The sequence below is a fragment of the Cupriavidus sp. FW306-01-F10A genome, from assembly GCF_058782785.1.
The window spans coordinates 279,743-335,028 of the sequence record NZ_JBYSYA010000005.1 but is presented as its reverse complement, the minus strand read 5'-3'; the positions used below and the strand labels follow the sequence as shown (position 1 = coordinate 335,028).

The 55,286-nt window shown below is 67.5% G+C and carries 52 protein-coding genes, 1 tRNA gene and 1 pseudogene (2 of these 54 running past the window's edge); 37 read left to right on the top strand and 17 right to left on the bottom strand.

What is annotated here, in order from left to right; translation table 11 throughout:
* On the bottom strand, window positions 1-3,304 hold the 5' portion of the coding sequence (locus tag AC3WLF_RS10585) for an acetyl-CoA carboxylase family protein (protein ID WP_492358179.1). Its footprint begins 5 nt before the window's first position; 3,304 of the gene's 3,309 nt are visible here — the first part of the coding sequence; the start codon lies at window positions 3,302-3,304; its stop codon lies off the left edge, out of view.
* A 213-nt stretch (window positions 3,305-3,517) separates the two neighbouring features.
* Between AC3WLF_RS10585 and AC3WLF_RS10580 the strand changes: the two genes are divergently transcribed.
* Entirely contained in the window at window positions 3,518-4,180 is a 663-nt protein-coding gene (locus AC3WLF_RS10580) for a TetR/AcrR family transcriptional regulator (RefSeq protein ID WP_492321588.1), read from the top strand.
* Between the two features lie 188 nt (window positions 4,181-4,368).
* Window positions 4,369-6,051: a long-chain fatty acid--CoA ligase gene (locus AC3WLF_RS10575; RefSeq protein WP_492321587.1), complete on the top strand. Its 1,683-nt coding sequence runs from the start codon at window positions 4,369-4,371 to the stop codon at window positions 6,049-6,051.
* A 72-nt stretch (window positions 6,052-6,123) separates the two neighbouring features.
* On the opposite strand, the gene AC3WLF_RS10570 is transcribed toward AC3WLF_RS10575, so the two are convergent.
* The 4 genes from AC3WLF_RS10570 to AC3WLF_RS10555 all read right to left on the bottom strand — a co-directional run bounded on the left by AC3WLF_RS10570 (window position 6,124) and on the right by AC3WLF_RS10555 (window position 9,516).
* Window positions 6,124-6,570, bottom strand: a complete 447-nt coding sequence (locus tag AC3WLF_RS10570) for a hypothetical protein (protein ID WP_492321586.1) — start codon at window positions 6,568-6,570, stop codon at window positions 6,124-6,126.
* Window positions 6,567-7,070 carry a MarR family winged helix-turn-helix transcriptional regulator gene (locus tag AC3WLF_RS10565; protein ID WP_492358178.1) on the bottom strand — a complete coding sequence of 168 codons (504 nt, stop codon included), beginning with the start codon at window positions 7,068-7,070 and terminating at the stop codon, window positions 6,567-6,569. The genes AC3WLF_RS10570 and AC3WLF_RS10565 overlap by 4 nt, the downstream gene beginning before the upstream one ends.
* Window positions 7,071-7,200: 130 nt before the next feature.
* Window positions 7,201-8,202, bottom strand: a complete 1,002-nt coding sequence (locus tag AC3WLF_RS10560; protein ID WP_492358177.1) for a tripartite tricarboxylate transporter substrate binding protein — start codon at window positions 8,200-8,202, stop codon at window positions 7,201-7,203.
* A 174-nt stretch (window positions 8,203-8,376) separates the two neighbouring features.
* Window positions 8,377-9,516 (bottom strand): porin, encoded by a 1,140-nt coding sequence (locus AC3WLF_RS10555; RefSeq protein ID WP_492321583.1) that lies wholly within the window; start codon window positions 9,514-9,516, stop codon window positions 8,377-8,379.
* A 338-nt stretch (window positions 9,517-9,854) separates the two neighbouring features.
* On the opposite strand from AC3WLF_RS10555, the gene coq7 reads away from it, so the two are divergent.
* From coq7 to lpxC, 18 genes are all read left to right on the top strand, one after another.
* Complete coding sequence (gene coq7 / locus AC3WLF_RS10550) at window positions 9,855-10,478, top strand: 2-polyprenyl-3-methyl-6-methoxy-1,4-benzoquinone monooxygenase (protein WP_492321582.1); 624 nt, start codon at window positions 9,855-9,857, stop codon at window positions 10,476-10,478.
* A 417-nt stretch (window positions 10,479-10,895) separates the two neighbouring features.
* Entirely contained in the window at window positions 10,896-11,324 is a 429-nt protein-coding gene (gene mraZ, locus AC3WLF_RS10545; protein WP_010814778.1) for a division/cell wall cluster transcriptional repressor MraZ, read from the top strand.
* A 7-nt stretch (window positions 11,325-11,331) separates the two neighbouring features.
* Window positions 11,332-12,333, top strand: coding sequence for a 16S rRNA (cytosine(1402)-N(4))-methyltransferase RsmH (gene rsmH / locus AC3WLF_RS10540; protein ID WP_013958081.1), 1,002 nt, complete (start codon window positions 11,332-11,334; stop codon window positions 12,331-12,333).
* On the top strand, window positions 12,330-12,647 hold the full coding sequence (gene ftsL / locus AC3WLF_RS10535) for a cell division protein FtsL (protein WP_011616092.1): 318 nt from the start codon (window positions 12,330-12,332) through the stop codon (window positions 12,645-12,647). Before rsmH ends, ftsL begins: the two co-directional genes overlap by 4 nt.
* Window positions 12,644-14,449, top strand: coding sequence for a peptidoglycan D,D-transpeptidase FtsI family protein (locus tag AC3WLF_RS10530; RefSeq protein WP_010814775.1), 1,806 nt, complete (start codon window positions 12,644-12,646; stop codon window positions 14,447-14,449). Before ftsL ends, AC3WLF_RS10530 begins: the two co-directional genes overlap by 4 nt.
* Window positions 14,446-16,008 (top strand): UDP-N-acetylmuramoyl-L-alanyl-D-glutamate--2,6-diaminopimelate ligase, encoded by a 1,563-nt coding sequence (locus AC3WLF_RS10525; protein WP_492353053.1) that lies wholly within the window; start codon window positions 14,446-14,448, stop codon window positions 16,006-16,008. The genes AC3WLF_RS10530 and AC3WLF_RS10525 overlap by 4 nt, the downstream gene beginning before the upstream one ends.
* Window positions 16,005-17,405, top strand: a complete 1,401-nt coding sequence (locus AC3WLF_RS10520) for a UDP-N-acetylmuramoyl-tripeptide--D-alanyl-D-alanine ligase (protein ID WP_492356128.1) — start codon at window positions 16,005-16,007, stop codon at window positions 17,403-17,405. The genes AC3WLF_RS10525 and AC3WLF_RS10520 overlap by 4 nt, the downstream gene beginning before the upstream one ends.
* 13 nt (window positions 17,406-17,418) lie before the next feature.
* Complete coding sequence (mraY, locus tag AC3WLF_RS10515) at window positions 17,419-18,588, top strand: phospho-N-acetylmuramoyl-pentapeptide-transferase (RefSeq protein ID WP_010814772.1); 1,170 nt, start codon at window positions 17,419-17,421, stop codon at window positions 18,586-18,588.
* A gap of 69 nt (window positions 18,589-18,657) precedes the next feature.
* Complete coding sequence (gene murD, locus AC3WLF_RS10510) at window positions 18,658-20,169, top strand: UDP-N-acetylmuramoyl-L-alanine--D-glutamate ligase (RefSeq protein WP_492321579.1); 1,512 nt, start codon at window positions 18,658-18,660, stop codon at window positions 20,167-20,169.
* Window positions 20,166-21,407: a putative lipid II flippase FtsW gene (ftsW, locus tag AC3WLF_RS10505; RefSeq protein ID WP_010814770.1), complete on the top strand. Its 1,242-nt coding sequence runs from the start codon at window positions 20,166-20,168 to the stop codon at window positions 21,405-21,407. Before murD ends, ftsW begins: the two co-directional genes overlap by 4 nt.
* Window positions 21,404-22,474, top strand: a complete 1,071-nt coding sequence (gene murG, locus AC3WLF_RS10500) for an undecaprenyldiphospho-muramoylpentapeptide beta-N-acetylglucosaminyltransferase (protein ID WP_492321578.1) — start codon at window positions 21,404-21,406, stop codon at window positions 22,472-22,474. Before ftsW ends, murG begins: the two co-directional genes overlap by 4 nt.
* 22 nt (window positions 22,475-22,496) lie before the next feature.
* On the top strand, window positions 22,497-23,930 hold the full coding sequence (murC, locus tag AC3WLF_RS10495; RefSeq protein ID WP_492358176.1) for a UDP-N-acetylmuramate--L-alanine ligase: 1,434 nt from the start codon (window positions 22,497-22,499) through the stop codon (window positions 23,928-23,930).
* Entirely contained in the window at window positions 23,927-24,910 is a 984-nt protein-coding gene (locus AC3WLF_RS10490) for a D-alanine--D-alanine ligase (RefSeq protein WP_492321576.1), read from the top strand. The genes murC and AC3WLF_RS10490 overlap by 4 nt, the downstream gene beginning before the upstream one ends.
* A 27-nt stretch (window positions 24,911-24,937) precedes the next feature.
* Window positions 24,938-25,861, top strand: coding sequence for a cell division protein FtsQ/DivIB (locus tag AC3WLF_RS10485; RefSeq protein ID WP_492321575.1), 924 nt, complete (start codon window positions 24,938-24,940; stop codon window positions 25,859-25,861).
* Window positions 25,858-27,090, top strand: a complete 1,233-nt coding sequence (gene ftsA, locus AC3WLF_RS10480) for a cell division protein FtsA (RefSeq protein ID WP_010814765.1) — start codon at window positions 25,858-25,860, stop codon at window positions 27,088-27,090. The genes AC3WLF_RS10485 and ftsA overlap by 4 nt, the downstream gene beginning before the upstream one ends.
* Before the next feature lie 178 nt (window positions 27,091-27,268).
* Complete coding sequence (gene ftsZ, locus AC3WLF_RS10475; protein ID WP_316151592.1) at window positions 27,269-28,462, top strand: cell division protein FtsZ; 1,194 nt, start codon at window positions 27,269-27,271, stop codon at window positions 28,460-28,462.
* 450 nt (window positions 28,463-28,912) lie between these two features.
* Window positions 28,913-29,419: a peroxiredoxin gene (locus tag AC3WLF_RS10470; RefSeq protein ID WP_492321574.1), complete on the top strand. Its 507-nt coding sequence runs from the start codon at window positions 28,913-28,915 to the stop codon at window positions 29,417-29,419.
* A 153-nt stretch (window positions 29,420-29,572) separates the two neighbouring features.
* A complete protein-coding gene (gene lpxC, locus AC3WLF_RS10465; RefSeq protein ID WP_340529039.1) occupies window positions 29,573-30,490 on the top strand; it encodes a UDP-3-O-acyl-N-acetylglucosamine deacetylase in 918 nt (305 codons plus the stop codon).
* Between the two features lie 63 nt (window positions 30,491-30,553).
* On the opposite strand, the gene AC3WLF_RS10460 is transcribed toward lpxC, so the two are convergent.
* Window positions 30,554-31,057 carry a hypothetical protein gene (locus tag AC3WLF_RS10460; RefSeq protein WP_010814761.1) on the bottom strand — a complete coding sequence of 168 codons (504 nt, stop codon included), beginning with the start codon at window positions 31,055-31,057 and terminating at the stop codon, window positions 30,554-30,556.
* A 295-nt stretch (window positions 31,058-31,352) separates the two neighbouring features.
* Here AC3WLF_RS10460 and secA point away from each other — a divergent pair, with 295 nt between their 5' ends.
* From secA to AC3WLF_RS10435, 5 genes and pseudogenes are all read left to right on the top strand, one after another.
* A complete protein-coding gene (gene secA, locus AC3WLF_RS10455) occupies window positions 31,353-34,130 on the top strand; it encodes a preprotein translocase subunit SecA (RefSeq protein WP_492358175.1) in 2,778 nt (925 codons plus the stop codon).
* A gap of 163 nt (window positions 34,131-34,293) precedes the next feature.
* Entirely contained in the window at window positions 34,294-35,520 is a 1,227-nt protein-coding gene (argJ, locus tag AC3WLF_RS10450; RefSeq protein ID WP_492320375.1) for a bifunctional glutamate N-acetyltransferase/amino-acid acetyltransferase ArgJ, read from the top strand.
* Between the two features lie 42 nt (window positions 35,521-35,562).
* Window positions 35,563-36,468: an ATP-binding protein gene (locus AC3WLF_RS10445; RefSeq protein ID WP_492320374.1), complete on the top strand. Its 906-nt coding sequence runs from the start codon at window positions 35,563-35,565 to the stop codon at window positions 36,466-36,468.
* The gene (locus AC3WLF_RS10440; protein ID WP_492320373.1) at window positions 36,465-36,911 is read left to right on the top strand and encodes an NUDIX domain-containing protein; all 447 of its coding nucleotides are present in this window, start codon (window positions 36,465-36,467) and stop codon (window positions 36,909-36,911) included. The genes AC3WLF_RS10445 and AC3WLF_RS10440 overlap by 4 nt, the downstream gene beginning before the upstream one ends.
* A 122-nt stretch (window positions 36,912-37,033) precedes the next feature.
* Window positions 37,034-37,243, top strand: a pseudogene (locus tag AC3WLF_RS10435) (OPT family oligopeptide transporter); the annotation flags it as partial.
* Window positions 37,244-37,273: 30 nt separating this feature from the next.
* Here the strand turns inward: AC3WLF_RS10435 and AC3WLF_RS10430 are convergent.
* The 6 genes from AC3WLF_RS10430 to pilB all read right to left on the bottom strand — a co-directional run bounded on the left by AC3WLF_RS10430 (window position 37,274) and on the right by pilB (window position 43,116).
* A complete protein-coding gene (locus tag AC3WLF_RS10430) occupies window positions 37,274-37,462 on the bottom strand; it encodes a DNA gyrase inhibitor YacG (RefSeq protein ID WP_013958063.1) in 189 nt (62 codons plus the stop codon).
* Between the two features lie 17 nt (window positions 37,463-37,479).
* Window positions 37,480-38,238 (bottom strand): cell division protein ZapD, encoded by a 759-nt coding sequence (gene zapD, locus AC3WLF_RS10425; RefSeq protein ID WP_010814754.1) that lies wholly within the window; start codon window positions 38,236-38,238, stop codon window positions 37,480-37,482.
* Between the two features lie 208 nt (window positions 38,239-38,446).
* The gene (gene coaE, locus AC3WLF_RS10420) at window positions 38,447-39,073 is read right to left on the bottom strand and encodes a dephospho-CoA kinase (protein WP_010814753.1); all 627 of its coding nucleotides are present in this window, start codon (window positions 39,071-39,073) and stop codon (window positions 38,447-38,449) included.
* A 63-nt stretch (window positions 39,074-39,136) separates the two neighbouring features.
* Window positions 39,137-40,051 (bottom strand): prepilin peptidase, encoded by a 915-nt coding sequence (locus AC3WLF_RS10415; RefSeq protein ID WP_492358174.1) that lies wholly within the window; start codon window positions 40,049-40,051, stop codon window positions 39,137-39,139.
* Window positions 40,052-40,054: 3 nt separating this feature from the next.
* Window positions 40,055-41,326 carry a type II secretion system F family protein gene (locus tag AC3WLF_RS10410; protein WP_492320370.1) on the bottom strand — a complete coding sequence of 424 codons (1,272 nt, stop codon included), beginning with the start codon at window positions 41,324-41,326 and terminating at the stop codon, window positions 40,055-40,057.
* A 65-nt stretch (window positions 41,327-41,391) separates the two neighbouring features.
* Window positions 41,392-43,116, bottom strand: coding sequence for a type IV-A pilus assembly ATPase PilB (gene pilB, locus AC3WLF_RS10405; protein ID WP_492353051.1), 1,725 nt, complete (start codon window positions 43,114-43,116; stop codon window positions 41,392-41,394).
* A gap of 220 nt (window positions 43,117-43,336) precedes the next feature.
* Here pilB and AC3WLF_RS10400 point away from each other — a divergent pair, with 220 nt between their 5' ends.
* Entirely contained in the window at window positions 43,337-43,495 is a 159-nt protein-coding gene (locus AC3WLF_RS10400; protein WP_492320368.1) for a hypothetical protein, read from the top strand.
* A 75-nt stretch (window positions 43,496-43,570) separates the two neighbouring features.
* Here AC3WLF_RS10400 and AC3WLF_RS10395 read toward each other — a convergent pair.
* Together AC3WLF_RS10395 and ispB are read right to left on the bottom strand one after the other, a co-directional pair.
* A tRNA-Pro gene (locus AC3WLF_RS10395) sits at window positions 43,571-43,647 on the bottom strand.
* Between the two features lie 130 nt (window positions 43,648-43,777).
* Window positions 43,778-44,707 (bottom strand): octaprenyl diphosphate synthase, encoded by a 930-nt coding sequence (ispB, locus tag AC3WLF_RS10390; protein WP_492358184.1) that lies wholly within the window; start codon window positions 44,705-44,707, stop codon window positions 43,778-43,780.
* Window positions 44,708-45,237: 530 nt separating this feature from the next.
* Here ispB and rplU point away from each other — a divergent pair.
* The 4 genes from rplU (at window position 45,238) to proB (ending at window position 48,296) form a co-directional block, all read left to right on the top strand.
* Window positions 45,238-45,549 carry a 50S ribosomal protein L21 gene (rplU, locus tag AC3WLF_RS10385; RefSeq protein WP_006576525.1) on the top strand — a complete coding sequence of 104 codons (312 nt, stop codon included), beginning with the start codon at window positions 45,238-45,240 and terminating at the stop codon, window positions 45,547-45,549.
* 39 nt (window positions 45,550-45,588) lie between these two features.
* Window positions 45,589-45,849, top strand: coding sequence for a 50S ribosomal protein L27 (gene rpmA, locus AC3WLF_RS10380; protein ID WP_010814747.1), 261 nt, complete (start codon window positions 45,589-45,591; stop codon window positions 45,847-45,849).
* Between the two features lie 133 nt (window positions 45,850-45,982).
* Window positions 45,983-47,080, top strand: coding sequence for a GTPase ObgE (obgE, locus tag AC3WLF_RS10375; protein ID WP_492320367.1), 1,098 nt, complete (start codon window positions 45,983-45,985; stop codon window positions 47,078-47,080).
* A gap of 97 nt (window positions 47,081-47,177) precedes the next feature.
* Entirely contained in the window at window positions 47,178-48,296 is a 1,119-nt protein-coding gene (proB, locus tag AC3WLF_RS10370; RefSeq protein ID WP_492320366.1) for a glutamate 5-kinase, read from the top strand.
* A gap of 81 nt (window positions 48,297-48,377) precedes the next feature.
* Here proB and AC3WLF_RS10365 read toward each other — a convergent pair whose 3' ends face one another.
* A complete protein-coding gene (locus AC3WLF_RS10365; RefSeq protein WP_492356125.1) occupies window positions 48,378-48,959 on the bottom strand; it encodes a CNP1-like family protein in 582 nt (193 codons plus the stop codon).
* On the bottom strand, window positions 48,952-49,635 hold the full coding sequence (locus AC3WLF_RS10360) for an RNA pyrophosphohydrolase (RefSeq protein WP_010814743.1): 684 nt from the start codon (window positions 49,633-49,635) through the stop codon (window positions 48,952-48,954). Before AC3WLF_RS10360 ends, AC3WLF_RS10365 begins: the two co-directional genes overlap by 8 nt.
* A gap of 192 nt (window positions 49,636-49,827) precedes the next feature.
* Between AC3WLF_RS10360 and AC3WLF_RS10355 the strand changes: the two genes are divergently transcribed.
* From AC3WLF_RS10355 to AC3WLF_RS10335, 5 genes are all read left to right on the top strand, one after another.
* On the top strand, window positions 49,828-51,549 hold the full coding sequence (locus AC3WLF_RS10355; protein WP_035817091.1) for a proline--tRNA ligase: 1,722 nt from the start codon (window positions 49,828-49,830) through the stop codon (window positions 51,547-51,549).
* A gap of 5 nt (window positions 51,550-51,554) precedes the next feature.
* Window positions 51,555-52,298 (top strand): transglycosylase SLT domain-containing protein, encoded by a 744-nt coding sequence (locus AC3WLF_RS10350; protein ID WP_492358173.1) that lies wholly within the window; start codon window positions 51,555-51,557, stop codon window positions 52,296-52,298.
* The gene (locus tag AC3WLF_RS10345) at window positions 52,295-53,188 is read left to right on the top strand and encodes a 2OG-Fe(II) oxygenase (RefSeq protein ID WP_492320363.1); all 894 of its coding nucleotides are present in this window, start codon (window positions 52,295-52,297) and stop codon (window positions 53,186-53,188) included. Before AC3WLF_RS10350 ends, AC3WLF_RS10345 begins: the two co-directional genes overlap by 4 nt.
* Window positions 53,185-54,015, top strand: a complete 831-nt coding sequence (locus tag AC3WLF_RS10340) for an AraC family transcriptional regulator (protein WP_492320362.1) — start codon at window positions 53,185-53,187, stop codon at window positions 54,013-54,015. Before AC3WLF_RS10345 ends, AC3WLF_RS10340 begins: the two co-directional genes overlap by 4 nt.
* Before the next feature lie 82 nt (window positions 54,016-54,097).
* The gene (locus tag AC3WLF_RS10335; protein WP_492320361.1) at window positions 54,098-54,760 is read left to right on the top strand and encodes a LysE family translocator; all 663 of its coding nucleotides are present in this window, start codon (window positions 54,098-54,100) and stop codon (window positions 54,758-54,760) included.
* 3 nt (window positions 54,761-54,763) lie between these two features.
* Here AC3WLF_RS10335 and AC3WLF_RS10330 read toward each other — a convergent pair whose 3' ends face one another.
* A complete protein-coding gene (locus AC3WLF_RS10330; RefSeq protein WP_492320360.1) occupies window positions 54,764-54,955 on the bottom strand; it encodes a hypothetical protein in 192 nt (63 codons plus the stop codon).
* Here AC3WLF_RS10330 and AC3WLF_RS10325 point away from each other — a divergent pair.
* Entirely contained in the window at window positions 54,954-55,115 is a 162-nt protein-coding gene (locus tag AC3WLF_RS10325; RefSeq protein WP_492358172.1) for a hypothetical protein, read from the top strand. The genes AC3WLF_RS10330 and AC3WLF_RS10325 overlap by 2 nt on opposite strands.
* A gap of 106 nt (window positions 55,116-55,221) precedes the next feature.
* On the top strand, window positions 55,222-55,286 hold the beginning of the coding sequence (locus AC3WLF_RS10320) for a LysE family translocator (RefSeq protein ID WP_492320358.1). 559 nt of this gene lie beyond the right edge of the window; the window shows 65 of its 624 coding nt (coding positions 1-65); it begins with the start codon at window positions 55,222-55,224; its stop codon lies beyond the right edge, outside the window.

The window sequence follows — 55,286 nt, the reverse complement described above, 5'->3', positions numbered from 1 at the left end:
AGGTATCGATGAAACGTCTCGGTGCGTTGGCCAGGCGGCCGAGGCTCCCCGGCGGCACCGAGGCCAGCCCGCGCAGCAGCCAGCGCCGCGTGTCGGCAGGGTCGATCACCGCATCGATCTCCAGGTGGCTGGCCATGTTGAGCGCGCGGCCGCGCTGGTAGGCGCCGTCGACCATGCGCGCGAACAACGCCGCGCGCTCGTCGGGGTCGGCCACGGCCTCCAGCTCCTTGCGAAAGCCCAGCCGGATCGAGCCCTCGATGCCCATTGCGCCGAACTCGCCGCTGGGCCAGGCCGCGGTGAAGAAGGGCGCGGCAAAGCTGCCGCCGGCCATGGCCTGCGCGCCCAGCCCGTAGCCCTTGCGCAGCACCACCGTGAAGAACGGCACGCGCAGCGCGCCAGCGGTGACAAAGAGGCGCGACACGTGCCGCACCGTGGCGGTTTTCTCGGCCTGCGGCCCGACCATGAAGCCGGGGGTGTCGCACAGCGACACCATCGGCAGCCCGTGCGCGTCGCACAGCTGCATGAAGCGCGCGGCCTTGTCGGCGGCGGCGCTGTCGATGGCGCCGCCGAGGTGGCGCGGGTTGTTGGCGATGCAGCCGAAGGCGCGGCCTTCGATGCGGATCAGTGCGGTGATGATGCCGGTGCCGAACGCCGCGCGCAGCTCCAGCACCGAGCCGCTGTCCGCCATGGCGGCGATCACCGCGCGCATGTCGTAGCTGCGCAGGCGGTTCTCGGGGATGGCGTGGCGCAGGTGGCGCGGGTCATCCGCCTGCCAGTCATGGACGTCGCCCTGGAAGTAGGACAGGTAGCGTTGCGCGGCATCGACCGCGGCCGCTTCGTCATCGACCAGCACGTCGATCACGCCGTTGGGCCCCTGCACGCTGACCGGGCCCACTTCCTCGGGCGCGAACACGCCCAGCCCGCCGCCTTCAATCATGGCCGGCCCGCCCATGCCGATGGTGGCGCTGCGCGTGGCGATGATGACGTCGGCGCAGCCCAGCAGCGCGGCGTTGCCGGCAAAGCAGCGGCCGGACACGATGCCCACCAGCGGCACCTGGCCCGACAGCCGCGCGAACTGGATGAACGAGGTGCAGTCCAGCCCGGCCACCACCGGCATGTCGGTATCGCCCGGCCGGCCGCCGCCGCCCTCGGCAAACAGCACCACCGGCACCTGCCACTGGCGCGCCAGCGCCAGCATCCGGTCCAGCTTCTTGTGGCCATAGAAGCCCTGCGTGCCGGCCAGCACGGTGTAGTCGTAGGCCAGCACCATGCAGCGCGCATCGGCACCGGGAAAGCGCGCCGCGTTGACGGTGCCGATACCGGTGACGATGCCGTCGGCGGGCGTGGCGCTGACCAGGTCTTCGACGCTGCGGCGCTGCCGTTGCGCGGCGATGGCGAGCGCGCCGTACTCGATGAAGGAGCCGTCGTCGCACAGCTGGGCGATGTTCTCGCGCGCCGTGCGGCCGCCCTGGGCGTGGCGCCTGGTGACGGCCTGGGCGCGTGCGGCGTCGTGGCCAAGGGCGTGGCGCTCCAGCGTTTCGCGAAGGTCCGCGCGCACATGGCCGAGGTCGGCCGCTGCGGCGGTCTCGGCGGCATGGCCGGCATCGTCGCCGGGCGCCAGCACGATCACCGCGGCCCCGGCGCGCAGCGCGGCACCTGCAACGGCCAGCACGCGCAGCACCGTGCCGGCGGCGGGCGCCTCCAGCGGATGCTCCATCTTCATCGCTTCGATGATGGCCAGCGGCTGGCCGCGCCTGACCGTGTCGCCTTCGCACACGTGGATGGCGGCGAGCGCGCCGTCCATGGGCGCCGGCACGGCGATGGCGTCGTCGGGGAGGTCGGCCAGCGCCTGGTCCGCATCGGCCAGCGCGCCGTCGGCGAGGGCGGGCGGCGCGTGCAGCACCGGGTGGTCGGCCTCGGCAGTCGCCAGTGCAGCCAGCGCCTGGTCCAGGTACTGCGTGTGCACGGCATTGCGGCGCACGTCGTCCAGCTGCAGCAGGTCCTGCAGCAAGCGGCGGTTGGTATCGATGCCTTCGATGCGGAACTCGCACAGCGCGCGGTAGGCGACCGCCAGCGCACGCGCGTAGTCGCCTCCGGGTTCGTGCACGATCAGCTTGGCCAGCAGCGAATCAAAGCGCGGATTCGCCGTCATGCCGGCAAAGCCCGCGCTGTCCACGCGCACGCCTGGCCCATTGGGCGGCTCGAACGCCGTCAGCGTGCCGCTGGCCGGGCGCAGCTGGCCCTGCGCGTCGAGGTGCTCGGCATTGATGCGCAGTTGCACCGCGATGCCGCGCGGCGCGGGTGCCTGCTCCAGGCCCAGGTCGGCCAGGCGTGCGCCGGCGGCGATGGCCAGCTGGGTTTGCACGAGGTCCACGCCGGTCACCATCTCTGTCACCGTGTGCTCGACCTGCAGGCGCGGGTTGGCCTCCATGAACCAGAACGATGGGCCGCCAGCGCCGCCGTCTGCCACCAGGAATTCGAACGTGCCGATGCCGCGATAGGCGGCGGCGCGCACCAGTGTGGCGGCGGCATCGGCCAGCCTTGCGCGCAGTGCGTCATCCAATGACGGGCTGGGGGCGATCTCCACCAGCTTCTGGTGGCGGCGCTGCAGGCTGCATTCGCGCTCGCCCAGCGTCAGCACGCGGCCCTCGGCGTCTGCAACCACCTGGATCTCGATATGGCGCGGTGCGGCGACGATGCGCTCCACATAGACCGCGCCATTGCCGAATGCGCCGCTCGCTTCCGAGACGCAGCGTGCATAGGCCTCGTCGATCGCGGCAGCGCGATGCACGGCGCGCATGCCGCGCCCGCCGCCGCCGGCGAGCGCCTTGATCATCATGCCCGCTTGCCCGTCGGGGCTGGCGAAGAAGGCCCGCGCCTGCTCCAGCGAGGTCGGGCCAGCGGTGCCGGGCACGACCGGCACGCCATGCTCGCGCGCCAGCGCGCGGGCGCGGGCCTTGTCGCCGAACAGGCGCAGCACGTCGGGCGCAGGACCGGCGAAGACCAGCCCGGCGTCCAGGCAGGCCTGCGCAAAGTCGGCGTTCTCGGACAGGAAGCCGTAGCCGGGGTGCACCATGCCGCAGCCCGCCCGCCGCGCGGCGTCCACCACGGCGGCAATGTCGAGGTAGGCGCGCGGACCAGTGCCGGGCAGCGCCACCGCAGTGTCGGTCTTGCGCACGTGCAGCGCGTCGCGGTCGTCTTCGCTGTACAGCGCCACGCTGGGGATGCCCATGGCCGCGGCGGCCCGCGCGATCCGGATGGCGATTTCGCCGCGATTGGCGATCAGGAGCTTGTGGGTCGTCATGATGCGGGAGCGTTGATGGCGTTTGTTGTGCAGGGCGCAGTGCGGGTATGTACTCGTTGGTACATTTATTTACCGTTGGGTAAGATTCTGGGGTGATCGGGTATTCGCGTCAATCGGGCCGTTTTCCCTTTTCCCTTTGGCGCCGCAGACCGCGGCGCCAGGCAAGGGCTCGACAGGACTGGCGTAGCGAGCCCGCCATGCGAGAATTGCATCATGTCGATTGCACCCAGATCCGCACCGCTGAACCCGCCGTTGAGCACCCTGCCAGAGCCGCAGCCGGCCCGCCCGCATATTGCCGAGCGCCAGGAGGCCCGCCGCCGCCAGATCCTCGATACCGCCGCGCAGCTCTTCTACAGCAAGGGCTATCCCGGCATGACCATGAACGACCTGTGCCGCGCGCTGGGCGTGACCAAGCCGGCGGTCTACTACTACTTTACTGACAAGTACGAGATCTTCGACATCCTGTGCCGCGAGTCGGCCCAGACCTGCCTGCCCGTGATCCGCGAGACCGCGGACCCGGCGCTGCCGGTGCGCGAGCGCCTGCAGGCGTGCCTGCTCGAGATGGCGCGGCGCTGCGTCGCCTGCCATGTGCCGGCCACGCTGAGCTTTCGCGACAACCAGTACCTGCGCCCTGACACCGTGGCGTGGCTCGACAGCATGGCGCGGGACTTCTATCGCGATCTCTATGCGCTGCTGGAAGAGGGCAAGCGCGATGGCGTGTTCGCCTTCGGCGACGCACGCGTGACGGCCCATGCGATCGGCAGCGTGGTGGGGTTCCTCTACACCTGGCATGAACCCGGCCGCATGGACCCGGAGACGCTGGCGCAGGAGCTTGCCGCCAGCATGATGAAACTGGCGCTGCCCAGCGGCGGCTGAGTGCGGATTTGCCTCACTAGGGGTTATCCCCCTACTTGCGCCCGATCGGTGGCGCATAATGCCCGTCAGGGGCACCAAGGCCTGTCCGGTGGCCCTGAGGACTTCGTCTAAGTTGTTGTTTTAACCGGGGCGCACGTTTAGCATCTCGGCAAAATCGAACGACCATTCAGAAATCAGGAGACGGTGCTATGGAAAGAATTTGGCTGAAACACTACCCGGCCGGCGTCCCCGCCGAGATCGATGCCAGCCAGTTCCGCTCGCTTGCCGCGCTGCTCGAGGCGTCTTTCCGCACCTATGCCGACCGCAAGGCCTTCATCTGCATGGACAAGGCCATCACCTACGGCGAACTGGACCAGCTCTCGACGCACTTTGCCGCCTGGCTGCAGTCGCGCGGGCTGCGTCCCGGCGCACGGGTGGCGATCATGATGCCGAACGTGCTGCAGTACCCGGTGGTGCTGGCGGCGGTGCTGCGCGCGGGCTTCGTGGTGGTCAACGTCAACCCGCTCTACACCCCGCGCGAGCTCGAGCACCAGCTCAAGGACAGCGGCGCCGAGGCCATCGTGATCCTGGAGAACTTTGCCTCCACGCTGCAGCAGGTGCTGGCCAAGACCCCGGTCAAGCACGTGGTGGTGGCCAGCATGGGCGACATGCTGGGCGGGCTGAAGGGAGCGATCGTCAATTTCGTGGTGCGCAACGTCAAGAAGATGGTGCCGGCGTGGGAGCTGCCCACCTGCGTGCGCTTCAACAGCGTGCTGGCCGAAGGCCGCAAGCTGACGCTGCAGCCGGCCACCACCGGCCCGGATGACATCGCCTTCCTGCAGTACACGGGCGGCACTACCGGCATCTCCAAGGGGGCGGTGCTGCTGCACCGTAACGTGGTGGCCAACGTGCTGCAGTCCGAGGCGTGGATGCAGCCGGCGCTGAACAAGGGCGCACATATCGACCAGCCCATCACCATCACCGCGCTGCCGCTGTACCACATCTTTGCGCTGACGGTCTGCTGCCTGCTGGGCATGCGCAGCGGCGGCACCAGCGTGCTGATCCCGAATCCGCGCGACATTCCGGGCTTCATCAAGGAACTGCAGAAGTACAAGTTCAACATGTTCCCGGCCGTCAACACGCTGTACAACGCACTGATCAACAATCCGGAAATCAGCAAGGTCGATTTCTCCGGCCTGCGCGTGGCCAACGGCGGCGGCATGGCGGTCCAGGAGGCGGTGGCCAAGCAGTGGCTGGCCAAGACCGGCTGCCCGATCATCGAAGGCTACGGCCTGTCCGAGACCTCGCCCTCGGCCACCTGCAACCCGACCGACACCAATGTGTTCTCCGGCACCATCGGCATGCCGCTGCCGTCGACCGAAGTGGTGATCCGCGACGATGACGGCAAGGACGTGCCGCTCGGCCAGCCGGGCGAGATCTGCATCCGCGGCCCGCAGGTGATGGCCGGCTACTGGAACCGCCCGGACGAGACCGCCAAGGTCATGACCCCGGACGGCTTCTTCAAGACCGGCGACATCGGCGTGATGGACGAGCGCGGCTACACCAAGATCGTCGACCGCAAGAAGGACATGATCCTGGTGTCGGGCTTCAACGTGTATCCGAACGAAGTCGAAGGCGTGGTGGCCGAGTGCCCGGGCGTGCTGGAGGTGGCGGCCGTGGGCGTGCCTGACACGCACTCGGGCGAGGTGGTCAAGCTGTTCGTGGTGAAGAAGGATCCGGGGCTGACCGAGGCCGATGTGATCGAGTTCTGCAAGGAGCGCCTGACCGGCTACAAGCGGCCCAAGTACGTCGAGTTCCGCACCGAGCTGCCCAAGACCAACGTCGGCAAGATCCTGCGCCGCGAACTGCGCGACAGCCGCAAGGCCGCCTGAGCGGCCGCCGCTGCCAACGACAACGGCCTCCCGAGTGGAGGCCGTTGTGCTTTCAGGCTGCGCCGCGGCGGTTCAGCACTCGTTCGATGGCGCCAGGCGGGGTTCCTGGCTGCCGTCGGGGTAGATCACCCGCACGCACGCGCCAGGCTCCAGCCCTGGCACCGCCGGCGCGTTGGCCGACACGATCGCGCCATCCATGGTTCGCACCTTGTACTGGAACAGGTCCACCTGCTGCACCGGCGCGGGCTTGTTGAACAGCCGGCTCAGGTCGAAGGCAAAGCCCACGCCCACCCCGCCACCCCCGCCGCCACCCGCGGCGCCCACGCCGACGCTGGTGCCGCCGCCGTAGTACGGGGGCACCTGGGCCACGTCCAGGCGAGTCAGGAACGTCCTCTCGGTGACACGGCCAAGCTTGATGGTGGCGTTCACCGGCGTGACCTGCGGCGGCTGCGGCGTGCTGCTGCAGGCAGCCAGCACCGGCAGCAGGCCGCACAGGGTAAGGAGGGCAAGCGGTTTCATGGCGAGATCAGGCCGGTCTTGAGCCGGCCAAGCAGTCGGAACAGGGCGCGCCGGTCGGTCTCGGCCAGGCCGGAGAACAGTTGCCCGATCCAGTCCTCATGCGCGCGCGCCATGCGCGAGAACGCGGCGCGCCCGGCCGGGGTCAGGCGGATCAGGTAGGCCCGGCGGTCAGCGGGCAGGGCCTCGCGCGAGACCAGGCCTTCCTGCTGCAGCTGGTCGGTGATGCCGGTGACGTTGCCGCCGGTCACCATCATGCGGCGCGACAGCTCGCCCATCTTCAGGCCTTCCGGATGGCGGTCGAGCTGTGCCATCAGGTCGAAGCGCGGCAGCGTGCAGGCAAAATCCTGGCGCAGCCGCGAACGGATATCGCTCTCGATCAGGGTGGTGCAGGTCAACAGCCGCAACCACAGCCGCAGGGCTTCGTGCTCGGTCTGGTCGGCACGGGTTTCAAGGTCGACCGGCGCGCTTTCGGCGCCGGCGGCAGGGGAGGGGTTTGGCATCTTCAGTGCATCGGTGCGCAGGTGTGCGGCCGCAGCCGCCAGGGGCCGCCCACGAGGCGGGCAGCCAACATTTGATGCCTCAAGTATATGCGCGATACGCGCCGCCGCCCTGCCGGCGATCAAATCGGCGTCAATCCACCTTGGCGCCGGAATCCTTGACCACCTTGGCCCACTTGGCGGTCTCGGCGCGGATGAATGTGGCGAACTGCTCCGGCGTATTGCCGACAGGCTCGGCGCCCTGCGCCTGCAGGCGTTCGCGCACGGCCGGGGCGTTCAGCGCCTTGGCCACTTCCTGCTGGATGCGGTGGATGACGTCAGGCGGCGTGCCGGCCGGCGCCAGCATGCCGAACCAGGAGCTGGCTTCATACTGCGGCAGGCCCGCGGCCTGGGCGATGGTCGGCACGCCCGGCAACGCCGGCGACGGCCTGGCGCTGGTCACCGCCAGCGCCTTGAGCTTGCCGCTCTTGATCAGCGCCATCGACGACGGCAGGTTGTCGAACATCACCTGCATGGTGCCCCCGGCCAGGTCAGTCAGTGCCGGCCCGCTGCCCTTGTACGGGAAGTGGACCATATAGGTCCTGGTCTGCGTCTTGAACAGCTCCCCGGCCAGGTGGATCGAGGTGCCGTTGCCGCTGGAGGCCATGTTGATCTTGCCGGGGTTGGCGCGCGCGTAAGTGATCAGGTCCTTGACGCTGTCGATCTTGTTCTGCTGCGCAAACGCCGGGTTCAGCACCAGCACGTTGGGCACGGCCGCCACCTCGGTGACCGGGGCGAAGTCCTTGATCGGATCGAACGGCAGCTTGCCGTACAGCGACTGGTTGATGCCATGGGTGCCCACGGTGCCCATCAGCAGCGTGTAGCCGTCCGGCGCGGCCTTGGCGACGATGTCCGCGCCAATATTGCCGCCGGCACCGGGCTTGTTGTCGACCACCACGTTCCAGCCCGGCAGCCTGGCCAGCTCTGCGGCCACGGCGCGGGCCAGGATGTCGGTGGTGCCGCCGGCGGCAAAGGGCACCACCAGCCGGATCGGCTTGGCCGGGTACGGGTCGGCGGCCAGCGCCGGCTGGCTGGCGAACGCGGCAAGGCTGGCGGACAGCAGCAGCGCGACGACGCGCCGGCGAGTGGGTTGCATGGGCGGTCTCCTGGTGTGGCCCGCTCCCGGTGTCCTGGGGGCGGCTATGGTCAGTGCATTCTAGTCGGCACCCGCAGTGGCGCCGATGAGGTAATGCCCTATGGGGCCGCAGCGCCGCGCCAATGGAAAAAGGCACCCGAAGGTGCCTTTCAATCTCAGTCTTGCGACTGGCGATCAGAACTTGTGGCGGATGCCGATGGCGGCGCCAATCATCTTGTCTTCGCCGGTACCCAGGAAGTAACCATTGGCGAAGCTGATTGCCGAGGTGTCGAAGTTCAGGCCGGCGTTCTTCGAGAAAGCCGTGGTCAGGTACACGTCGGTGCGCTTGGACAGGTTGTAGTCGGCCACGAACGAGATCTGCCAGGGGTTCTTGATGTTGTTGGTGGTGTTGACGGTGGCAGCGGCCGGGTTGAAGTTCTTGACGTCGTCGTAGTAGTACGCGAGCGTCAGGCCCAGTGCCGGCGTGACCTGGTAGTTGGCGCCGACCCAGTAGTAGTTGTCCTTCAGGATCGTATTGTCGTTCACATGCTTGCTCATGCCCCAGCGATAGCCAGCCATCAGCTTGGCCGGACCGAAGGCATAGCTGGCAGCGACTGCGGCCTTCTTGAATTCGCCGGTGCCGCCGGCGGCGTTCAGGGTCGGGTTGTACTGGTCATAGGCGCCGCTGATGCCGAACGGGCCGGCTGCCCACGACACGCCGGCACCGTAGCCGGTGTCGCGGCGGAACTGGCCGGCGACTTCGCCACCGCCTGCAACGCCGTTGCCGAACGACCAGTGCGCGACCGCGGTCACCGGGCCGAACTTGCCGGTGTACTTGGCAGTGTTGTCCGAGCGGAAGTTCAGGCCCAGTTGAGCGACCACCGGCTCGTACTGGGTGGCATAGCCGGTCGGCGAGAAGTTGGCCATCATGTCGAACAGCGAGGTGTACTGGCGACCGAAGGTCACGCGGCCCACCTGGGCGCTTTCCAGGCCGACATAAGCCTGACGACCGAACAGGCGGCCGCCTTGCTGCGAGCGCCCGTCATCCAGGCCGAAACCGCTTTCCATCACAAACAGTGCCTTCAGGCCGCTGCCCAGGTCCTCAACGCCGCGCAGACCCCAACGCGAACCGGACAGGCCGCCGGACGACATGCGGAAGAGGTTCTCCGACGGGCCGGTCGCAAATCCGTTGGCCGCCGACGGCGTGACGCTCGACATATTGCTCACGTACTCGATGTTGGCATCCACCACACCGTAGAGCGTGACGCTCGATTGGGCCTGCGCCGCCCCAGCAAATGCGCCAAGCGCTGCCAGCGCCAGAAGCGATTTCTTCATGCTCGTTGATCTCCACTGTAAGAATTATTGGTGACGGCCCGGGAGAACCTCCTGTTGGTCTCCATCCCCCGTGCGTCAAACTTCCTTGGAAGTTGCGAAGTACTGTAACAAACAACCCTTAATTCACTACTCAGGCCAATCCCCCTTGTCTTCTTTTAACAACTCAGGGTTTCTGAGTAGCCGGGCGCATCAATGCAAGGCGGGATGCGGGTTGGCGCCGATTAGAGGCAAGCTACAATGCGGGTAATCCCGATGGCCCCCTGCGCGTACCGCAGCCGCAGCTGCGCACCCCACGATCGCTGGGACTGCCGGGAACGAAGACCAACTGCCTCTGCGACATGGACACCCTGATCAAAGAATTCGACGTGGCATTGCGCGCCATTGCCGGCGCTACGCGCACCGCGCGCGCCAACCCGGCCGACCGGTTGGCGCCGGACACCGAACAGATGAGCGCCGATGAACGCCGCCACGTGGCCGGGCTGATGCGCATCAACCATGTCGGCGAGGTCTGCGCGCAGGCCCTGTACCAGGCCCAGAAGCTCACCGCGCACGACGGCGCGGTGCGCGCGCAGATGGATGCCGCGGCGCGCGAAGAGGAAGACCACCTGGCCTGGTGCGCCGAGCGCCTGCGCGAGCTGGGCTCGCGCCCGAGCCTGCTCAACCCGTTGTGGTACGCCGGCGCCTTCGCCATCGGCTGGATGGCCGGCCGCGCCGGCGACCGCGTCAGCCTGGGCTTTGTCGCCGAGACCGAGCGCCAGGTCGAGCACCACCTGGGCGGGCACCTGGACCGCCTGCCCGAGGCCGACGGCCGCTCGCGCGCCATCCTCGAGCAGATGCGCGACGATGAGATCCGCCACGGCGATGCCGCGCGCGATGCCGGCGGGATCCCGTTGCCCGCCCCGGTGCGGGCGCTGATGCGCGGCGCCTCGCGCGTGATGACCACCGCCGCCTACCGGATCTGAGCCGGCCCTGCCTGCCCCCCGCCGGCCCTGGTTCCGGCGGGGCTGGCGGGCAATTGTTGTATCCTTCCTTCGCGCGACGGGGCAGGTCTTTCCCGTGCCGCCGGCAGTTCCTCCGCAAGTGGTTCTCAGGTGGTTTCTCGGCTTTCCTCCCTAAGATCTTCATTTCATTAAGGATTCACTTTTTCGGTGCGTGAGGTGTGCGCGCTAAGTCATTGTTCTGATTCAAAAAACTCGTTTGCTGCCCTGCAACCAGCCTTGACCCGCCATATCGCTTCCTCTAAAGTGGGAAATAGTGTGAGGAAGTGTATTTTTGTGTGAAATTGGGCCCCGGCCGTGGGATGATGTCGCCATAGTCGGAACAGAAGGGATTCACGCGCATGCTGGCCGACTACCGGCCGGCATGGACCGGGAGCAAGCTTGTTTCAGGGAGCATCGGCACTCTCGCTGGATGCCAAGGGGCGGATGTCCATTCCGTCCCGGCACCGCGAGGCGCTGCAACAGCAGGCCGAGGGCCGGGTGACGCTGACCAAGCACCCGGATGGCTGCCTGTTGCTGTTTCCCCGGCCCGAGTGGGAAACCTTCCGCACGCGCATTGCAGCGCTGCCGATGGATGCGCACTGGTGGAAGCGCATCTTCCTGGGCAACGCCGCCGACGTGGAAATGGACGGCGCGGGCCGGGTGCTGATCGCCCCGGAGCTGCGCAGTGCCGCCATGCTCGACAAAGAAGTCATGCTGCTCGGCATGGGCAGCCATTTCGAAGTGTGGGATGCCGCGACCTACGCCGCCAAGGAACAGCAGGCGATGGCGCAGGGCATGCCCGAAGCATTGAAGAATTTCTCTTTCTGACGAGGTCATGAGTCCAACCGGAACGCCGGCAACCCCCGCCCTGCGCCATCGCACCGTGCTGCTGGACGAGGCCGTCGACGCCTTGGTCTGGCGGCCCGACGGGGTCTACGTCGACGGCACCTTCGGCAGGGGAGGGCACAGCCGGGCGGTGCTGGCCCGGCTGGGGCCAGACGGGGCCCTGGTTGCGTTCGACAAGGACCCAGCAGCAATCGCAGAAGCGGGCACCATCAAGGATGCCCGCTTCTCCATTGAGCACGCGAGCTTTGCGGCCATGGCCGAGCGCCTGTCGGGGCGCGGCCACGTCGCCGGCGTGCTGCTCGACCTGGGGATCAGCTCGCCCCAGATCGACGAGGCGGCGAGGGGGTTTTCCTTTCGTTTCGAGGGCCCGCTGGACATGCGCATGGACACCACGCGCGGCATCACTGCCGCGCAGTGGCTGGCGCAGGCGGATGAGCAGGACATTGCCAGGGTGATACGAGACTATGGGGAAGAACGGTTTGCTGTACAGATTGCAAAGGCGATTGTTGCTCGCCGGAGCGAACCCGGCGATGGCGGACCCATCGCCACTACTGCCGACCTTGCCGCGCTCGTGGCGAAAGCCGTCAAAACACGCGAGAAGGGTCAGGACCCTGCGACCCGCACCTTTCAGGCTCTACGGATTCACGTCAATCAAGAGCTTGAGGACCTCGAAAGAGGGCTGAAGGCGGCGTATGAACTGCTGCAGGTCGGAGGGCGCCTGGTGGTGATCAGCTTCCACTCGCTGGAGGACCGCATCGTCAAGCGGTTCATGGCGGCGCACGCCCGTCCCCAGCAGGATGCCGACCCGGCGCTGCGCCGCGCGCCGCTGCGCGCGGCCGACCTGCCGCAACCGACGCTGCGCCTGCTCGGCCGCTACAAGCCGGGCACTGAAGAGGTGGCCGCCAACCCGCGCGCGCGCTCGGCCGTGATGCGCGTGGCCGAGAAGCTGGCCCCTGCCGCGACCCCTGCGGGCGGAGGCGCACGCGCATGAACCGCCTGACCTTCTTCCTGCTCGCCGCGCTGATCCTGTGCGCGCTGTCGCTGGTGAGCGCGCAGCACCAGGCGCGCACGCTGTTCGTCGCGCTGGAGCGGGCCCAGGCTGAAGAGAAGCAGCTCGATATCGACTGGTCGCGCCTGCAGTACCAGCAGAGCGCGCTGGGCAAGAGCGCGCGCATCGCCGACGCGGCGCGCGCGCAGCTGAAGATGGCGCCGGTCAACCCCGGCAAGACCCAGTACCTGTCCGGCATCGTGCTGCCGCCGCCTGCCGAGGCGGCGTCGGCCAGTGCCGCGGAGGCGCGCCGATGAGCATGGCCCGTCCCAACCCGCCCCGCCGTGACCGCAACGGCACCGCCTCGCGCCCACGCAGCGGCCAGTTCTCGGCCAGCCCGGTGCTGGGCCTGCGCCTGCCGATGTGGCGCTCCAAGCTGGTGGTGTTCCTGATGTTCGCCGCCTTCGGCGCGCTGGCCCTGCGCGCGGCCTGGATCCAGGGCCCCGGCAACCAGTTCTACGAGGCCGAGGGCAAGAAGCGCTTCCAGCGCACGCTGGAGCTGCCGGCCACGCGCGGCAAGATCCTGGACCGCAACGGCCTGGTGCTGGCCACCAGCCTGCCGGTCAAGGCCGTCTGGGCGGTGCCCGAGGACGTGCCCAACCAGGTCGAGGCCGCCAAGATCCGCCAGCTGGCGAAGTTGCTCGGCATGTCCGAGAAAGACCTGGGCAAGAAGCTGTCCGAGGACAAGGGCTTCGTCTACCTGAAGCGCCAGGTGCTGCCTGACGTCGCCGACAAGATCGCCGCGCTGAAGATCGAGGGCATCCACCAGACCCGCGAATACAAGCGCTTCTACCCGGAAGGCGAGGCGATGGCCCACATCGTCGGCTTCACCAACGTGGAAGACCGCGGCCAGGAAGGCGTGGAGCTGGCGCGCGAGCCAGGCCTGGCCGGCCGGGCCGGCGCGCGCCAGGTGATCAAGGACCGCCTGGGCCGCGTGGTCGAGGACGTCGGCGTGCTGAAGACCCCGCGCGACGGCGAGGACATCCAGCTGTCGATCGACGCCAAGATCCAGTACCTGGCCTACAACGAGCTCAAGGCCGTGGTCGAAAAGCACAAGGCCAAGGCCGCCAGCGCGGTGGTGCTCGACGCCCAGACCGGCGAAGTGCTGGCGCTGGCCAACTGGCCCACCTACAACCCCAACGACCGTACCCGGCTGTCCGGCGAGCAGCTGCGCAACCGTGTGCTGACCGACACCTTCGAGCCCGGCTCGATGATGAAGCCGATCACGGTCGGCCTGGCGCTGCAGCTCAAGCGCGTGACGCCGTCCACGGTGATCACCACCACCGGCAAGTACAACTTCGAAGGCGCCACCATCAGCGATACCCACAACTACGGGGCGCTGACGGTGAGCGGCGTGATCCAGAAGTCGAGCAACATCGGCACGACCAAGATCGCGATGATGATGAAGCCGCAGGAGATGTGGGACATGTACACCAGCATCGGCCTCGGCCAGGCGCCCAAGATCGGCTTCCCCGGCGCCGTGGCCGGCCGCGTGCGCCCGTTCAAGAGCTGGCGCCCGATCGAGCAGGCCACCATGTCATACGGCTACGGCCTGTCGGTGTCGCTGTTCCAGATGGCGCATGCCTACACCATCTTCGCGCATGACGGCGAGCTGATCCCGGTGTCGATGTTCCGCACCAGCGGCCCCGCCACCGGCGAGCGCATCCTGTCGCCCCAGGTGGCGCGCGACGTGCGCGCCATGATGGAGACCGTGACCGCGCCCGGCGGCACCGCCCCCGAGGCGCAGGTGATGGGCTACCGCGTCGGCGGCAAGACCGGTACCGCCTACAAGCATGAAGGCCGCGGCTACAACCGCAGCAAGTACCGCGCCTCGTTCATCGGCCTGGCGCCGATGTCGAATCCGCGCATCATCGTGGCCGTCAGCGTGGACGAACCCACCGCGGGCAGCCACTACGGCGGCCTGGTGGCCGGCCCGGCGTTCGCGGCCATCACCGGCGGCACGCTGCGCGCACTGAATGTGCAGCCCGACTCGCCGATCCGCCAGCTGGTGGTCAGCGACAAGGTGCAGGAGAGCGAACCGTGGAGCTCGACCCAATGACGGCCAAGCCACTGCTCCCGCTCGAGGTCACCGCCCAGGCCAGCAACGCGCTGGCCTGGCTGCGTACCAACGTGGCCGCCGCCGCGCAGTTGACCGGAGATACCCGGCGCCTGGCGCGTGGCGATGTGTTCTTCGCCTACGTGCTCGGCAACGCGCGCCTGGCCACCGATGGCCGGCCCTATATCGCCCAGGCGATCGCCGCCGGCGCGGGGGCCATCGTCTATGAGGCCGACGGCTTCGACTGGCCCTTCGGCGACGTCGTGCCGCATCTCGCGGTGAGCCGCCTGCACCAGCTGGCTGGCCCGATCGCCGCCGGCTGGCATGGCAACCCGGTGCGCGGCCTGGCCGTGACCGGCATCACCGGCACCAACGGCAAGACCTCGTGCAGCCAGTGGCTGGCACGGGTGCTGCAGGCCGCCGGCACGCCCTGCGCGACCATCGGCACGCTGGGCTCCGGCTTCCCGGGCGCGCTGCAGGCTACCGGCTTCACCACGCCCGACGCGGTGCAGCTGCAGGCCAGCCTGGCGTCCCTGCACGACGCCGGCGCGCGCGCAGTGGCGATGGAGGTGTCCTCGCACGGCCTGGAGCAGGAGCGCGTGGCCGGCACGCATTTCTCGGTGGCGGTGCTGACTAACCTGACCCAGGACCACCTCGACTACCACGGCTCGATGGCCGAGTACGAGGCCGCCAAGGTGAGCCTGTTTCGCTGGGACGGCCTGCGCGCAGCGGTGGTCAACCGCGACGACGCCATGGGCCAGCGCCTGCTGGCGGCGGACGCCGCCGCCATCGGCGCGCCGCACGTGATCGAATACGGCATCGACGGCCCCGGCGCGGCCACGGTGCGCCGCCCGCGCGGCGAGTGGCTGCGCGCCACCAAGGTGCGCGCCACGCCCACCGGCACCGCCTTCCATATCGACGGCAGCTTCGGCAGCGCCGAGATGGCCACGCCGATGATCGGCGCCTTCAACGTCAGCAACCTGCTGGCGGTGCTGGGTGCGGCGCTCGCCAACGGCGTGGCGTGGGACGCGGCCATCGCCGCGCTGCGCGCGCTGACGCCGGTCGAAGGGCGCATGGAGTTGTTCGGTGCCGCCGGCGGCCCGGATGCGCCGCTGGCCGTGGTCGACTACGCCCATACCCCGGACGCGCTGGCACAGACGCTGGCCGCGCTGCGCCCGGTGGCGCAGGCGCGCAACGGCCGCCTGTGGTGCGTGTTCGGCTGCGGTGGCGACCGCGACCCGATCAAGCGCCCGCTGATGGGCGCGGTGGCCGAGCGCGAGGCCGACGAGGTCATCCTGACCAGCGACAACCCGCGCAGCGAAGACCCACAGGACATCCTGGACGCCATTGCCGACGGCATGGCCGAGCGCGCGCGCGCGCGCCAGATCGAAGACCGCGCCGCCGCCATCCTCTATGCCGTCAGGCACGCGGCACCGGCCGACGTGGTGCTGGTGGCGGGCAAGGGCCATGAGGCCACCCAGGAGATCCAGGGGCGCAAGCGCCCGTTCTCCGATCGCGAACATGTACGACTGGCGCTTGCCACCCGTGGAGTATCGGCATGAGCCAGACCCCAATGACCACCTTGCAGCAAGCCGCCGGCTGGATCGCCGGCGCGCGCGTTTGCGGCGACGGCGCCGTGGAGTTTTCGCGCGTGCATAGCGACAGCCGCAGCGTCGAGCCCGGCGACCTGTTCATCGCCCTCAAGGGCGAGCGCTTCGACGCGCATGATTTCATCGCCGACGTGGTGGCGCGCGGCGCTGTCGCCGTGCTGGTCAGCCGCGAGGTCGATGCCGGCGTGCCGGCCATCGTCGCGCCGGACACGCGCCTTGCGCTGGGCGAGCTTGGCGCCGGCTGGCGCCGCCAGTTCACGCTGCCGGCGGTGGCGGTGACCGGCAGCAACGGCAAGACCACGGTCAAGGAAATGATCGCGGCCATCTTCGCCGCGGCGGTAGGCGAGGAGCAGCGCCTGGCCACCGGCGGCAATCTGAACAACGATATCGGCCTGCCGCTGACGGTGCTGCGCCTGCGCGCCACGCACAAGCTGGCGGTGCTGGAGCTCGGCATGAACCATCCGGGCGAGACGGTCTACCTGGCCGGCATCGCCCAGCCCACCGTGGCGGTGATCACCAACGCGCAGCGCGAGCACCAGGAGTTCATGGTCAGTGTGGAAGCCGTCGCCCACGAGCACGCTGCCGCGATTGCGGCGCTGCCTGCCAACGGCGTGGCGGTGTACCCGCTCGACGCGGAAAGCGGCGGCGCCTACGCGCCGGTGTGGCGCAATGCCGCGGGCGCGCGCCGCGCGCTGTCGTTCGGCACCTCGCAGCGCGCCGATGTGCACGCCACCGTGACGCTGGTCGACGGCGCACAGGTGATGCAGGTACGCGCGCCTGGCCATGCCTTCGACGTGCGCCTGGCGCTGCTGGGTGAGCACAACGTGCGCAACGCGCTGGCGGCCATCGCCTGCGCGCTGGCCGCGGGGGTGCACGTGCCGGCGATCCAGCGGGGCCTGGCCGGGTTCCAGGCGGTCAAGGGCCGGCTGCAGGTCAAGTACACGCCGGGTGGGACGGTAGTCATCGACGACACATACAACGCCAACCCCGACTCCATGCGCGCCGCCATCGACGTGCTGGCCGGCTTTGCCGCGCCGCGTGTGCTGGTGCTGGGCGACATGGGCGAAGTGGGCGACCAGGGCCCCGCATTCCACCAAGAGATCGGTGCCTACGCCAAGGCGCGCGGCATTGGCACGCTGTGGGCGACCGGTGAACTGGCCGTGCATGCGGTGCAGGCATTCGGCGCGGGTGGCCGGCATTTCGGCACCGCGGAAGCCCTGGCAAAGGCGCTGGAGGAAGACAGCAGGGGCATGGTGGCGCAAGTGGGCGCCGTGCTGGTGAAGGGATCGCGCTTCATGCGCATGGAACGGATGGTCGCGGCGCTGGTCGCAGACACTTCCGCACATTAAATAAGACAACACGATGTTATTGGCTCTGGCCCAGTGGCTGCAAAACGACTACAGCTTCCTCCGGGTCGTCAACTATCTGACTTTCCGCGCGGTGATGGCCAACCTCACCGCGCTTCTGATCGGGCTGGCGTTCGGTCCGTGGGTGATCCGCAAGCTGACCGAGCTGAAGGTCGGCCAGGCGGTGCGCACCATCGGCCCGCAGACCCACCTGGTCAAGGCCGGCACGCCGACCATGGGCGGCGTGCTGGTGCTGGTCTCGATCGCGGTGTCGACGCTGCTGTGGTGCGACTGGGGCAACCGTTTTATCTGGGTGGTGATGCTGGTCACCTTCGGCTACGGCGCGATCGGCTGGGTCGACGACTACCGCAAGGTGGTGTATCGCGACCCGCGCGGCATGTCGAGCCGCGAGAAATTTTTCTGGCAGACGCTGATCGGCCTTGTGGCCGCGGTCTACCTGGCGTTTTCGGTATCGGAAAGCAGCAACGTGCGGGTGTGGGAGCTGTTCCTGAACTGGGTCGAGGGCGGGCTGTCGCTGGACATGCCGTACAAGTCCAACCTGATCGTGCCCTTCTTCAAGGAGATCAGCTACCCGCTGGGCGTGGCCGGCTTCATCGTGCTGACCTACCTGGTGATCGTGGGCTCGAGCAACGCCGTCAACCTGACCGACGGCCTGGACGGGCTGGTAATCATGCCGGTGGTGCTGGTTGGCGGCGGGCTGGGCGTGTTTGCGTACGTGATGGGCAACTCGGTCTACAGCAAGTACCTGCTGTTCCCGCATATCCCGGGCGCGGGCGAACTGCTGATCTTCTGCTCGGCATTGGCCGGCGCGGGGCTGGCCTTCCTCTGGTTCAACGCGCACCCGGCGCAGGTTTTCATGGGCGACGTGGGCGCGCTGGCGCTGGGCGGCGCGCTCGGCACGGTGGCGGTGATCGTGCGCCAGGAGATCGTGCTGTTCGTAATGGGCGGTATCTTCGTGGTGGAAACACTGTCGGTGATGGCGCAGGTGACGTGGTTCAAGATCACCAAGCGCCGCTATGGCGAAGGCAGGCGGCTATTCCGGATGGCGCCGCTGCACCACCATTTCGAGCTGGGCGGCTGGAAGGAAACCCAGGTCACGGTGCGCTTCTGGATCATCACCATGCTGCTGGTGCTGATCGGGTTGTCGACGCTGAAGTTGCGTTAATGGTTGCGCGGGTCAGGGACTGACGGCGCTTTCTATATAGATACAGGAAAACAAAGGCAGGAAATCGAAGTGTTTGGCGAGCTGCAAAAACCTCATGTGCTGGTACTGGGCCTTGGTGAGTCGGGCCTGGCCATGGCGCGCTGGTGTGGCCTGAACGGCTGCGCGGTGCGCGTGGCAGACACGCGCGAGGCGCCCGCCAACCTTGTCTTCCTGCAGGCCGAGCTGACTTCGGCCGAATTCGTCGGCGGCCCGTTCGCCGACAGCCTGCTCGACGGCATCGGCCTGGTGGCGATCAGCCCGGGCCTGTCGCCGCTGGAAGCCGCCACTGGCGCGCTGCTGGCCGCGGCGCAGGCGCGCGGCATCCCGGTGTGGGGCGAGATCGAGCTGTTCGTGCGCGCGCTGCGCCACCTGGAAGCCGAGTCCGGCTACGTGCCGAAGATCCTGGCGATCACCGGCACCAACGGCAAGACCACCACCACCGCGCTGACCGGCCGGCTGGTGGAGCGCGCCGGCAAGAGCGTGGCAGTGGCGGGCAATATCAGCCCGTCGGCGCTGGACAAGCTGTCGGCCTGCATCGCCTCGGCATCGCTGCCGGAGGTGTGGGTGCTTGAGCTGTCCAGCTTCCAGCTGGAAACCACGCACACGCTGGCGCCCGCCGCGGCGACTGTGCTCAACGTCACCCAGGACCACCTGGACTGGCATGGCTCGATGGAAGCCTATGCCGCGTCCAAGGCGCGCATCTTCGGGCCGGCCGGCAGCGAATGCGTGCAGGTGCTCAACCGCAACGACCGCCTGACCATGGACATGGCGCGGCCCGGGAGCACGCCGCTGACCTTCGGCACCGACCTGCCGGAAACGCCGGGCAGCTTCGGCATCCTGCGCGAGGGCGGCATGCCCTGGCTGGTGCTGGCCGAACCGGATCCGGAAGCGGAAGGGGAGGGCAAGCCGCGCCGCCGCAAGGCCGCCGAGGTGGTCCAGGAAGCCGTGCCGGTGCGCCACAAGCGCCTGATGCCGGCCGACGCGCTGCATATCCGCGGCATGCACAACGCCACCAATGCGATGGCCGCGCTGGCGCTGTGCCGCGCCATCGACCTGCCGATGAACGCACTGCTGCACGGCCTGCGCGAATACCGCGGCGAGCCGCACCGCGTGGAGTGGGTCGCGACCATCGACGATGTCGAGTATTTCGACGACAGCAAGGGCACCAACGTGGGCGCCACCGTGGCTGCGCTGTCTGGGCTGGACAAGCGCGTGGTGCTGATCGCCGGCGGCGAAGGCAAGGGCCAGGATTTCTCGCCGCTGGCCGCGCCGGTGGCGCAGTACGCGCGCGCGGTGGTGCTGATCGGCCGTGCCGCGGGTGAACTGCGCGATGCATTGCAGGGCAGCGGTGCCAGCCTGGTCGACGCCGGCACGCTGGAAGAGGCCGTGACCAAGGCTGCCCGACTGGCCGAGAACGGCGATGTGGTGCTGCTGTCGCCGGCGTGCGCCAGCCTCGACATGTTCCGCAACTACGTGCATCGCGCCGAGGTGTTCCGCGGCGCGGTGGAAGAACTGGCGCTGTCCCGGGGGATCCTGCCATGAGCGAAGCACAGGTCAAGCGCAGCGGCTTTATCGGCGCCACCATCGGCAATGCCTGGGGTGGCCTGCGCGACGCCGTGTCGGGCGTCAAGCCGACCCGCTCGCGCATGATGGAGTACGACCAGCCCATGCTGTGGGTGTCGATCGTGCTGCTCGCGCTCGGCCTGGTGATGGTCTATTCGGCCTCGATCGCGCTGCCGGACTCGCCGCGCTACGCCAACTACCGCGAGAGCCACTTCCTGATGCGCCATGCGTTCGCGCTTGGGATCGGGCTGTCGGTCGGGCTGGCGTCGTTCCAGGTCCCGGTCAAGGTGTGGGACCGCTATGCGCCCAAGCTCTTTATCTTCGCGCTGATCCTGCTGGTGATCGTGCTGGTGCCGTTCGTCGGCAAGGGCGTGAACGGCGCGCGGCGCTGGATTCCGCTGGGGGTGATGAACTTCCAGCCGTCCGAGCTGATGAAGCTGGCGGTGGTGCTGTACGCGGCCAACTACACCGTGCGCAAGCAGGAGTGGATGCAGACCGTGTCCAAGGGCTTTTTGCCGATGGGCGTGGCGGTGGTGGTGGTGGGCATGCTGCTGCTGCTCGAGCCCGACATGGGCGCGTTCCTGGTGATCGCCGCGGTGGCGATGGGCATCCTGTTCCTGGGCGGCATCAACGGCAAGCTGTTCGCCGGGCTGGTGGGCGTGGCAATAGGCGCGTTCGCGCTGCTGATCACGGCTTCGCCCTGGCGGCGCGAGCGGATCTTCGCCTACCTGAACCCGTGGGAAGAGAGCAACGCACTGGGCAAGGCCTACCAGCTCACGCACTCGCTGATCGCCTTCGGCCGCGGCGAATGGACCGGGGTGGGGCTGGGCGGCAGCATCGAGAAGCTGCACTACCTGCCCGAGGCCCATACCGACTTCATCCTCGCGGTGATCGGCGAGGAATTTGGCTTTGTCGGCGTGCTGGTGGTGATCGTGCTGTTCTACTGGCTGGTGCGGCGCGCCTTCAATATCGGCCGCACCGCGCTGCAGCTGGACCGCACCTTTGCCGGCCTGGTGGCCAAAGGCATCGGCGTGTGGATCGGCTGGCAGACCTTTATCAATATGGGCGTGAACCTGGGCCTGCTGCCGACCAAGGGGCTGACGCTGCCGCTGGTGAGCTATGGCGGCTCGGGGATCTTGATGAACTGCGTGGCGCTGGCGATCCTGCTGCGCATTGATTATGAAAATCGAGTATTGATGCGCGGAGGGAAGGTATGACCGGACCGCGCACCTTGCTCGTGATGGCCGGCGGCACCGGGGGACATGTGTTCCCGGGGCTGGCGGTCGCGCAGGCGCTGCGTGAGCAGGGCTGGAAAGTGGTCTGGCTGGGCAACCGCACCGGCATGGAGGCCACGCTGGTGCCCAAGCACGACATCCCGATGGAGTTCATCCAGTTCGGCGGGCTGCGCGGCAAGGGCCTGGTGACCAAGTTCCTGCTGCCGCTGAACCTGCTGCGCGCGTTCTGGCAGAGCATAGCCGCGCTGCGCCGGGTGCGCCCGAGCGTGGTGCTGGGCATGGGCGGCTATATCACCTTCCCGGCCGGCATGATGGCGTCGCTGCTGGGGCGCCCGCTGGTGCTGCACGAGCAGAACTCGATCGCCGGACTGGCCAACAAGGTGCTGGCCAAGGTGGCCGACCGCGTGCTGTGCGCGTTCCCGGACACGCTGCCCGGCGGCGAATGGACCGGCAACCCGGTGCGCGAGGAACTGGCGCACCTGGATGCGCCCGAAGCGCGCTATGACCAGCGCAGCGGCCCGCTGCGCATCCTGGTGGTGGGCGGCAGCCTGGGCGCCGCGGCACTGAACGAGGTGGTGCCCAAGGCCATCGCGCGGCTGCCCGAGGGCGAGCGCCCGGTGGTCACGCATCAGGCGGGCGCGAAGCAGATCGACACGCTGCGCACCAACTACGCGGCCGCGCAGGTGCCCGCGCAGACCCTGCCGTTTATCGACGACATGGCGCGCGCTTACGCCGATGCGGACCTGGTGATCTGCCGCGCCGGCGCGATGACGGTGTCGGAAGTGGCGGCCGCAGGCGTGGCGGCGATGTTCGTGCCGTTCCCGCATGCGGTGGACGACCACCAGACCACCAACGCGGAATTTTTGTCGAAGCAGGGAGCGGCCCTGCTGGTGCAGCAGAAAGACCTGACGGCCGAGGGGCTGGCGCAAACCATCGCCAGCCTGACCCGGCCGCAGCTGAAAGACATGGCGCGCCTGGCGCGCGGACTGGCCAAACCTGAGGCAACCCGGCGCGTCGCCGAGATCTGCAGTCAGCTGGCCAGGGACTGAAGCCTATATAAGCAGCAATCGAATGAAGCATATCGTCAAGAACATCCACTTCGTGGGCATCGGCGGCGCCGGCATGAGCGGCATCGCCGAGGTTCTGCTGAACCTGGGATACAAGGTCTCGGGCTCGGACGTGGGCAACAATGCCGCCACGCGGCGCCTGGCTTCGCTGGGCGCCACGGTCATGCACGGGCATGACGCGGCCAACGTGACCGGCGCCAACGCGGTGGTGGTGTCGACCGCCGTCAGCGGCGACAACCCCGAAGTGCTGGCCGCCCGCAGCAAGCGCATCCCGGTGGTGCCGCGCGCGGTGATGCTGGCCGAACTGATGCGCCTGAAGCAGGGCGTGGCCATTGCCGGCACGCACGGCAAGACCACCACCACCAGCCTGGTGGCCTCGGTGCTGGCCGAAGGCGGGCTGGACCCGACCTTCGTCATCGGCGGCCGCCTGAATTCGGCCGGCGCCAACGCGCGCCTGGGCACCGGCGACTTCATCGTGGCCGAGGCCGACGAGTCGGACGCATCGTTCCTGAACCTGTTCCCGGTGATCGAGGTCATTACCAATATCGATGCCGATCACATGGACACCTACGGGCATGACTTTGCCCGGCTTAAGCAGGCGTTCATCGAATTCACCCAGCGGCTGCCGTTCTACGGCATCGCGGTGCTGTGCGTGGATGACCCCAACGTGCGCGAGATCCTGCCGTTCGTGTCCAAGCCGGTGGTGCGCTACGGCTTTGCCGAGGATGCCCAGATCCGCGCCGTGGACGCGCGCGCGGTCGACGGCCAGATGCACTTCACCGTGCTGCGCCAGCTCGACGGCCATGCCGAGCCGCCGCTGGAGATCGTGCTGAACCTGCCCGGCCTGCACAACGTGCAGAACGCGCTGGCGGCGATCGCCATCGCCACCGAGCTGGAGGTGCCCGATACCGCCATCGTCAAGGCACTGCGCGAGTTCCACGGTGTGGGCCGCCGCTTCCAGCGCTACGGCGAGGTGGCCACGCCCGATGGCGCCGGCACCTTCACCCTGGTGGACGACTACGGCCACCACCCGGTGGAGATGGCGGCCACGCTGGCCGCCGCGCGCGGCGCGTTCCCGGGGCGCCGCCTGGTGCTGGCGTTCCAGCCGCACCGCTTTACCCGTACGCGGGATTGCTTTGAGGACTTCGTCAAAGTGCTGGGCACCGTCGATGCCCTGCTGCTGGCCGAGGTCTACGCCGCCGGCGAAGCCCCGATCGTGGCCGCCGACGGCCGTGCGCTGACCCGCGCGCTGCGCGTGGCCGGCAAGGTCGAACCTGTTTTCGTGGAGCAGATGGAAGAAATGCCGCAGGCCATCCTGGATGCCGTCCGGCCGGGCGATGTGGTCGTGACGATGGGCGCGGGCTCGATCGGGGCCGTGCCGGGGCAGCTGGTGTCGCACCAGCAATCGACGCAATCAACGCAGGGAGGCCAGGCATGAGCTTCGTCGCCCATCCCAATATCGATCCCAAGTCGCTGGGCAAGGTCGGCGTGCTGCTGGGTGGACGCTCGGCCGAACGCGAGATCTCGCTGATGTCGGGCAACGGCGTGCTGGCCGCGCTGCAGTCGCGCGGCGTGGACGCGCACGGCTTCGACCCGGGCCTGCAGAGCGTGGCCGAGCTGGCCGCTGCCGGCTTTGACCGCGTCTTTATCGCGCTGCATGGCCGCTATGGCGAGGATGGCACGATCCAGGGCCTGCTCGAGCAGCTGGGCGTGCCGTACACCGGCAGCGGCGTGCTGGCATCAGCCATGGCCATGGACAAGCAGGCCACCAAGCGCTTGTGGATGACCTATGACCTGGCCACGCCGCGCTTTGCCATGCTGCATGCGGACACTGATTTTGATGCCGTGGCGGCCGACCTGGGCCTGCCGCTGATCGTCAAGCCGGCGCGCGAGGGTTCGTCGATCGGCCTGACCAAGGTCACTGCCGCCGACCAGATGCGCGCGGCCTTCGACAAGGCCGCGGCGCTGGACAACGACGTCATTGCCGAGACCTTTATCGACGGCGCCGAGCTGACCTGCCCGATCGTGGGCGAGGGCGACAGCGCCGAAGCGCTGCCGGTGATCCGCATCGTCGCGCCCGAAGCCAACTACGACTATCAAAATAAGTACTTTACTGACGATACCCAATACTTGTGCCCGTCGGGCCTGGACCCAGAAGTCGAACGCGAGGTCCGGGCACTGGCGGTGCAGTCCTACCGCGTGCTGGGCTGCCGCGGCTGGGCGCGCGCCGACCTGATGCTGCGCGCCGACGGCAAGCCTTTCCTGCTCGAGATGAATACCTCGCCCGGCATGACCGGCCATTCGCTGGTGCCGATGGCGGCGCGCGCGGTTGGCATCAGCTACGAGGACTTCGTGATGCAGGTGGTGGCCGCGGCCACGCTGGACCTGCATCCCAACGAGCATTGGAAACCCGAATAACGCAACCGAACAGGACCGTACCGGACCATGTGGCATAACGCACGCCTGCTCAACCTGATCGCCTCCGCGCTGTACGCGCTGGTGGTGCTGATGGCGCTCGCGGCAGGCCTGCTGTGGCTGGCGCAGCGGCCGGTGTTCGCCATCACCCATGTGGAGATCGGCCCGCTGGACGGCGGCGCCCTGCGCCACGTGAACGCGCCCAGCGTGCGTGCCAGCGCGCTGGGCAAGCTGACCGGCAATTTCTTCACGCTGGACCTGAACGCGGCCCGGCAGGCGTTCGAGTCGGTGCCCTGGGTGCGGCGCGCCAGCGTGCGGCGCGAGTGGCCCAACGGCCTGGCGGTCGAGGTCGAGGAACACGAGGCGCTGGGCACCTGGGGTACGCCCGACAGCGGGCGCCTGATCAATACCTATGGCGAGGTTTTTGTTGCCAACACCGCCGAGGCGGAAGAAGACGCACAGCTGCTGGCGCTGGACGGGCCGCCGGACAGCGAGGGCGATGTGATCGAGAAGCTCGAGGTCATGCGCCAGTGGTTCAAGCCGCTCAAGGCCGAGCCGCTGGCGGTGGCCCTGTCTGGCCGCTATGCCTGGCGCGCGAAGCTGTCCAACGGCATGGAGGTCGAACTGGGCCGCGAGCAGAACGATGAGGATCGCGTGGCGATGGACCAGCGGGTCCGGCGCTTCGTCGCGGCCTGGCCGCAGGTCACCCAGCAATGGGGCAGCCAGATCGAGTATGCCGACTTGCGCTATCCCAACGGCTTTGCCATCCGCGCTGCCAATGCCCGCTTCCTGACCGAGGCGCAGATCGCAGCGGCGGTCAGGGCGGAGAAGGCGGAGAAGGCGGCGAAAGCAGCGAAGGCGGCCAAGCCGGCGCCGGCGGCAGCAGCGGTTTCAGGTACTTCCAACAACAATCCGACGCGACTGAAGAGCAAGAACGCGGAGAAAACCCGATGAGCAAGGAATACAAGGACCTGTTGGTCGGTCTGGATATCGGCACCTCGAAGGTGGCGGCGGTGGTCGCAGAACTGCGCCCCGACGGCAGCTACGAGGTGATCGGGATGGGCCAGTCAGAGTCCAAGGGTCTGAAGAAAGGGGTCGTGGTCAATATCGAGGCCACCGTGCAGTCGATCCAGAAGGCGCTGGAAGAGGCCGAGCTGATGGCCGACTGCAAGATTTCGGAGGTCTTCACCGGCATTGCCGGCAGCCACATCCGCAGCTTCAACTCCAGCGGCATGGTGGCGATCAAGGACAAGGAGGTCACGCAGACCGATGTGGCGCGCGTGATCGAGACCGCCAAGGCGGTCAATATCCCGACCGACCAGCAGATCCTGCACATCCTGACGCAGGAATTCATCATCGACGGCCAGGAGGACGTGCGCGAGCCCATCGGCATGAGCGGCATCCGCCTGGAAGTGAAGGTGCATATCGTCACCGGCGCGGTCAGCGCCGCGCAGAACATCGTCAAGTGCGTGCGCCGCTGCGGCCTGGAAGTGCACGACCTGATCCTGCAGCCGCTGGCCTCCAGCCTGGCGGTGCTGACCGAGGACGAGAAGGAACTGGGCGTGGTGCTGGTCGACATTGGCGGCGGCACCACCGACATCGCCATCTTCAGCGAAGGCGCGATCCGCCATACGGCCGTGATCCCCATCGCCGGCGACCAGATCACCAACGACATCGCCATGGCGTTGCGCACGCCGACGCCCGATGCCGAGGACATCAAGATCCAGTACGGCATCGCCAAGCAGGCGATCGCCGACCCGGACGACATGATCGAGGTGCCCGGCGTGGGCGACCGCGGCACGCGCACGCTCAGCCGCCAGGCACTGGCCGCGGTGATCGAGCCGCGTATCGAAGAGCTGTACTCGCTGGTGCACCAGGTGGTGCGCGAGTCGGGCTATGAAGAACTGTTGTCGTCCGGCGTGGTCATCACCGGTGGTACCGCGATGATGCCGGGCATGGTCGAGCTGGGCGAGGACATCTTCCTCAAGCCTGTGCGCGTGGGCGTACCGGAGTATCGCGGCAACCTGCACGAGGTGGTGAAGAGCCCGCGCTACGCGACTGTGATGGGCCTGCTGCTGGAAGGCCGCGTGCAACGCATGCGCGGGCGCAAGGTGGCCGTGCAGAGCGGCTCGGTCAAGCAGGTGTGGACCCGCATGAAGGAATGGTTTGTCGGCAATTTCTGATCAATGCGGAAATTGACGCGCTGACGATGCAACGGCGCACGGGCAGGGCGGTCTACCGGACAGGCCTGCGTGCCATGGAAGTTTTCTGGTTTTCTTTTTATTGGTTTCTTGTTCAGAAACCAGGGGTTGCGGCGGGGAGGCTGCATCGTCTGGGGACTGATTCTTCTCGGAGGCAGTGATGGACTTTGACATGATCGAAACGGAAGTGATGGACGGCACCATCATCAAGGTGGTCGGCGTGGGCGGCGCGGGCGGCAATGCCGTGCAGCACATGATCAGCCGCGGCGTCCAAGGCGTCGAATTCATCTGCATGAATACCGACGCCCAGGCGCTCAAGCGTTCCACCGCTTCGCGCGTGCTTCAACTCGGCAATACGGGCCTGGGCGCCGGTGCCAAGCCGGAAGTCGGTCGCGGTTGCGCCGATCAGGCCCGCGAGCAGATTGCCGACGCGCTGCGCGGCGCGCACATGGTCTTCATCACTGCCGGCATGGGCGGCGGCACCGGCACGGGCGCCGCGCCGATCGTCGCGCAAGTGGCCAAGGAGATGGGCATCCTGACCGTGGGCGTGGTCAGCAAGCCGTTCGACTTCGAAGGCGCGCGCCGCGCCAAGGTGGCCGAACACGGTTCCAGCGAGCTGGAATCGAGCGTCGACTCGCTGATCGTGGTGCTCAACGAGAAGCTGTTCGAAGTGATGGGCGACGACGCCGAGATGGACAAGTGCTTCCAGTGCGCCGACGACGTGCTGCACAACGCGGTGGCCGGCATTGCCGAGATCATCAACGTTGACGGCCTGGTGAACGTCGACTTCGAAGACGTGAAGACGGTGATGGGCGAGCAGGGCAAGGCCATGATGGGGACGGCCACCGTGTCGGGCGTGGACCGCGCCCGCCTGGCGGCCGAGCAGGCCGTTGCCAGCCCGCTGCTGGAAGGCGTTGACCTGTCCGGCGCGCGCGGCGTGCTGGTCAACATCACCGCCAGCCGTTCGCTGAAGCTGTCGGAAACCAAGGAAGTCATGAACACCATCCGCAGCTACGCCGCGGAAGATGCGACCGTGATCTTCGGTACGGTGTACGACGACTCGATGAGCGATGCGCTGCGCGTGACGGTGGTGGCCACGGGCCTGGGCCGCTCGGCCAAGAAGCAACAGCCGATGACCCTGCTCAAGACCGGCACGGACAACATGCCGGTGCAGATGATGGCCAACATGACCGCCGCCGCGGCCACGCACAGCTCGCCGGACTACAGCAACCTGGATACGCCGGCAGTGTGGCGCAGCTCGCGTGAGTCGGCGTCGGCCCACGTGGCGGCGCTGCAGGAAAAGGGTGTGGATACGTACGACATCCCGGCCTTCCTGCGCAAGCAGGCAGACTGAGCCCTGCCTGGCGCGGCATCGGTGCCTCCACCGGCCGCCTGACGGAACGCGTCGCCTTGTCGCGATGCACGTGCGCTCCCCATCCGCGCGTGCCTTGCATGGATTGACGTGAACCGCCGGGCTGCTGGCGGCGCCGCGCCTGCGCCGGACTGGGCTTCACCCGCATCCCGTTGCCGGGACGGGCGTGCCGCTGGCCGCCTCCCCGGACTGGTTTCCCGCCTTCCCGGTCGGGATGTATCAGCGTCCGCGCGGCGCACCCAAGAGGTGCGCCGCGCGGACGTCTTTGTAGCAAGGTGTATCGGATCCGCGCCGGATGTCACCGGATGTGACCCGGCTTTGGCAATGCGGGCAAGGCGCCTATGATCTTGAGATTGCCCGTCTGCCTGAGTGCGGGCGTCTGCGCCCCGGCATCCGGACTATTCTTCAGAAAACCCAGGAGGACCACGACCCATGATCACTGTCGGTTCCCGCGTCCCCGACGCCACGCTGCAGGAATTCTTCGAAACCGAAGGCAACGGCTGTGCGCTCGGCCCCAATGCCTTCAAGGTGGCGGACCTGGTCCGCGGCCGCAAGATCGTGGTGTTCGGCCTGCCCGGCGCTTTCACGCCGACCTGCTCGGCCAAGCATGTGCCGGGCTTTGTGCAGCACGCCGCGGCGCTGCGCGAGGCCGGCATCGACGAGGTCTGGTGCGTGTCGGTCAACGACGCCTTCGTGATGGGCGCCTGGGGCCGTGAGCAGCAGACTGGCGGCACGGTGCGCATGATGGCCGACGGCAGCGCCGAGTGGACCCGCGCGTTGGGCCTGGACCAGGACCTGGGCGCGCGCGGCATGGGCGTGCGCTCCAAGCGCTACGCGATGGTGATCGACGACGGCGTCGTCACCCGGCTCGACGTCGAGGCACCGGGCGAATTCCGCGTCAGCAGCGCCGAGGCAGTGCTGGCGGCGTTGCGTGGCTGACACAGTCATCCGGGTAGACGTGGCTAATACGCAACTTGTTAAGGCGGTGTTAACAGCCGGAAACAAAACCCGGCTGCAGCGCCCCTGAGGTGGTGGTAAAATCCCTTAATCAGAAAAGCCGCTCGATAGATTTTTATAATAGTTGAGGCTGTCATGCTCAAGCAGCGCACCATCAAATCCCTGGTAAAGACCGTTGGCATCGGCCTGCACTCGGGACGCAAGGTCACGTTGACCCTGCGTCCCGCGCCGGCGGACACCGGCATCGTCTTTACCCGCGTCGACCTGCCCGAGGCCGTCGAGATTCCCGTGGCCGCGTCGGCCATCGGCGACACGCGCCTGGCATCGGTGCTGCAGAAGGATGGCGCGCGCGTTTCGACCGTCGAGCACCTGATGTCGGCCTGTGCGGGCCTGGGCATTGACAACCTCTATGTCGATGTCGACGCCGAGGAAATCCCGATCATGGACGGCAGCGCCGCGTCCTTCGTGTTCCTGCTGCAGTCGGCCGGCATTGAAGAGCAGAACGCGCTGAAGACCTTTATCCGCGTCAAGAAAGCGGTGGAAGTGCGCGAGGGCGACAAGCTGGCGCGGCTGGAGCCGTTCTTCGGCTTCAAGCTGTCGTTCACCATCGACTTCCGCCACCCGGCGGTCGACAAGACCGGTCAGACCTTCTCGATCGACTTTGCCGACACCAGCTACGTGCGCGAGATTGCCCGCGCCCGCACCTTCGGCTTTGCGCACGAGGTGGAAGCCCTGCGCGAGATGGGCCTGGCGCGCGGCGGCAGCCTGGACAACGCGATCGTGCTGGACGAGCACCGCATGCTCAACAATGAAGAGCTGCGCTACGGCGACGAGTTCGTGCGCCACAAGATCCTGGATGCGATCGGCGACCTGTATGTGGTGGGCCATCCGCTGATCGGCGCCTATGTGGCGAACAAGTCGGGCCACGGCCTGAACAACCAGCTGCTGCGCGCGCTGCTGGCCGACCAGGAAGCGTACGAGCTGGTCACCTTCGACCGCGTCGAGGAAGCCCCGGCCGCGTTCCTGCCGCAGGCGCAGCCGGCGTTTGCCTGATCCTGGCGAACTGGCGCCAAAAAAGCCGACCCGAGGGTCGGCTTTTTTGTGTTCGGCACCGGGCTAGCGGTGATGGGCGAGCAGCGTATTGAGCGCGTCGCGCAGCGGCGAATCCGGCAGGCTGCGCGCCAGCTGGTCGAGGTTGGCGAGTCCTGTGGGCGTCATGCGGCCGCCGGTGCGCTGGCGTTGCACGGGCTCCACTTCCCAGTCCGCGTGGCGCGACACCTCCGGCTGCACCCGCACCCGGATCGCGGTGATGTGCGAGCCGCGCTGCTGCAGCCGTGCCAGCAGCGTCGGCACCACCTGGCGCACGCGGGCAGCGGCGGCGCCGTGCGCGGCCAGCAACAGCAGCACCTGGGCGTTCGGGTCGGTGGCGTCACGCTTGACGCCGGCCACGGCCAGGCCGTCGCGCATGCCGGCGGGCAGCAGTGCCAGCACCTCGGCCTCAAGCACCGACAGCTGGCGCGCGGTCTGCATCAGCGTCGAAACCGGGCCGGCCTTGGCCAGCCAGTCGTTGAGCGGCTTGGCGGCGGGGGTCTGCAGGGCGTGATGGGTGAAGCGGCGCATGCATGCATTCTAGCAAGGGGCGCGGGGGCCGCCTTGCCCGACTGCGGATTGAAGCTGCGGCGGCCGCCCCAAACTGTCGCTGACGGGGCGCGCGGGCAATCATGAGCACGACACGCGTGGTCAACATTCGGCAGGCTTGCCCGCCCTTGCGGGATGGGGCCAGGCGCGTTCCGGCCGTGACCCCGGCACATGATAAACTCGGCGTTTTGCGCCAATCTATCCATTCCTCGCCCGGCCGCCGGAGCAGCCCGCATCCCTGGGGTGCCACCCGGTTCCGCGCAGGTGAAAGCAATCGATGATCACCGGCCTTCTCAAGAAAGTCTTCGGCAGCCGCAATGAGCGGCTGATCAAACAATATCGCCGCACGGTGGCGCAGATCAATGCGCTGGAGCCGAAGTTCGAGCAGCTCTCGGACGACGAACTGCGCGGCATGACGGAGACCTTCCGGCAGCGCCACGCCGGCGGCGAATCGCTCGAGGCGCTGCTGCCCGAGGCCTTCGCCGTCTGCCGCGAGGCCAGCAAGCGTGTCATGAAGATGCGCCACTTCGACGTGCAGCTGATCGGCGGCATGGTGCTGAACGACAACAAGATCGCCGAAATGCGCACCGGCGAAGGCAAGACGCTGACCGCGACGCTGGCCGTGTACCTGAATGCCATCACCGGCCAGGGCGTGCACGTGGTCACCGTCAACGACTACCTGGCGCAGCGCGATGCCGAGTGGATGGGCCGGCTGTACAACTTCCTGGGCCTGTCGGTGGGCGTGAACCTGTCGCAGATGCCGCACGATGCCAAGCAGGCGGCGTACAACTCGGACATCACCTACGGCACCAATAACGAGTTCGGCTTCGACTACCTGCGCGACAACATGGTCTACGACCCGTCGCAGCGCGTGCAACGCCCGCTCAACTACGCCATCGTCGATGAAGTGGACTCGATCCTGATCGACGAGGCCCGCACCCCGCTGATCATCTCCGGCCAGGCCGAGAACCAGACCGACCTGTACCAGCGCATGAACGGCATCCCCAAGCTGCTCGAGCGCCAGATCGGTGAAGAGAAGGCCGACGGCACCGGCGTCGAGAAGCCGGGCGACTACTACGTCGACGAGAAGGGCCACCAGGTCTACCTGACCGAAGCCGGCCACGAGAAGGCCGAAGAGATCCTGTCGCAGCAAGGCCTGATCGGCGAGGGCGAGTCGCTCTACGCGCCGCAGAACATCACGCTGATGCACCACCTGTACGCCGCCCTGCGCGCGCACAGCCTGTTCCATCGCGACCAGCACTATGTGGTGCAGAACGACGAAGTCGTGATCGTCGACGAGTTCACCGGCCGCCTGATGACCGGCCGCCGCTGGTCCGACGGCCTGCACCAGGCCGTGGAGGCCAAGGAAGGCGTCACCGTCCAGCAAGAGAACCAGACGCTGGCGACGATCACCTTCCAGAACTACTTCCGCATGTACAACAAGCTGGCCGGCATGACCGGCACGGCTGACACCGAAGCGTATGAGTTCCAGGAGATCTACGGCCTGGAAGTGGTGGTGATCCCGACCAACCGCCCGGCCCAGCGCAAGGACCAGCAGGACCAGATCTACAAGACCGGCAAGGAGCGCTACGACGCCGTGGTGCGCGATATCCGCGACTGCTACGAGCGTGGCCAGCCGGTGCTGGTGGGCACCACCTCGATCGAGACCTCGGAATACCTGTCGGGACTGCTCGATCGCGAGCAACTGCCGCACCAGGTGCTCAATGCCAAGCAGCACGTGCGCGAAGCCGAGATCGTGGCCCAGGCCGGCCGCCCCAAGATGATCACCATTGCCACCAACATGGCCGGCCGCGGTACCGACATCGTGCTGGGCGGCAATGTGGAGAAGCAATCCGGCTTTATCGAGGCGGACCCGAACCTGTCCGACGCCGAGAAGGCCGCGCGCATCAAGCAGCTCGAGGATGAGTGGCATTCGCTGCACGAGCAGGTCAAGGCAGCCGGCGGCCTGCATATCGTCGGCACCGAGCGCCATGAGTCGCGCCGTATCGACAACCAGCTGCGCGGCCGTGCCGGCCGCCAGGGCGACCCGGGTTCGTCGCGCTTCTACCTGTCGCTGGACGACCAGCTGCTGCGCATCTTCGCCGGCGACCGCGTGCGCGCCATCATGGAGCGCCTGAAGATGCCCGAGGGCGAGCCGATCGAAGCCGGCATCGTCACGCGCTCGATCGAATCGGCGCAGCGCAAGGTCGAAGGCCGCAACTTCGACATCCGCAAGCAGCTGCTGCAGTACGACGACGTCGCCAACGACCAGCGCAAGGAAATCTACAAGCTGCGCAACGACGTGCTGGAAGCCCAGGATGTCGGCGACATGGTGACCAACCTGCGCGAGAGCGTGCTGGTTGAGCTGTTCCGCGACCACGTGCCGGCCGACACCATGGAAGAGCAGTGGAACATCGCCGGCCTGGAAACGCGCCTGCGCGAGGACTGGGGCCTGGAAGTGCCGCTGGCGCAGACCATCGAGGGCGCGCAGAGCATCGAGGACGAAGAGCTGCTCAACCTGATCATGAAGGCGGCCGCGGAGCGCTACGACGGCAAGGTCGCGATGGTCGGCCGCGAGTCGTTCGCCGGCTTCGAGCGCTCGGTCATGCTGCAGAGCATCGATACGCACTGGCGCGAGCACCTGGCCGCGCTGGACCACCTGCGCCAGGGCATCCACCTGCGCGGCTATGCGCAGAAGGATCCCAAGCAGGAATACAAGCGCGAGTCGTTCGAGCTGTTCGCGCGCCTGCTGGACCTGATCAAGAACGAAGTCACGCGCGTGACCTTCAACGTGCAGATCCAGTCGCCGGAAGAGCTGGAGCAGGCTTCGGAAGAGATCGAGGAAGGCCTGTCGCACCTGGAGAACATCCAGTACAAGCACGACGAGTTCGCCGAAGGGCGCGAGCCGGTCGAGGAAGCGCCGTCGCCGCGCACCGGTGCGGCCATGGCCGCCGCCGAGCTGGCGCTGGCGGGCATGCCCAAGGTCGGCCGCAATGACCCGTGCCCGTGCGGCTCGGGCAAGAAGTTCAAGCAGTGCCACGGCAGGCTCAGCTGAACTGAGCCCGGCCGGGTACCCGGCATGACGTCGTTCCCGCTGTGTGGGGAGTGACGCGAAAGGAAACGACATGCCCGCCCTTAGCGGGCATGTTCGTCTGATGACAAGCAAGTTGCGAGCAGAAGCCGCAAGCAGATAACGCAAGCAGGAAAGAGGAGTCCACATGCCCGTCAATCTTCCGCTGCCCCAGGCAGAGAACCTGAAATCCGTCGCCGGCGTGGAGCTGGGCTGGGCCGAGGCGGGCATCCGCAAGGCCAACCGCAAGGACGTGCTGGTGGTGCGCGTGGCCGATGGCAGCACCGTGGCCGGCGTCTTCACCAGCAACCGCTTCTGCGCCGCGCCGGTGCAGGTCTGCCGCGAGCACCTGGCCGCTGGCAAGGGCATCCGCGCGCTGGTGGTCAACACCGGCAATGCCAACGCCGGCACCGGCGAACCGGGCCTGGCCAATGCCCGCGCCAGCTGCGACGCGCTGGCAGCGCAACTGGGCATCGCCGCCGAGCAGGTGCTGCCGTTCTCGACCGGCGTGATCCTGGAACCGCTGCCGGTCGACCGCCTGGTGGCCGGCCTGCCCGCCGCCATCGCCAACGCGAAGCCGGACAACTGGCTGGCCGCCGCCGAAGCCATCATGACCACCGACACGCAGCCCAAGGCCGCGTCGCGCACGGTGCAGATCGACGGCAAGACCGTGACGCTGTCGGGCATCAGCAAGGGCGCCGGCATGATCCGCCCGAACATGGCGACCATGCTCGGCTTTATCGCCATGGACGCCGCCGTGGCCCAGCCGGTGCTGCAGGCGCTGGTCTCCTACGCCGCCGACCATTCGTTCAACAGCATCACCATCGACGGCGATACCTCGACCAACGACTCGTTCGTGCTGATCGCCACGGGCAAGTCCGGCGCCGTGGTCGAGCGCGCCGAAGGCCCTGCCTTCGAGGCGCTGCGCGACGCGGTGACCGCGCTGGCGCAGGAACTGGCGCAGATGATCGTGCGCGACGGCGAAGGCGCCACCAAGCTGATGACCATCCGCGTCGAAGGCGGCAAGGACGTCGCCGAGTGCCGCCAGATCGCCTATGCGGTGGCGCACTCGCCGCTGGTCAAGACCGCGTTCTATGCGTCGGACCCCAACCTGGGCCGCATCCTGGCCGCGGTCGGCTACGCCGGCGTGACTGACCTCGACGTCGGCCGCGTCAACCTGTGGCTGGACGATGTCTGGGTGGCCCGCGACGGCGGCCGCAACCCCGACTACCGCGAGGAAGACGGCCAGCGCGTGATGAAGCAGGCCGAGATCACCGTGCGCATCGCGCTCGGCCGCGGCAAGGCCGAAGCGACGGTCTGGACCTGCGACCTGTCGCACGACTACGTGTCGATCAACGCGGATTACCGCTCATAACTGCCAGCAACACGCTGACCCCTACTGCCACACGCCCCTGCCATGTCTGACCTCGCCGCCCGCCTCGACAACTTCCTCGCCCGACTCGAACAATGGCTGCCGCCGCAACTGAGCGACGCCGACTGGCAGGAGGCCGTGGCGTTCCGCTGGCGCAAGCGGCAGAGCCTGTTCGGCAATATCGGCTACCTGCAGCCGGTGCGCCAGCTGCCGCCGATCCACCTGGACGACCTGAAGAACATCGAGCGCCAGAAGGACGCCATCGTCGCCAACACGCGCCAGTTCGTGAGCAAGCTGCCGGCCAACAACGTGCTGCTGACCGGCGCGCGCGGCACCGGCAAGTCGTCGCTGATCAAGGCCTGCCTCAATGCCTTCGTCAGGGACGGGCTGCGGCTGGTCGAGGTGGACAAGGATGACCTGGGCGACCTCGGCGATATCGTCGAGCTGGTTGCGCAGCGCCCCGAGCGCTTCGTGATCTTCTGCGACGACTTGTCGTTCGAAGAAGGCGAGTCGGGCTACAAGTCGCTCAAGTCGGCGCTGGACGGCTCGGTGGCGGCGCAGTCGGACAACGTGCTGATCTACGCCACCTCCAACCGCCGGCACCTGCTGCCGGAGTACATGAAGGACAACGAGACCTACCGTCACACCGACGATGGCGAGATCCATCCCGGCGAAGTGGTGGAAGAGAAGATTTCGCTGTCCGAGCGCTTCGGGCTGTGGCTGTCGTTCTACCCGCCCAAGCAGGACGAATACCTGGCCATCGTCGGCCACTGGCTCAGGCACTTCGGCTGCACCGACGAGGACATCGCCGCGGCGCGCGGCGATGCGCTGGTGTGGGCGCTGGAGCGCGGCTCGCGCTCGGGCCGCGTGGCGTGGCAGTTTGCGCGCGACTGGGGCGGCAAGCATGGCAAGCCTTATATCGCCGACGTGGACGGCGACGCCAAGGCATGAGCGCATCCATGCAAAGCCCCGCAGACACGGCCGGCAATTCTCCGCGCAAAGTCACCGAGGTCGCCGTGGGCGTGATAGTGCAGCCCGACGGCCGCTTCCTGTTGGCGCAACGCCCTGCGGGCAAGCCCTACGAGGGCTATTGGGAATTCCCCGGCGGCAAGCTGGAGCCCGGTGAGTCGGTGGAGGCAGCACTGGCCAGAGAACTCCATGAAGAGCTGGGCCTTGATGTAACGCAATGCGAGCGCTGGCACATCCTTGAACATGACTACCCGCACGCCTATGTGCGGCTGTACTTTTGCAAGGTCACGGCCTGGCGGGGCGATCCCATCGGCCGCGAAGGCCAGGCCTTCTCCTGGCAGCAGACGCCCGTGACAGTCGGGCCGCTGCTGCCCGCCACCATCCCGGTGGTGGAATGGCTTGCCGAGGAAGCGCGCGACAGCTGACCTTGCCCTTTGCCGCCGGTGGGCTGCGCCTGCTGGACGAGGGCGCCAACTTCTGGCTGTCGGCCGGGGCCTCGGTGGTGCGGCTGTCGACGCGCTTCTCGCTGGCGCTGGAACATGCCGAGCGACGCGGCACGCTGCTGGCCTCGGGCCTGATCGTGGGGGAAAGCCTGGTCGGGGTGATGCTGGCCGCGCTGATCGGCCTGTCGGGCAAGGATGCGCCGCTGGCGCTGGTCGGGGCCGGGTTTGAAGCGACCGCGCAGTGGCTGGGCCTGGCGGTGTTCGCGCTGGTGTGCGTAGGCTTCTACCGCCGCGTGCTGGCGGCGGCGCACTGAACCACGGGGGACGCTGAAGGCGCGGGCGCTTCAGTCGTCCTCGTCTTCAGGCTGGTCGGCGGAGGTCTCGCCCGGCTTGCCGCCGATCACGTATTTCTCGGACGCCCAGGCGCCGAGATCGATCTGCTTGCAGCGCTCGGAACAGAAGGGGCGGAATTTGTTGTCGGGCACCCAGGCCACCTCGGTGCCGCAGGTGGGGCATTTGACGACAGCAGGCATAGCGTTCAGCGCAGGCTTCAGAAATTGCAGAGTTTCAGCAGGAACGGGATATCCGCATCGACCGAGCGTGGGCGCAGGTCGCCGTCCTGCTGCGTGAAGCGCACCCACAGCATGTACTTGTTGGCGCTCATCTCGGGGATGAAGGCCAGCAGCGAGTCATCCAGGTAGACCTGCATCAGCTGGTAGCTGCGCCCGGACAGCATCTGCTGGTAGCTGCCGCCGGTGGCGATCACCTTGCCGCTCTGGCCGGCTTCGCGCAGCAGGCGCAGCACGATGGTGGTGCCCATGCGCAGCGACAGCAGCGGACGTACCCACTTCAGGATATCGGCGCGGCGGTCTTCGGCAGGGCGGTGCTGCCAGGCATAGTAGGCCGGCAGGTCGAACTCGCAGGTGCCGCCGGGAATGATCGCGCGGCTGCGGATGCTGGTCAGCCACTCATTGTCGGCCAGCAGCTGGCCGGCCTTGCCCACGGTCTGGTTGAGCATGGCGATGCCTTGCTCGATCTCGCCGATGACGGCGTCCAGCGCCTCCTGGTCGATCTGCGGGCTGGCGCGCAGCGGCGCCAGTGCCTGGCGCTGGCGTTCCAGTTCCTTGATCAGGTCGGTCTTGAGGTCGGCGCGGCCGGCCACGTCGATGATCTCGAACAGCGTGGTCAGCGCGACATGGTGCTGGTGGGCATGATCCTGGCCGAGAAAGTACTCCAGCCGATCGAACAGGTCCTCCAGGCGCAGGAGTGTCCTGATGCGTTCGTTGAAAGGGTATTCGTACAGAATCAAGTGCAATGTCCGTGCAGGGCGTCGGGCGCTTCAGGATCGGCCCGGTGCAGAATGAGGCCCGGGAAATGCCGGAAGGGGCGATATATGGCGGGCGGTTGCCGGCAGTATGCGGTGATTTCCCCGCATATTCCAGCGCATTCTATGCGAGACACGGGCCGAGGACAATGTCGCGTGCATGATGCCATGCGCTGGCGCGCCGGGTTGCGCGTTATGGATGGACCCTGGCCGCCGCCGACAGTTCACGATAGTAGCGGTCGAGCCGGTCGACCTGGTCCACCAGCGCCTCCACCGGGCCGTCGTTGTCGATGACGTCGTCGGCACATGCCAGGCGCTCGGCGCGGGTGGCCTGTCTGGCCATGATGGCCTGCACCTGCTCGCGGCTGAAGCCGTTGCGCGACATCACGCGCGCTACCTGGGTGGCTTCGGTGCAGTCCACCACCAGCACGCGGCCCACGCGCTCGCGCCATGAGCCCGATTCCACCAGCAGCGGCACCACGTAGATCAGGTAGGGATGGTCGCCGGCATCGCGGATCGCGTGGGCGCGCTCGGTGGTCAGTGCACGGATCAGCGGGTGGGTGATGGCTTCAAGCCGCGCCTTGGCTGCGGGGTCGGCAAACACCAGTGCGCGCATCGCGTCGCGGTCCATGGCGCCGTCGGGACGCAGGCAGGCCGGGCCGAAGGCCTCGACCAGCGCCGGGATGGCGCGCCCGCCCGGGGCGGTGATCTCGTGCGCGAGCAGGTCGGTGTCGATGATCGCGGCACCGCGCGCGGCAAACATGTCGGCCACGCGGGTCTTGCCGCTGCCGATGCCGCCGGTCAGTCCGATTTCCAGCATGTGAGGCTCTGTTGACGATGTTGCCGCAACGATACCAGCTTCAGCGGAGATCGTCGGACACCGTCATGGCCATGCAAACAGCGGCAGCACGCCGGTGCCGAACAGCAGCACCACCACGCCGGCCAGCGCGATGAAGGGCCCGAACGGGAACGGCGTGTCGCGCTCCTGGCGGCGCAGCGCGATATTGGCCAGCCCGAACAGCACGCCGACCACCGACGACAGCAGCACCAGCGCGGGCAGCGCCTGCCAGCCGAACCAGGCGCCCAGCGCCGCCATCAGCTTGAAGTCGCCAAAGCCCATGCCTTCCTTGCCGCGCACCAGCCGGAACAGCCAGTAGGCCGTCCACAGCACCAGGTAGCCGGCAGCAGCGCCGATCACGGCGTCGGGCAGCGCCACGAACACACCGCCCAGGTTCAGCAGCAGGCCCAGCCACAGCAGCGGCAGGGTGATCTGGTCCGGCAGCAGTTGCGTATCGGCATCGATCATGGTCAGCGCCAGCAGCGCCCACACCAGTACCAGCGCGGCCAGGGCCTGTCCGCTGGGGCCGAAGCGCCACGCCGCCAACGCGCTCAGCACGCCACAGGCCAGCTCGACCAGCGGATAGCGCACACTGATCGGCGCCTTGCATGCCGAGCAGCGCCCGCGCAGGAACAGGTAGCTCAGCACCGGCACGTTCTCCCACGGCGCAATCGCGTGGCCGCAATGCGGGCAGGCCGAGCGCGGCACCATCAGGTTGTAGCGGCCGGGGTAGGGCAGCGGGTCGCCGCGCAGCTCGGCGATATAGTTGGCCTCGTCGCGCTCCATCATGCGTGGCATCCGGTGGATGACCACGTTGAGGAAGCTGCCGACCACCAGCCCGAGCAGCGCGGCGGCCGCCACCAGGAAGGCGGGCGGCAACGCCGCCAGCGCCTCGACCAGCGGCGCGCCGCCGGTGGAGGCCGACGAAGGGTAGGGAGAAGCAGACCACGCAGGCAACATCGCTTACACCACCTGTCCCAGCTTGAAGATCGGCAGGTACATCGCCACCACCATGCCGCCGATCAGCACACCCAGCACCACGATGATCAGCGGCTCGATCAGGCTGGAGATCGCGGCGACGGCATCGTCGACCTCGCGCTCGTAGAACTCCGCCACCTTCAGCAGCATGTTGTCCAGCGCGCCGGACTCCTCACCGATCTGCGTCATCTGCAGCACCATGTTGTCGAACACATGGGTGGCCTGCATCGCGTTGGTCAGGCTGGTGCCGATGCGCACCGATTGCTCGATCTCGCGCGTGGCGTCGTAGTAGACCCAGTTGCCGGCCGCGCCGGCCACGGACTCCATTGACTCCACCAGCGGGGTGCCGGCGGCGAACATGGTGGCCAGCGTGCGGGTCCAGCGCGCGATCACGGCCTTGCGGAACAGGCTGCCGAAGATCGGCAGCTTCAGCAGCGTGCGGTCGGTGGCGCGCTGCACCTTCTCCGATTTCTTCAGTGCGCGCAGGTAGAAGGAGATGCCGGCCACCGGCACCCCGATCACCAGGTACCAGTACTGGACAAAGAAGTCCGAGATGGCGATCACCAGCAGCGTCGGCGCCGGCAGGTTGGCGCCGAAGCTGGAGAACACGCCCTTGAACGCCGGGATCACGAACAGCATCAGGATCACGGTCACGGCAAAGGCCACCGTCAGCACCGCGATCGGGTAGATCATCGCCGACTTGATCTGGCCTTTCAGCGCGATGGTCTTTTCCATGTAGAGCGACAGGCGCTCCAGCAGCGAGTCCAGGATACCGCCCTGTTCGCCGGCATCGATCAGGTTGCAGTACAGCGTATCGAAGTACTTCGGATGGCGCCGGAATGCCGCGGCCATGCTGCTGCCGGCCTCGATGTCGAAGCGGATGTCGGACAGCAGCTGGGTGAAGTTGGGATTCACGTGGCCACGCGCGATGATGTCGATCGACTGCAGCAGCGGAATGCCGGCCTTGAGCATGGTCGACAACTGCCGGGTGAAGTAGGCGATGTCCTTCTCGGTGATCTTGCGCCCGCGCGCGGCCTTGCGCTTCTTCAGCTTGACGATGGTCAGGCCCTGCTTGCGCAGCGTGGCGGTGACCTCGGCCTGGTTCTCGGCGCGCAGTTCGCCGGTGAAGGTCTTGCCCTTGCGGTCCTTGCCTTCCCACTCAAAGATGTACTGGGTGGGTGCCTTGCGCCCCTTCCCTGATTTCGCCCGTGACGGTGCCGCCGTCCGGGCACTCGCCGCTGGTGCACGCGTCGCCATGATATTGACCCCCGATGTAAATGACGCTTGTTCTGCGTCTTGTATTTACGTTGTGTCCTGCTTCCCTAAGTGTTTGTTGTCGCCAGCACTTCTTCGAGTGACGTGACGCCCTGCTTCACCTTCAGCAGCCCCGCTTCGCGCAACGATAGCACGCCGTCCTTGCGCGCCTGCTCGGCGATCTGCAGTGCCGTTCCGTGCGTCAGGATGATCTCCTGCATGGCCTCGGTGATCGGCATGACCTGGTAGATGCCGCAGCGGCCCTTGTAGCCGGTGCCGTTGCAGCGCTCGCAGCCGACCGGGTGGTAGGGCTGCCAGCTGCCGTCCAGGTCTTGTTCGCGGAAGCCCGCCTCCAGCAGCGCCTCGCGCGGGATCTCGCCCTCGCGCTTGCAGGTGCACAGCCGCCGCGCCAGCCGCTGCGCGGTGATCATCAGCACGCTCGAGGCAATATTGAAGGCCGCCACGCCCATGTTCATCAACCGCGTCAGCGTGGTCGGCGCATCGTTGGTGTGCAGCGTCGACAACACCAGGTGACCGGTCTGCGCGGCCTTGATCGAGATGTCGGCGGTTTCCAGGTCGCGGATTTCGCCGACCATGATGATGTCCGGGTCCTGCCGCAGGAACGAACGCAGGGCCGCGGCAAAGGTCAGGCCCGCCTTGTCGTTGACGTTGACCTGGTTGATGCCGGGCAGCTGGATTTCCGCCGGGTCCTCGGCGGTGGAGATATTGATGTCGCCCTGGTTGAGCAGGTTCAGGAAGGTGTACAGCGACACCGTCTTGCCGCTGCCGGTGGGGCCGGTCACCAGCACCATGCCGTAGGGGCGCTTGATCACGTCCAGCAGCAGCGCCTTCTGCTCGGGCTCATAGCCGAGCTGGTCGATGTCGAGCTTGTCGGACGAAGATTCCAGGATCCGCATCACGATCTTCTCGCCGAACAGCGTCGGCAGCGTCGACACGCGGAAATCCACTGCCCGCTCGACCGTCTCCTTGGCGTCCTTGTCCTTGGGCAGGGCAATCAGCAGCTTCATGCGGCCGTCCTGCGGCACGCGCTTTTCAGAAATATCCAGGCGCGACAGCACCTTGATGCGGGTGGCGATCTTGTCGCGGATGTCCAGCGGCGGGCGCGCGACCTCCTGCAGCACCCCGTCCACGCGGAAGCGGACGCGGTAGAAAGTCTCGAACGGCTCGAAGTGCAGGTCGGACGCGCCGCGATGGAAGGCCTCGGTCAGCAGCTTCTGCAGGAAGCGCACCACCGGGGCGTCGTCGATATTGTCGGCGGTGGTGCGGTTGCGCTGGTTGCCGGCCGCGGCCACCGGATCGTATTCGATCATCTTGCGCTCGGCCTGCACCGGCGAGATGTTCTTCAGCGTGCCCAGGGCCTCGCCGGCGGAGCGCACGTGCTTCATCAGCTTGTCGTGCTCGACCACCACCGCTTCGACCGGCAGCTTGTACTTTTCCTTGATCGCATCCAGCCCGGCCTGGTTGGACGGGTCGGACATCGCCAGCACCAGCCGGTTCTCGCGCCGGCCCAGCGGCAGCAGCCGGTGCGCGTGGAATTCACGGTTGCCGGCCAGCAACGGCGGCACCTTGGTCAGGTTGTACTGGGCCAGGTCCAGCAGCGGCAGCTGGTACTTGTCCGCGGCAAACAGCGCCAGGTCGTGCGCGCTCATGGTGCCGCTGCCGACGATCTCGTCGATCAGCTGCGACTGCTTTTCACGCGCGGCCTGCTCCAGCTGAGCAAGCAGGGCGGGCGCGATACGCCGGCTCTGGGCCAGGGCAAGACCGAGTGTCATGGCAGGTGCGCTGTGCGGTGCGGTTAGGCGGTGGCGGATGCCACGCAGGCGGGGCGGACGGACCCACGTCCCCGGATCGGGGCAGTTTGCCGCCGGGGTCACTTTTTGTAAAGCCGACGCGGGCGCGGTGTTGGCGTTTGCGCGACACGGGCGCAACCCTACTTGCGCGGGGAAGAAGCGGCGTTTCAGGCAGCTTCCTTGCGAGCGGGGTGGTGTCCTTTTGAGAGGAATCCCTGCCCTCGCCTTTTCAATTGCCACCTTCCGGCGGCTGGTGCGCGACGGCAAGCTCGCGCCCCATGCGGAAGTGGGTCGTAGCCAGCTGTTTTCCGCGGCCGACCTGAAGGCATTCAAGCGTCAGCGCAAGGCGATCAAGGGATGAGTTGCCGGAGGATCGGGGAGGGGGGCAGAAAGACAAAAGGCCGAACCAACTGACGTTGATTCGGCCTTTTAAATCTGGTCGGGGTGAGAGGATTCGAACCTCCGGCCTCTACGTCCCGAACGTAGCGCTCTACCAGGCTAAGCTACACCCCGATTTGGTTTGCTGGCAAACGTCTGACCGTCTGCAGCAAAGAATGTAAGTTTAGCAGCGTTTTTTGGGGAATGGAAGGGGGCGAGGAAAATCGCCGTTCAGCCCGCTTCCGCTGCCTTCCCCGCGGTTGCGTCAGGACTGCCGTTGCAATGAGAACGCGCAGAGCTGGATCAGGGTTTCCTTCAGTTCCGACGGCGGGAACTGCCGTGCCGCTTTTTCGGCGGCTTCAGCCTCGCGCCGTGCGGCTTCGAAGGTGACGTCCAGCGCGCCGCTGGCGTGGATTGCGGCAAACACGGCATCGAAATGCTCGGTGCCGCCTTGCACGATGGCGTCGCGCGCGAGCTGGCGCTGTTCGGGCGTGCCGTGTTCCAGCAGGTGCAGCAGGGGCAGGGTGGGCTTGCCTTCGCGCAGGTCGTCGCCGGCGTTCTTGCCCATCTGCTCGGCGCTGGCGGTGTAGTCCAGCATGTCGTCGATCAGCTGGAAGGCGGTGCCAATGCGGCGGCCATACTCTGCCGCCGCTTCTTCCATCTGGGCGTCGGCGCCGGCCAGCACGGCGCCGAGTTGCGCTGCGGCCTCGAACAGCTTGGCGGTCTTGTAGCGGATCACCTGCAGGTAGCGTTCGACGGTGACGTCGGGGTCGTGCATGTTCAGCAGCTGCAGGACCTCGCCCTCGGCGATCACGTTGGTCGCGTTGGACAGGATCTCCATGATGCGCATGCTGCCGGCATCGACCATCATCTGGAACGCGCGCGAATAGAGGAAGTCGCCCACCAGCACGCTGGCGGCGTTTCCGAACACGGCATTGGCGGTATCGCGCCCGCGCCGCAGCTCGGACTCGTCGACCACGTCGTCGTGCAGCAGGGTGGCGGTGTGGATGAACTCCACCACGGCGGCCAGCTCATGGTGGCGGTTGCCGTCGTAGCCCATCGCGCGCGCTGTCAGCAGCAGGATCACCGGGCGCAGGCGCTTGCCGCCGGCACCGATGATGTATTCGCCGATCTGCTCGATCAGGGGGACTTCAGAAGACAGCCGCTGGCGGATAACAGCATCGACCGCGCGCATGTCTGCAGCGACCGGGGCAAGCAAGGCAGTGGCGGAAGGCTGGGACAAGATGATCACCGTTACGCAAAACCGGACGATTATATGCGATGCGCGTAGCGTTCTACGTATGGCGCGTTTCTAAAGATTCGCGCTCAGGGTATGCGCTCAGGGTGTTCGCAAGGCGCGCAACTATAATGCAGCCATGAACAAGCCCGTGCCTCGCCGCCACCTGCGCCGCACCGCCCTTTGGGTGGCGTTTGCTGCACTGGCGGGATTCCTGCTCGCCGACCTGACCTGAGCCAGGGCGCGGCCCCATTGTGGCGATGCCGCCGCACACAGGCTATGTGCCTGTTTTCTTTGCCCTTTTCCCGGATCTCGTTTACAATTCCCGGTTTCCTCCGGTAGCTGCGCTCGCTTTGCGGGTTCTGACCGGCGGGAGATAACCGGGCCGCACTGAGCCCATCCAGGCGCCAGGCCGTGCGATTGACCGGCCGCGCAGGGTGCGCCAGTGCCGGCATACGGCGTTTTATTCACATCCGAGAGGTTCGACAATGTACGCGGTCGTAAAAACCGGCGGCAAGCAATACAAGGTTGCTGCTGGCGAAAAACTGAAAGTAGAACAGATACCGGCAGACATTGGCGCAGAAATCACGCTCGACCAGGTGCTCGCAGTGGGCGCCGGCGACCAAATCAAGTTTGGTACGCCGCTGGTTAGCGGGGCTTCCGTCAAGGCTACCGTTATCTCCCAAGGTCGTCACGACAAAGTGAAGATCTTCAAGATGCGCCGTCGCAAGCACTACCAGAAGCGTCAGGGCCATCGTCAGAATTACACCGAACTGCGCATCGAAGCGATCGTTGCCTGATCGATCGAGCGTAACCAGGTAAAGCGACAGGAGTAAGACATGGCACAGAAAAAAGGCGGCGGTTCCACGCGGAACGGCCGTGATTCCGAATCGAAGCGTCTGGGCGTGAAGGTGTTTGGTGGCCAGGCCATCAACGCCGGCGGCATCATCATCCGCCAACGCGGTACCCGCGTGCATGCCGGCGACAACGTCGGCGTGGGCAAGGACCACACGCTGTTTGCCCTGGTGGACGGCCACGTGCAGTTCGCCGTCAAGGGCCCTGCCAAGAAGCAGCAAGTCAGCGTCGTTCCGGCGGCCTGATAACAGCCTTTGCAGGATGAAGGCCCCGCAACCCTTGCGGGGCCTTTTCTTTTCTGGCGACAATGTCAGTTCGCCAGCCCGGTTGGAGGCTTCCAGCCGCTGATCCGCCGATCCATCACGGAAACCCATCATCATGAAGTTCATAGACGAAGCCCGAATCGAAGCCATCGCCGGCAACGGCGGCAATGGCAGCGCCTCGTTCCGGCGCGAGAAGTTTGTGCCCTTCGGCGGCCCGGATGGTGGCGATGGCGGCCGCGGCGGCAGCGTGTTCGCCGTGGCGGACCGCAACATCAATACGCTGATCGACTTCCGCTACGCCAGGAAGCACGTGGCCCGCAACGGCGAGAACGGCCGCGGCTCCGACTGCTACGGCGCGGCGGGTGAGGACATCACGCTGCGCATGCCGGTGGGCACGCTGATCACCGACATGGACACTGGCGAAGTCATCGCCGACCTGACCGAGCACGGCCAGCGCGTGTGCCTGGCCGAAGGCGGCATGGGCGGCTGGGGCAACCTGCATTTCAAGTCCAGTACCAACCGCGCGCCGCGCCAGCAGGTGGACGGCAAGCCGGGCGAGCGCCGCATGCTCAAGCTCGAACTCAAGGTGCTGGCCGACGTCGGCCTGCTGGGCATGCCCAACGCCGGCAAGTCGACCTTTATCTCGCATATCTCCAACGCGCGCCCGAAGGTGGCGGACTATCCGTTCACCACCCTGCACCCGAACCTGGGCGTGGTGCGCGTGGACCATGAGCAATCGTTCGTGGTTGCCGACATTCCCGGCCTGATCGAAGGCGCGGCCGAAGGCGCGGGCCTGGGTCACCAGTTCCTGCGCCACCTGCAGCGCACCGGCCTGCTGCTGCATATCGTCGACCTGGCACCGTTCGACGAGGCAGTCGACCCGGTGTCCGAGGCCAAGGCCATCGTCAACGAGCTGAAGAAGTACGACGAAACCCTGTACGACAAGCCGCGCTGGCTGGTGCTGAACAAGCTCGACGTGGTTCCCGAGGACGAGCGCGCGGCCCGCGTGAAGGATTTCATCAAGCGCTACAAGTGGAAGGGGCCGGTGTTCCAGATTTCGGCGCTGACCGGCGAAGGCTGCCGCGAGCTGATCTACGCGATCAAGGACCACCTGCAGGCGATCAAGGCCGAAGAAGCCGCGGCGCTGGCCGAGCCGGACATCCGGCTGGACGAGCGCCTGCACAACGTCGACCAGGGGCCGGGCGAGGCATAAGCCGGGGCCGCCGCTGGCGCCCCACCACAGAAGAATACCCACGGACAATTCGGGCGCGGCGCCCGCCGCCGGCTGCCCGGGAGACAGGATTCCCGTCATGCAATCGGTCATCGCGCAGGCAAAGCGCATCGTCGTCAAAGTCGGCTCCAGCCTGGTCACCAACGACGGCAAGGGGCTGGACCACGACGCCATCGCCCGCTGGGCGGCCCAGATCGCCAAGCTGCGCGTGGCCGGCAAGGAAGTGGTGCTGGTCAGCTCCGGCGCCATCGCCGAAGGCATGCAGCGCCTGGGCTGGGTGCGCCGCCCGAAGGAAATCCATGAGCTCCAGGCCGCCGCTGCCGTCGGCCAGATGGGCCTGGCGCAGGTCTATGAGAGCCAGTTCGACCGCTACGGCATCCGCACCGCGCAGGTGCTGCTGACCCACGCCGACCTGGCCGACCGCGAACGCTACCTCAACGCCCGCTCGACCCTGCTCACGCTGCTGTCCCTGGGCGTGGTGCCGATCATCAACGAGAACGACACCGTGGTCACCGACGAAATCAAGTTCGGCGACAACGACACGCTGGGCGCGCTGGTGACCAACCTGATCGAGGGCGACGCGCTGGTGATCCTGACCGACCAGCGCGGCCTGTACACCGCCGACCCGCGCAAGGACCCGGCCGCGCAGTTCGTGGACGAGGCCCTGGCCGGCACCCCCGAGCTGGAAGCCATGGCCGGCGGCGCCGGCACGTCGATCGGGCGCGGCGGCATGCTGACCAAGATCCTGGCGGCCAAGCGCGCGGCCAAGTCCGGTGCCCACACCACCATCGCCTCCGGGCGCGAGGCCAATGTGCTGGAGCGCCTGGCCGCGGGCGAGGCCATCGGCACTCAGCTGCTGGCGCCGACCGGGCGGCTCACGGCGCGCAAGCAATGGATGGCCGACCACCTGCAGCTGCGCGGCCGGGTCGTGATCGACAACGGCGCGGTCGAGAAGCTCACCAGCGGCGGCAAGTCGCTGCTGCCGATCGGCGTGACAGAAGTGCAGGGCGAGTTCGCCCGCGGCGAGGTGATCGCGTGCGTCGACGCGCAGGGCAAGGAGGTGGCGCGCGGCATCACCAACTATTCCAGCGCCGAGGCGCGGCTGATCGCGCGCAAGCCCTCGTCCGAAATCGAGTCCGTGCTGGGGCACCTGAACGAGCCCGAACTGATCCATCGCGACAACCTGGTGCTGGTCTGACGGGCGTACAGGCCGGGCGCAAATAAAAACGGCGGGGCTGCCAGGCAGTCCCGCCGTTTTTTTATGTCGACGCTGCGCGCTTCAGCGCTTGCGCGGCGCGCGCGATTGCAGGTCGCGCACCATGGCGTCGGCGGTGCCGGCCACAGTACGGCCCTCGCAGAAGAAATCGATCGCCAGCGTGGCGGCATAGGCATTGCGCACGCCAGTCTCCATGCGGTGCCAGGTCTCGCCGTAGTCGCTGCTGTTGGGCACCCAATCCGTCGCGCCCCTGGGCAGCGTGGCGTAGAGCTTGCGCTCGAACGCATCGCAGCGCAGGCCTTCGAAGGTCACGTTGCGCGCGCCGCTCTGGCTGGTGGTGACGACCGTGTAGCGCACCACGTTGTCCTTGCCGACCGAGACCGACTTGCCGTCCACCGCGAACGACAGCGAGCCGGTGCCCGCCACCGAGAACGGGATCAGGTTGGCGTCCTGCGGTGGTGCCGGCAGCATCGCCTTGGCCTCTTCAAAGGTCTTGGGCGCGAACGGGTTGAGCCAGGTGCTTTCTTCCTCCGCCATCTCCTTGCCGGTGGTCTTGCAGCCGGCCAGCGCAAGGCTGGCCGCGGCAATCAGCAATCCGGCAGCGGTCAGGCCGCGGCGGCGGCCCAGGCCGGTGAAACTAGTCATCAGTGCTCCGTGAGGTGGAAACCGGCGTTGCCGGTGAATCGTGCTCGGTCGCGTGCGCGGCCTCGGCATTGCAGTCGGCGTCGGCCTGTTGTGCCTGCTGGGCACGGCTGAGCGCCTGGCTGCGCGGCCCGCCATGCCGGCCATGCATGCCGTGGGGGCCGTGCGTGCCGTGTGTGCCATAGGGACTCAGCGGCACACGCGCGTGCCGGTTCAGGAAGCGGGACAACTCCGTCAGCGCCAGCTGGTAGACATCGCGCTTGAACTCGATCACCGCCTCCAGCGGCACCCAGTAATGACTCCAACGCCAGGCGTCGAATTCAGGGTGCTCGGTGGCACGCAGATGGATGTCACAGTCCCTGCCGGCCATGCGCAGCAGGAACCAGATTTGTTTCTGGCCCTTGTAGTGGCCGCGGATCTCGCGGCGGATGAACTTGTCCGGCACCTCGTAACGCAGCCAGTCGCGCGTGCGACCGACGATCCTGACGTGCTCCGGAAGCAGGCCGATTTCCTCATGCAGTTCGCGGTACATGGCCTGTTCAGGCGTTTCGCCGTACTTGATGCCACCTTGCGGGAACTGCCAGGAGTGTTCGCCGATTCGCTTGCCCCAGAAAACCTCGTTTCGTGCGTTGAGGAGGATGATGCCGACGTTCGGGCGAAAGCCTTCACGATCGAGCATGACTGCACCTCGAATCCTTTAGAATTACGCTGATTATAAAGGAAGCGCGCAGCCGGGCCCGGACCGGGGGATGCTGGTTTTCCCCGAGCGGAAGGGCAGTTTCAGGCGCGTGCCCACAATTCAGCGCCGCCGGCCCCCGGATTTTGCCGGGACGGATTTTCCCGAACCCGGCGGCCCAGAGAGAAATTACGGATGAAAGCCTCGCAATTCTTCATTTCCACCCTCAAGGAAGCGCCCGCCGACGCGGAAATCGTTTCGCACAAGCTGATGATGCGCGCCGGCATGATCAAGAAGCTGGGCGCCGGCATCTACAACTACATGCCGATCGGGCTGCGCGTGATCCGCAAGGTGGAGAACATCGTGCGCGAGGAAATGAACCGCGCCGGCGCGGTGGAGCTGTCCATGCCGGTGATCCAGCCGGCCGAGCTGTGGCAGGAAACCGGCCGCTGGGACAAGATGGGCCCCGAGTTGCTGCGCCTGAAGGATCGCCATGAGCGCGATTTCGCGGTCCAGCCGACCTCGGAAGAGGTGGTGACCGACATCGCCCGCTCGGAAATCCGCAGCTACAAGCAGCTGCCGGTCAATTTCTACCAGATCCAGACCAAGTTTCGCGACGAGCGCCGGCCGCGCTTCGGCATCATGCGCGGGCGCGAGTTCACCATGAAGGATGCCTATTCCTTCGACCGCGACACGGACGGCCTGCGCAAGTCGTACGAGAACATGTATGACGCCTACGTGCGCATCTTTCGCCGCTTTGGCCTGGAATTCCGCGCCGTGGCGGCCGACAACGGCGCCATCGGCGGCTCGGGCTCGCATGAGTTCCATGTGATCGCCGACACTGGCGAAGACGCCATCGTCTACTGCCCGACCTCGGACTACGCCGCCAACATGGAGGCCGCCGAGGCGCTGCCCCTGCTGGCCGAGCGCGCCGCGCCCAAGGAAGACCTGGTCAAGACCTTCACCCCGGAAAAGGTCAAGTGCGAGCAGGTGGCGGAATTCCTGAACATCCCGCTGGAGCGCAACGTCAAGTCCATCGTGCTGGCCAAGGACACCGAAGCCGGCGCCGAGATCTGGCTGCTGCTGATCCGCGCCGACCACGAACTGAACGAGGTCAAGGCGTCCAAGGTGCCGGGCCTGGCCGACTTCCGCTTTGCCACCGAGAACGAGATCGTCGACGCCTTCGGCTCGCCGCCGGGCTACCTGGGCCCGATCGACATGAAGAAGCCGGTCAAGGTGGTGGCCGACCGCACCGTCGCCAACATGAGCGATTTCGTCTGCGGCGCCAACTACCGCGACTACCACTACACCGGCGTCAACTGGGGCCGCGACCTGCCCGAGCCGATCGTGGCCGACCTGCGCAATGTGGTGGCCGGCGACGCCTCGCCGGACGGCCAGGGCACGCTGGAAATCTGCCGCGGCATCGAGGTGGGCCATGTGTTCATGCTGGGCACGCGTTACTCGGAATCGATGAACGCCACCTTCCTGGACGAGAACGGCAAGACCCAGCCGATGCAGATGGGCTGCTATGGCATCGGCGTCACCCGTATCCTCGGCGCGGCGATCGAGCAGAACTTCGATGAGCGCGGCATCATCTGGCCGGCAGCGATCGCGCCGTTCGCGGTGGTGATCTGCCCGGTGGGCTACGACCGCTCCGAAGCCGTCAAGGCCGAGGCCGACCGCATCCATGCCGAGCTGCTGGCCGCCGGCGTGGACGTCATCCTGGACGACCGCGGCGAGCGCCCGGGCGTGATGTTTGCCGACTGGGAGCTGATCGGCGTGCCGCACCGCGTGGTGGTGGGCGACCGCGGCCTGAAGGAAGGCAAGGTCGAGTACCAGGGCCGGCGCGACGCGCAGGCCACCGCCGTCAGCGTGGCCGACGTGGTCGGCCACGTGCGCAGCCAGCTGGCGAACTGAGCCCCATGCGCGCCGCCCGCGGCATGACCGGTGCCGCCCGCCGCTGCGCGGGCGGGCTGCTGCTGGCCGTCGCGGCCATGGCAGCCCACGCTGGCGCGCAGAAGGAAGAAGACCTCGCCGATTCCGTGCGCGGCGCGCTGGCCGCCGCCATTGCCGATGACCGGCCCACGCGGCCGGTATTCGCGTCCGGCGGCGAGCGCCTGGCCTACCTGAAATGGCTGGGCGAGATGTCCGCCCGCCTGGCCTCGCGCATCCCCGAGCCGCAGGTGCGCGTGGAACTGATCGAGGTGGCCTACTACGAGGCCAAGCGCGCCGGGCTGGAGCCCGCGCTGGTGCTGGGCCTGGTCCAGGTCGAGAGCAACTTCCGCAAGTACGCGATCAGCTCGGCCGGCGCGCGCGGGCTGATGCAGGTGATGCCGTTCTGGGTGCGCGCCATCGGCGACAGCGACCCGCGCAAGCTGTTTCACCAGCAGAGCAATCTGCGTTACGGCTGCACCATCCTGCGCTACTACCTGGACCGCGAGCAGGGCGACCTGTACCTGGCGCTGGGCCGCTACAACGGCAGCCGCGGCCGCCCCGAATACCCGAACGCGGTGCTGGCGGCGTGGAAGCGCTGGCAGTATTCCGAAGCCACGGTTACCGTTGCCGGCGACCCCGAGATCGCGCCGTCGCGCCCGCGCGCACCGGTGTCCGAGCCGCCTGCCCGCAACCCGTTCTCGTCGCAACGCGTCGCTGCCAATCCGTCATGATCCGCGAAGCCTCCGTTGCCGGCGGCAAGACCGGCTACACCGAATCCTCGCCCGAACTTGAACAATGGCTGGCCCGGCATATCGCCCAGGGCTTTGCCGCCGATGCGCTGGTGTTGTCGATGCTGCGCTCGGGCTATGACGACGCCTTTGCCCGCCAGGCCGTGGCCGCGGCCTTTGCACAAGACGCCGGTGGTGCCGCGCCGGTCCGGCCTGCGCCGGCCCGCCCTGCCGCTGCCGCCGGCACGCCCGCGGTCTACGCGGCCGATGGCGGCGACCGCCAGGTCCCGATCCTGTTCCGGCTGGCGTCGCCGCAGGTCCAGCTGTTCCAGCAACTGCTGACCGACGACGAGTGCGATGCCCTGGTGGCGCTGTCGCGCGGCCGCCTGGCGCGCTCGCCGGTGGTCAACCCCGATACCGGCGACGAGAACCTGATCGACGCCCGCACCAGCATGGGCGCGATGTTCCAGGTGGCCGAGCACGCCCTGATCGCGCGCATCGAGGCGCGCATCGCCGCCGTCACCGGCGTGCCCGCCGAGCACGGCGAAGGGCTGCAGATCCTCAACTACAAGCCCGGCGGCGAATACCAGCCGCACTTCGACTACTTCAACCCGCAGCGCCCGGGCGAGGCGCGGCAGCTGTCCGTCGGCGGACAGCGCATCGCCACCCTGGTGATCTACCTGAACACGCCCGAGGCGGGCGGCGCCACCGCGTTCCCGCGCGTGGGGCTGGAGGTGGCGCCGGTCAAGGGCAACGCGGTGTACTTCAGCTACCTGCTGCCCGACGGCACGCTGGATGAACGCACGCTGCACGCCGGCCTGCCGGTGGCATCCGGCGAAAAGTGGATCGCCACCAAATGGCTGCGCGAACGCCCGTACCGCAGCGAGGGGTGAGCCACCCCATGGCCGCGCCTGCGGCCACCCGCTGGTGGGCCGATCCCGCGCTGGCGTTCGCCGAAAGCCGGCGCGCCAGCCACAGCAGCGCCGGCTACCTGCCGCATACCCATCCCACCTTGTCGGTCGGCGCCGTCGACAGCGGCACCAGCCGCTTTGCCTGCGGCGACGAAGCGGCGCTGATCGGGCCCGGCGCGGTGGTGGTGATCCCGGCGGGCCAGGTGCATGCCTGCAATCCCGTGCCGGACGGGCGCTGGAGCTACCAGATGCTGCATTTCGATCCGGCGTGGGTCGCCTCCGTGCTGGATGAGGACGGCGCGGCACGGACCGCGCTGCCGGCGTGCGTGACGGAGTCGCCGCCGGTCTACGGGCTGGTCTGCGGGCTGAACCGCGCGCTGTTCTCGGCTGCGGACAGGGTCGAGAAGGAGGCCGCGCTGGTTGCCTTCATCGGCGACCTGCATGCCGCCATCGATACCGGCGCGGCCACGCAGACAATGCCGGCGCCCGCCGCCGTCTCCGCACGGGTGTCGCAACTGTGCGAGCTGCTGCGCGCACGCCACGCCGAACGGCTGCCGCTGGCCGAACTGGCGCACACCTGCGGCCTGAGCCGCTATCACCTGATCCGTGCCTTCCGCGCCGAGACCGGCATGACGCCGCACGCCTACCAGCTCGACCTTCGCATCCAGCACGGGTGCCGCCTGCTGCGGCAGGGCGCGGCGCTGGCCGAGGTGGCGCTGATGCTGGGCTTTGCCGACCAGAGCCACTTCCAGCGCGCCTTCAAGCAGCGCGTGGCCATGACGCCGCGCGGCTACCAGCGCGCTGCCTGACCTGGCCTGCCGCCACAGCAACTTTCTTCAAGACCGCTCGCATCCCCGCGCACGACACTGCTGGCTCTTCACGGAGGGTCGCATGGACATGTCTTTCGATCTCGGCACGCGCGCGCTGCCCTGGCAGCAGTTCGCCATGGTGGCTGGCGCGCATGCGCTGGCGCTGCTCAGCCCGGGGCCGGACTTTTTCCTGGTGGTGCGCAGCGCGCTGGTGCACGGGCCACGGCGTGCCAGCGGCGTATGCCTGGGCATCGCGCTCGGCAATGGTGTCTTTATCGGCCTGGCGCTGGCCGGGTTTGCCGCGATGCGCGACTATCCGCTGCTGTTCGCGGCGTTGCAGTGGGCGGGCTGCGCCTACCTTGCATGGCTGGGCTGGCGGCTGCTGCGCGCCAGTGGCGACGTGGCCATTCCCGCGGCGGACGGCGCCGCGCGCGCCGCGCCCGCGCCGTGGCTCGCCCAGCTGGCCAGCGGGTTCCTTTCCGCCGTCCTGAATCCCAAGAACGGGCTGTTCTATGCCAGCCTGTTCTCGGTGCTGGCCGCCAGCCGCACCCCGCCCGCGGTGCAGCTCGCCTACGGCGCATGGATGTTTGCCGTGGTGCTGGGCTGGGACCTGCTGGTGGCGCATGGCATCGGGCATCCGGCGGTGGCGGCGCGCTTCGGGCGCTCGGCGCGGTGGGTGGAGCGGCTGACCGGCGCCGTGCTGTGGCTGCTGGCGCTGGCCGTGGCCTGGCACGCTGCCCGCTGAGCGTCACGGCGGCTCCGGCGCGGCGCCGTGACGCAATACGCGCCGCAGGGCCTCATCGTCCAGCCGCTGCATGCCGTGCATCCAGCCGCCGAGCAGCGTCAGCAACTCCAGCAGCGCATCGATGCGCGCCAGCAGGTGGGGGGCGTCCTCAGCCGCGCCGGCTTCCTGCCGCATCGAGCTGGAGGCGCGCGACATGGCGTCGGCCTTCCGCTACCTGGAAGCATTGCAGGCCGCGCCCGGCCTGGCCGCGACGCTGACGCAGAGCGCGATCAAGGCAAACGATCCGCAGCAGCCGCTGGCGGTGAAAGCTGCGCGTTTCACTGGTGCGCAAGTCCATCAGCCCGAAGCAAGCTGACCGGCGGCCGGCGGCATCCCTGTATCGGCGTATTTTCATCAAAGTGTACCGGTACTGTACCGTTGGCTGACCGTAGACTGATTCCCCGAATGCCCTGGAGTCAGTCATGGAAGTATCCCAACTCGCCGCCGGAACCGGTGTCTTCGCCGCCTTTGCCGGCTTTGCGCTGGT

What these genes read in the sequence shown, in the direction of transcription:
- AC3WLF_RS10580 (WP_492321588.1), top strand. Translation starts at nt 3,518, where the DNA reads ATGTCGATTGCACCCAGATCCGCACCGCTGAACCCGCCGTTGAGCACC.
- AC3WLF_RS10575 (WP_492321587.1), top strand. Translation starts at nt 4,369, where the DNA reads ATGGAAAGAATTTGGCTGAAACACTACCCGGCCGGCGTCCCCGCCGAG.
- AC3WLF_RS10570 (WP_492321586.1), bottom strand. Translation starts at nt 6,570, where the DNA reads ATGAAACCGCTTGCCCTCCTTACCCTGTGCGGCCTGCTGCCGGTGCTG.
- AC3WLF_RS10565 (WP_492358178.1), bottom strand. Translation starts at nt 7,070, where the DNA reads ATGCCAAACCCCTCCCCTGCCGCCGGCGCCGAAAGCGCGCCGGTCGAC.
- AC3WLF_RS10560 (WP_492358177.1), bottom strand. Translation starts at nt 8,202, where the DNA reads ATGCAACCCACTCGCCGGCGCGTCGTCGCGCTGCTGCTGTCCGCCAGC.
- AC3WLF_RS10555 (WP_492321583.1), bottom strand. Translation starts at nt 9,516, where the DNA reads ATGAAGAAATCGCTTCTGGCGCTGGCAGCGCTTGGCGCATTTGCTGGG.
- coq7 (WP_492321582.1), top strand. Translation starts at nt 9,855, where the DNA reads ATGGACACCCTGATCAAAGAATTCGACGTGGCATTGCGCGCCATTGCC.
- rsmH (WP_013958081.1), top strand. Translation starts at nt 11,332, where the DNA reads ATGAGTCCAACCGGAACGCCGGCAACCCCCGCCCTGCGCCATCGCACC.
- ftsL (WP_011616092.1), top strand. Translation starts at nt 12,330, where the DNA reads ATGAACCGCCTGACCTTCTTCCTGCTCGCCGCGCTGATCCTGTGCGCG.
- AC3WLF_RS10530 (WP_010814775.1), top strand. Translation starts at nt 12,644, where the DNA reads ATGAGCATGGCCCGTCCCAACCCGCCCCGCCGTGACCGCAACGGCACC.
- AC3WLF_RS10525 (WP_492353053.1), top strand. Translation starts at nt 14,446, where the DNA reads ATGACGGCCAAGCCACTGCTCCCGCTCGAGGTCACCGCCCAGGCCAGC.
- AC3WLF_RS10520 (WP_492356128.1), top strand. Translation starts at nt 16,005, where the DNA reads ATGAGCCAGACCCCAATGACCACCTTGCAGCAAGCCGCCGGCTGGATC.
- mraY (WP_010814772.1), top strand. Translation starts at nt 17,419, where the DNA reads ATGTTATTGGCTCTGGCCCAGTGGCTGCAAAACGACTACAGCTTCCTC.
- ftsW (WP_010814770.1), top strand. Translation starts at nt 20,166, where the DNA reads ATGAGCGAAGCACAGGTCAAGCGCAGCGGCTTTATCGGCGCCACCATC.
- murG (WP_492321578.1), top strand. Translation starts at nt 21,404, where the DNA reads ATGACCGGACCGCGCACCTTGCTCGTGATGGCCGGCGGCACCGGGGGA.
- murC (WP_492358176.1), top strand. Translation starts at nt 22,497, where the DNA reads ATGAAGCATATCGTCAAGAACATCCACTTCGTGGGCATCGGCGGCGCC.
- AC3WLF_RS10490 (WP_492321576.1), top strand. Translation starts at nt 23,927, where the DNA reads ATGAGCTTCGTCGCCCATCCCAATATCGATCCCAAGTCGCTGGGCAAG.
- AC3WLF_RS10485 (WP_492321575.1), top strand. Translation starts at nt 24,938, where the DNA reads ATGTGGCATAACGCACGCCTGCTCAACCTGATCGCCTCCGCGCTGTAC.
- ftsA (WP_010814765.1), top strand. Translation starts at nt 25,858, where the DNA reads ATGAGCAAGGAATACAAGGACCTGTTGGTCGGTCTGGATATCGGCACC.
- ftsZ (WP_316151592.1), top strand. Translation starts at nt 27,269, where the DNA reads ATGGACTTTGACATGATCGAAACGGAAGTGATGGACGGCACCATCATC.
- AC3WLF_RS10470 (WP_492321574.1), top strand. Translation starts at nt 28,913, where the DNA reads ATGATCACTGTCGGTTCCCGCGTCCCCGACGCCACGCTGCAGGAATTC.
- lpxC (WP_340529039.1), top strand. Translation starts at nt 29,573, where the DNA reads ATGCTCAAGCAGCGCACCATCAAATCCCTGGTAAAGACCGTTGGCATC.
- AC3WLF_RS10460 (WP_010814761.1), bottom strand. Translation starts at nt 31,057, where the DNA reads ATGCGCCGCTTCACCCATCACGCCCTGCAGACCCCCGCCGCCAAGCCG.
- secA (WP_492358175.1), top strand. Translation starts at nt 31,353, where the DNA reads ATGATCACCGGCCTTCTCAAGAAAGTCTTCGGCAGCCGCAATGAGCGG.
- argJ (WP_492320375.1), top strand. Translation starts at nt 34,294, where the DNA reads ATGCCCGTCAATCTTCCGCTGCCCCAGGCAGAGAACCTGAAATCCGTC.
- AC3WLF_RS10445 (WP_492320374.1), top strand. Translation starts at nt 35,563, where the DNA reads ATGTCTGACCTCGCCGCCCGCCTCGACAACTTCCTCGCCCGACTCGAA.
- AC3WLF_RS10440 (WP_492320373.1), top strand. Translation starts at nt 36,465, where the DNA reads ATGAGCGCATCCATGCAAAGCCCCGCAGACACGGCCGGCAATTCTCCG.
- AC3WLF_RS10430 (WP_013958063.1), bottom strand. Translation starts at nt 37,462, where the DNA reads ATGCCTGCTGTCGTCAAATGCCCCACCTGCGGCACCGAGGTGGCCTGG.
- coaE (WP_010814753.1), bottom strand. Translation starts at nt 39,073, where the DNA reads ATGCTGGAAATCGGACTGACCGGCGGCATCGGCAGCGGCAAGACCCGC.
- AC3WLF_RS10415 (WP_492358174.1), bottom strand. Translation starts at nt 40,051, where the DNA reads ATGTTGCCTGCGTGGTCTGCTTCTCCCTACCCTTCGTCGGCCTCCACC.
- AC3WLF_RS10410 (WP_492320370.1), bottom strand. Translation starts at nt 41,326, where the DNA reads ATGGCGACGCGTGCACCAGCGGCGAGTGCCCGGACGGCGGCACCGTCA.
- pilB (WP_492353051.1), bottom strand. Translation starts at nt 43,116, where the DNA reads ATGACACTCGGTCTTGCCCTGGCCCAGAGCCGGCGTATCGCGCCCGCC.
- ispB (WP_492358184.1), bottom strand. Translation starts at nt 44,707, where the DNA reads ATGCGCGCGGTCGATGCTGTTATCCGCCAGCGGCTGTCTTCTGAAGTC.
- rplU (WP_006576525.1), top strand. Translation starts at nt 45,238, where the DNA reads ATGTACGCGGTCGTAAAAACCGGCGGCAAGCAATACAAGGTTGCTGCT.
- rpmA (WP_010814747.1), top strand. Translation starts at nt 45,589, where the DNA reads ATGGCACAGAAAAAAGGCGGCGGTTCCACGCGGAACGGCCGTGATTCC.
- obgE (WP_492320367.1), top strand. Translation starts at nt 45,983, where the DNA reads ATGAAGTTCATAGACGAAGCCCGAATCGAAGCCATCGCCGGCAACGGC.
- proB (WP_492320366.1), top strand. Translation starts at nt 47,178, where the DNA reads ATGCAATCGGTCATCGCGCAGGCAAAGCGCATCGTCGTCAAAGTCGGC.
- AC3WLF_RS10365 (WP_492356125.1), bottom strand. Translation starts at nt 48,959, where the DNA reads ATGACTAGTTTCACCGGCCTGGGCCGCCGCCGCGGCCTGACCGCTGCC.
- AC3WLF_RS10360 (WP_010814743.1), bottom strand. Translation starts at nt 49,635, where the DNA reads ATGCTCGATCGTGAAGGCTTTCGCCCGAACGTCGGCATCATCCTCCTC.
- AC3WLF_RS10355 (WP_035817091.1), top strand. Translation starts at nt 49,828, where the DNA reads ATGAAAGCCTCGCAATTCTTCATTTCCACCCTCAAGGAAGCGCCCGCC.
- AC3WLF_RS10350 (WP_492358173.1), top strand. Translation starts at nt 51,555, where the DNA reads ATGCGCGCCGCCCGCGGCATGACCGGTGCCGCCCGCCGCTGCGCGGGC.
- AC3WLF_RS10345 (WP_492320363.1), top strand. Translation starts at nt 52,295, where the DNA reads ATGATCCGCGAAGCCTCCGTTGCCGGCGGCAAGACCGGCTACACCGAA.
- AC3WLF_RS10335 (WP_492320361.1), top strand. Translation starts at nt 54,098, where the DNA reads ATGGACATGTCTTTCGATCTCGGCACGCGCGCGCTGCCCTGGCAGCAG.
- AC3WLF_RS10325 (WP_492358172.1), top strand. Translation starts at nt 54,954, where the DNA reads ATGGCGTCGGCCTTCCGCTACCTGGAAGCATTGCAGGCCGCGCCCGGC.
- AC3WLF_RS10330 (WP_492320360.1), bottom strand. Translation starts at nt 54,955, where the DNA reads ATGTCGCGCGCCTCCAGCTCGATGCGGCAGGAAGCCGGCGCGGCTGAG.